Genomic DNA, 57,409 nt, shown 5'->3' with positions numbered 1-57,409 from the left:
ATGTAGCCGGTGTCGGCCCCGGCCTTGTCCTGGACGCGGAGCTTCCAGGTGCCGTTGGCGACCTCGGAGGAGGCGTTCACGGTGTAGGTCTGCTGGATGTTGTCCGCGCTGCTGCCGGTCCGGTTGTGCAGGTTGTAGACCGTGCCGTCGGGGGCGATGAGGTCGACGACCAGGTCACCGATCCAGGTGTGGACGATGTCCACGCCGACGGCGAGGTTGCTGGGCGCGTTGCCGCTGATGCCCGTGACGCTGATCGAGGAGGTCACCGCGGCGCCGGGGGAGTCCGGGATGTTGACGTTGGTGTCGTTGGTGAACACCGTGCCGCCACCGCCGCCGCCGGGGCGGGAGCCGACGTTGACGCCGGCCCAGGCGTTCTCGACGGCCGTGACCTCGGCGCTGCCGGCCCCGTAGAGCTCGGTGGCGGCGGCGACCGTACCGGTGCGGGCACCGGCGTAGTTGGTGTTCGAGGTGAACTTGGTGGTGAGCGCCTTGAACCAGATCATCCGGGCCTTGGCGATGCCGATGCCGGTGACCGGCAGGCCGTCGGAGGTCGGCGAGTCGTAGTTCACGCCGTTGACGGTCTTGGCGCCGCTGCCCTCGGAGAGCAGGTAGAAGAAGTGGTTCGCCGGGCCCGAGGAGTAGTGGACGTCGATGGAGCCGATGCCCGAGTACCACGCGTCCTTGGACGAGCCGTCCTTGCTCGGCTTGTCCATGTAGCGCAGCGGGGTGCCGTTGCCGCGGATGTCGATCTTCTCGCCGACGAGGTAGTCGCCCGGGTCGTTGGCGTTGTTGGCGTAGAACTCGACGGCCGCCGCGAAGATGTCCGAGGTGGCCTCGTTGAGGCCGCCGGACTCACCGCTGTAGACCAGGCCCGCGGTGTTGGAGGTGACGCCGTGCGTCATCTCGTGCGCGGCCACGTCGATGGACGTCAGCGGCTTGCTGTTGTTGGTGCCGTCGCCGTACGTCATGCAGAAGCAGGAGTCGGACCAGAAGGCGTTGACGTACGCGTTGCCGTAGTGGACCCGGGAGTACGCGCCGACGCCGTCGCCGCGGATGCCGTTGCGGCCGTGCACGCTCTTGTAGTAGTCCCAGGTGAGCGCGGCGCCGTAGTGGGCGTCGGCGCCGGCCGTCTCCTTGTTGGAGGGCAGGCCGTTGCCCCAGGTGTCGGTGCTGTTGGTGAACAGCGTGCCGGTGCCCGACGTACCGCCGTTGAGGTTGTACGTCTTGTGGTTGCCGCGCGCGGTGTCGGTCAGCGAGTACGAGGGCGCGGTGCCGAGGGTCACCTGGCCGCTGTACATCGTGTTGCCGATGCCGGTCTCGATGGCCTGCCACTCGTAGAGCTTGGCACCGGACCTGGCGTCCGTGACGACGTGCAGCTCGTTCGGGGTGCCGTCGTGCTGGAGGCCGCCGACGACGGTCTCGTACGCGAGGACGGGCGTGCCGTTCGCGGCCCAGACGACCTTGCGCGGGGCGCGGTCCGCCTTGGTGGACTTGGCGCCCTCGGCGTTGGCGCGGCCGATCGCCTGCTGCTCGGCGGCGGCCGGGGCGACGGTCGCGGCGGCGACGTCGACCTTGGTGATGTCCGCGCGGGTGGCCTTGGTGACCGAGGCGGTCGCGCCGGCCTTGGTCTCCTCGACGACGAGGTCGCCGCCGAGCACCGGCAGGCCCTGGAAGGTGCGCTCGTAGCGCGTGTAGGTCGTGCCGTCGACGCTCTGGACCACGTCGCGGACGACCAGCTTCTCCTGGGCGCCGAGGCCGAGCCGCTGGGCGGTGGCGGCCGTGTCGGCCTGGGCGGCCTTGATCAGCGCGGCGCGCTCGGCCGGGGAGAGGTCGGCCGGCAGCTTGCCGGGGTCGGCCTTGCCGGCGGCCGGGGCCTGGGGCGCGGCGCCGAGCTGGTCGGCGGTGGCGGTGCCGGTCTGGACGCCTACGGCGATCATGGCGGCGGCAGCGATCAGAGCGCCGGTCGCGGTGGCGCGACGGCTGGGCGTGGATCTCACGCAGACTCCTTTTGCGAGGGGGGTACCGGCCGGCTGGGTGGGGACGGCCGGGCAGAGCAAGCAGAGCTGTGGAGCACATGCGGGTGAACGGCTGAACGTGTTTGCGAAGAGCCGGGGAGAGAGTGGCAGGTATGGACAGTGCCTGTCAGGAGCGCGTCAACAAGTTGGCCGGAATTCGTCCGATGGCCGAAGGGGGGTGTTCGTTAAGCGAACGTTTCGCCGATCATGACGGCGATGCCGTCCAGCGTTCTCCTGAGGCCGAATTCGAAGAGCGACTCCAGGCCGAGAACGAACCCGCCCTCCTCTGTCAGGGCCTTCAGGAGAGGGTAGGAACCGGCCGACCGGATCGCGTCGAGCCGTGGCTCGTTCGTTTCCCTCCGCTCGTCGCCCGACAGGCCCGTCTCCTGCCCCGCCCGCTCCTCCAAGTCGTCGGCCGTTCCCACTCCTTGGACATACGCGAAGATCGCCAGATGGCGGTGCGGCCCCCGCCGTCATCGGCGTGGACCGTACACCCCGCGCAGCCGGCGCGCGCCCCTCAGCGCGCCGAGCCCCTCCGCGTCGGCCGGTCCGACGGCCGCCGCGCCGCGCGGGGACGGCTCGGGGCGCCGCCCCCCCGTCAGCCCACCAGGCTGTCCCGCCACGCGCGGTGCAGGCCCGCGTAGTGGCCGTCGCCGTGGACCAGGGCGGCGGGGGTGCCGTCCTCGGCGATGTGGCCCGCGTCCATGACCAGGACGCGGTCGGCGACCTCGACCGTGGAGAGGCGGTGGGCGATGACCACGGCGGTGCGGCCGGCGAGGACGGTGTCCATGGCGCGCTGGACGGCGCGCTCGCCGGGGACGTCGAGGGAACTGGTCGCCTCGTCGAGGATGAGGACCGCCGGGTCGGCGAGGAGCGCGCGGGCGAAGGCCACCAACTGGCGCTGACCGGCCGAGATACGGCCGCCGCGCTTGCGGACGTCCGTGTCGTAGCCGTCCGGGAGGCCCGCGATGAAGTCATGGGCGCCGATCGCCTTCGCCGCCTGCTCGATCTCCTCGCGGCTCGCGTCCGGCCGCCCGATCGCGATGTTCTCGGCGACCGTCCCGGAGAACAGGAACGCCTCCTGCGTCACCATCACCACCCCGCGCCGCAGTTCCGGAGTCGCCAGGTCCCGCAGGTCGACCCCGTCGAGCAGGACCCGCCCGTCCGTCGGGTCGTAGAAGCGGGCGAGCAGCTTCGCGAGCGTCGACTTGCCCGCGCCGGTCGCGCCGACCACCGCGACCGTCTGCCCGGCCGGGATCGTCAGGTCGAAGCGCGGCAGCACCTCGCCGCCCGTCCGGTACGCGAAGCGGACGCCCTCGAAGACGACCTCCCGCCCCGGCGACCCGGTCCGCTCCGGCAGCGGGCGCGGGGTCGCCGTCTCCGGGACGCCCGGCTCCTGCGCGAGCAGGCCCGCGATCTTGGCGAGCGAGGCCGCCGCCGACTCGTACGAGTTGAGGAACATCCCGAGCCGGTCGATCGGGTCGTAGAGCCGCCGGACGTACAGCACCGCGGCGGCCAGCACACCCAGTTCGAGCGAGCCGTCCACGACCCGCAGCGCGCCCCACAGACACATGCCGGCCACCGCCGTGTTGGCGACGAGCCGCGAGCCGACGACATAGCGCGCCATCTCCAGGATCGCGTCGCCGTTGCTGCGCTCGTGCCGGTCGTTGAGGGCGCCGAACTCCACGTCGTTGGCCCGCTCCCGGCGGAACGCCCGTACCGGCCGGATGCCGTTCATCGTCTCCGCGAACTTCACGATCACCCCGGCGATCGCCGTCGACCGCACCGCGAACACCACCGCCGTACGCCGCCGGTACCGCTGGACGAGCAGATACAGCGGCCCGAACGAGGCCACCGCCACCGCGCCGATGCCCAGGTCCAGCCAGAGCAGCATCAGCGAGATCGAGACGAAGGACAGGACGACGCCGATGAGTTCCTGCAGGCCCTCGGAGAGCAGCTCGCGCAGCGACTCGACATCGGTGGTCGACCGGGAGATCAGCCGGCCGGAGGTGTAGCGCTCGTGGAAGTCCACGCTGAGCACCTGCGCGTGCCGGAAGATCCGTCCGCGCAGGTCGAGCAGCACGTCCTGGTTGATCCGGGCCGCCGCGCGCACGAACGCGTACTGCAGCAGGCCGCTGCCCGCCGCACACACGAGATAGCCGAGCGCCACCGCGATCAGCGGGGCGTGGTTCCCGTCCCGGAAGGCCGGCACGCCCCGGTCGATCGCGTACGCCACCAGGAGCGGGCCCGCCTGCAGCGCGGCCTGCTGCACGAGCAGCACCAGGGCCGCGACCACCACCCGCGCCCGGTGCGCGGAGAGCAGCGAGCGCAGCAGCCGGCCGGTCGCACCGGGCGCGGCGGGCAGGTCGTCCTGGTCGAAGGGATCGGGAGCGGGCGCGGCGTCCCTCTTCGGCTCCGTGGCCGCCGCCGACTCGGTGTTCGTCATCGTTCCCCCTGGTTCTCGTCGCCCGCGCCCGACATCAGCCAGGCGTACTCCGCGCTCTCCCGCAGCAGTTCCTGATGCGTGCCCACCGCCGTGATCCGGCCACCGGACAGCAGCGCCACCCGGTCCGCGAGCAGCACCGTCGACGGGCGGTGCGCCACCACCAGGGCGGTGGTGTCGCGCAGCACCTCCCGCAGCGCCGCCTCGACCCGGGCCTCGGTGTGCACGTCGAGTGCGGAGAGCGGGTCGTCCAGGACCAGGAAGCGCGGGCGGCCGACCACCGCGCGGGCCAGCGCGAGGCGCTGGCGCTGCCCGCCGGACAGGCTCAGGCCCTGCTCGCCGACCTGGGTCGCGGTGCCGTCGGGCAGCCGGTCCACGAAGCCCTCGGCCTGGGCGACGGCCAGCGCGCGCCGCAGCTCCGGCTCGCCCGCGTCCGGTCCCGCGCCCATCAGGACGTTCTCGCCGATGCTCGCCGAGAAGAGGGTGGGGTCCTCGAAGGCCATCGACACCAGCGACCTCAGCCGGTCGCGCGGCATGAGCGTGATGTCCTCGCCGTCGAGCAGGATCCGCCCGCCGGTGTGCTCGTGCAGGCGCGGTACGAGTGCGGTGAGCGTGGTCTTGCCGCTGCCGGTGGCGCCGACGAGCGCCAGCGTCTCGCCGGGCCGTACGTGCAGGTCGATCCCGTCGAGCACGGGCGGCGCGTCCGCCGGCGCGTCGGGAAAACGGAAGGCGACGTTCTCGAACCGCACCCCGTCGGCGAGGGACTCGGTCCCGGCTCCAGGCGCATCGGCGCCCTCCACCGCATCCGTCTCCACCGCCGCGTCCATCACCTCGAAGTACCGTTCCGCCGCGGTCGCCGCCTCCTGGCTCATCGCGAGCAGGAAGCCGATCGACTCCACCGGCCAGCGCAGCGCCAGCGCCGTCGACAGGAAGGCCACCAGGGTGCCCGCCGACAGCTCGCCGTTCGCGACCTGCACGGTGCCGAGCACCAGGGCCGCGCCCACCGCGAGCTCCGGCAGGAAGGTGATGAGCGCCCAGATCCCGGCGAGCAGCCGGGCCTTGGCCAGTTCCGTGCCCCGCAGCCGTTCGGCCAGGGCCCGGAAGGCCTCCGCCTGGCTGCGGTGGCGGCCGAAGCCCTTGACGACGCGGATGCCGAGGACGCTCTCCTCGACCACCGTCGTCAGATCGCCCACCTGGTCCTGCGCCCGCCGCGCCACCACCGCGTACTTCCGCTCGAAGAGCGAGCAGAGGATCACCATCGGCGCCACCGGGGTGAGCAGCACCAGGCCCAGCGTCCAGTCCTGGGCGAGCAGCACCGCGTAACCGACCAGGATCGTCACCCCGTTGACCAGCAGGAAGGTCAGCGGGAAGGCCAGGAACAGCCGGACCAGCATCAGGTCCGTGGTGCCGCGCGAGAGCAGCTGGCCGGAGGCCCAGCGGTCGTGGAAGGCGATCGGGAGGCGCTGGAGCCGCCGGTAGAGCGCGTCCCGCATGCGCGCCTCGACACCGGCCAGCGGCCGGGCCACCAGCCAGCGCCGCAGGCCGAAGAGCAGCGCCTCGGCGATGCCGAGCAGCAGCAGGTAGAGGGCGCCGAACCACACGCCGGTCGTGTCCCGGTCCGTGACCGGCCCGTCGACCAGCCACTTCAGGACCAGCGGAATGACGAGCGACAGACAGGAGGCGACGATCGCGACGATCGCGGCGGTGAACAGACGGGCGCGCACGGGCCGTACGTACGGCCAGAGGCGCAGCAACGAGCGGACGGCGGACCGGTCCCTGGCGGGGGCGTGTTTTTCTGGCATCAGGTCCGAGCCTAGGGTTCACCCCTGACATCCCTCATGTGGTTTTCCGGCCGCCGGCCCCGTCGGCGGCATCCCGTACGATCTCCGCTCGGCGATCAAGGGGTGGGGAGACACATGAGGAACGTGCCTGTCAGATGGGCGGCGCTGCCGCTGCTGCTCGCGGCCCTGGCCGGCTGCCGGTCCGGCGGCGCCGCGGCCACGGACGCGAAGGCGCCGAAGCCGACGGGCACGCCCGTGTACGAGGTACGGCTCGACGACCAGTTGTCGGCCGCCTCCCGGGCGACCACGGCGGCCGGCTCGTCCGCCTTCACGTGGACGCTCAGCTACGGCTCGGCCAAGGGCACGGCCGTGGACCGCACGACCGGCACGCAGGACTACGCGAAGGACACCGCCCGCGCCGAGCGCGTCCTGGACATCCCGCGTCGCTTCCCCGAGGACGCCGTCGCCGACCTCGGCGGCCGGTCCGGTGCGAAGCCCGTGCCCGAGGTGTACGAGGTCAAGGGCAACCAGGTCGACTACCGCACCCGGCAGGGGGGCTGGCTGCGCTACTCCTCGCAGGCGTCCATGGACGTGGTCGACCGCTTCGCCGGCATCCTCATGAGGGCCGGTGACGCCGCTCCGTTCGGCGGGACCCTCGCCGAGGTGGTGCGCAACGCCGACGCCGAGAAGCAGCCGGCCAAGGGCGCCGACGGCAGCCGCACGTACGAGCTGAGCGTCCCGTGGCAGACGGCCAACGACGCCCTGCCGGCGAGCCTCGCCGACGCGGCCATGTACAGCGACCGCGACGGGCTCGTCTCGCTGACGGTCGTCCTCGACGGGCAGGGCCGGCTCACCCGCGCGAGCGCCGACTACACGACCCTCCTGAAGTGGATGCACGAGGGCGGTGTCCTCAAGGGCGTCACCTCCCTCAAGGCGGACTACACCCTCACCGGCCACGGCGGCACCACCGTCCCCGCCCCGACGGCGGAGAAGAGCGGCACGCTGGAGGACGCCGAGAAGGCCCTCGCCCCGCTCGCCGAGGTCAAGCCCGGCGCCTGCGCCTCCTCCGACACCGGACTCGGCGTCAGCCTCGCCCTGGTGCGTACCGTTCCCTGCGGGAAGGACGCCGACCTGAGGGTCTTCGGCCAGGTGAAGATCAAGGAGACCATCCAGGAGAACCCGACCGGCGTCGCCGACAAGAAGGCCAGGGAGCGCTGCCGCAGTGCCTTCCGGTCCGCGCCGGACGCCTGGGTGGCCGACGCGCACCCCGCCGGCACGTACTTCACCACCGGCAGCAGCTCCAGCAGCTCCTCCTACACCGGCCCCGACGTCGAGATCGCGGGCGACTTCACCTGCTTCGTCCGGCTCTCCTGAACTCCCGCCACCCGCAACAGCACCACCGACCGCCCCGCCACCTCCAGCACCCCCCCGCCCCGGTGCACCGTGCCCGGCGGATCGGACTGCTCCTCGCGGGCGGTGTCCACGACCAGTTCGTACGACTCCGCCCACGGCGGGCCCGGCAGCCGGAAGTCCACCGGATCGGGGCCCGCGTGCAGGACGGCGAGGAAGCTGTCGTCGGTGATCCGCTCGCCGCGCGGGTCGCGGCCCGGGATGTCGCGGCCGGACAGATAGAGGCCGAGGGTGGCGGCCGGGGCGTACCAGTCGGGCTCCGTCATCTCGGTGCCGGCCGCCGTGAACCAGGCCAGGTCGCGCAGCCCGTCCGCGCCCCGCCGGCCGGAGAAGAAGGCCCGGCGGCGCAGCACCGGGTGGCGGTGGCGCAGCGCGAGCAGCCGACGGGTGAGGGCCAGGAGCGCGGCGCGGCCCGGCTCGTCCGGCAGGCTCCAGTCGAGCCAGCCGATCTCGTTGTCCTGGCAGTAGGCGTTGTTGTTGCCGCCCTGGGTGCGGCCCATCTCGTCGCCCGCGACGAGCATCGGCACACCGGTGGAGAGCAGCACGCTCGTCATCAGGTTGCGCGTCTGACGGCGGCGCAGGGCGTTGACCGCCGGGTCGTCGGTCTCGCCCTCCACCCCGCAGTTCCAGGCCCGGTTGTCGTCCGTGCCGTCCCGGTTGCCCTCGCCGTTGGCCTCGTTGTGCTTGCGCTCGTAGGTGACCAGGTCGCGCAGGGTGAAGCCGTCGTGGGCGGTGACGAAGTTGACCGAGGCGTACGGGCGCCGCCCGCCCCAGGCGTAGAGGTCGCTGGAGCCGGAGAGCCGGTAGCCGAGGTCGCGCACGTCCGGCAGCGCGCCGCGCCAGAAGTCCCGTACCGCGTCCCGGTAGCGGTCGTTCCACTCCGTCCACAGCGGTGGGAAGGCGCCCACCTGGTAGCCGCCGTTGCCGACGTCCCACGGCTCGGCGATCAGCTTCACCCGGCGGAGGACCGGGTCCTGCGCGATGACCGCGAGGAACGGGGACAGCATGTCGACGTCGTGCATCGACCGGGCGAGGGCCGCGGCCAGGTCGAAGCGGAAGCCGTCCACGCCCATCTCGGTCACCCAGTAGCGCAGGCTGTCGGTGATGAGCCGCAGCACCTGCGGCTGCACGACGTGCAGGGTGTTGCCGCAGCCGGTGTAGTCGGCGTATCGCCGCGCGTCCGACTGGAGCCGGTAGTAGCCGCGGTTGTCGATGCCCTTCAGGGACAGGGTGGGGCCGAGCTCGCCGGCCTCGGCGGTGTGGTTGTAGACCACGTCGAGGATGACCTCGATGCCGGCCGCGTGCAGCGCCCGCACCATCCGCTTGAACTCGCCGACCTGCTGACCGGTCGTGCCCGAGGAGGAGTAGGCGGCGTGCGGGGCGAAGTAGCCGATCGAGTTGTAGCCCCAGTAGTTGGTCAGACCGCGGCGCAGCAGATGGTCCTCGTGCGCGAACTGGTGCACCGGCAGCAGCTCGACGGCCGTCACCCCGAGCCGTACGAGATGCTCGACGGCCGCCGGGTGGGCGAGGCCCGCGTAGGTGCCGCGCAGCTGCTCGGGGATGCCCGGGTGGCGGGCGGTGAAGCCCTTGACGTGCAGCTCGTAGAGGACGGAGTCCGGCCAGGGGGTCTTGGGCCTGCGATCGTCCGACCAGTCGTCGTCGTCCTGCACGACCACGCCCTTGGGGACGTACGGGGCGGAGTCCCGCTCGTCGCGGACGGTGTCGGCGACATGCTGCTGCGGCCAGTCGCGGACGTGCCCGTACACCTCGGGAGGGAGCGCGAAGGCGCCGTCGACCGCCCGCGCGTACGGGTCGAGAAGCAGCTTCGCCGGGTTCCAGCGGGCCCCGGTCCACGGGTCCCAGCGGCCGTGCACCCGGTAGCCGTAACGCTGCCCGGGGCCGAAGCCGGGCACGAAACCGTGCCAGATCTCGTGGGTCAGCTCGGTGAGCGGCAGCCGCGTCTCGACGCCGTCCGCGTCGAACAGACACAGCTCCACGGCCTCCGCCCCGCCCGCCCACAGCGCGAAGTTGGTGCCCGCGACCCCGCCGGGCCCCACCCGGCAGCGGGCGCCGAGGGGCGTGGGCGCGCCCGGCCACACCGCCGCCTCCCGCGGCACGCGGGCATGCTGACGTACCGCCTCCTGCTCGGCTGCGCTCGACACCGTCCGGCCTCCCGCGGCTCTCGTACGGGGGACGGCCGCGTCCCGGCGGCGATCCCCCGTACGTGTTCTCCCACCTGTTCTGCCCGCGCGGGCGCGCTCCCAACATGACCCGTACGCACGTTTCCCCTGGAGGGTGGCCGTCGTTGGTCCGGGCGTGACACATGTACTGAAGCGGGCGGGGTACGCCCTCGCGGTGACGGGACTCCTGGTGGGCCTCGCGGGCTGCACCGGAGGGGACGGCGGCGGGGGCGTCGACCTGACACTCCCGGGGAAGGCGCGGGCACCCGGCGACGTCATCCGGGTCAGCCCCGAGGACGGGGCCCGCGCGGTGCCCGCCGCCGGGCCGGTGGAGGTGAAGGTCGACAGCGGGCGTCTGGAGCGGGTGACGGTCGTCCAGGTGGAGGACGCCCAGCGCACCGAGGTGGCGGGGGAGATCTCCGCGGACGGGCTGCGCTGGCGGCCCCGCCCGGACACCCGGCTCGCGCTCGCCGCCAAGTACAGCGTGGACGCGGTCGCGCTGGACGGGCACGGGCGCCGCTCGGCCCGGCACACCACCTTCACCACCGTCGTCCCCGAGCACCGGTTCATCGGCTACTTCAAACCGGAGAACCGTTCCACGGTCGGCGTGGGGATGATCGTCTCGATCTCCTTCAACCGGGAGATCGAGAACCGGGCCGAGGTCGAGCGGGCCATCCGCGTCACCTCCGACCCGCCGGTGGAGGTGGCCGGCCACTGGTTCGGCAAGGAGCGCCTGGACTTCCGCCCCGCCGCCTACTGGCGGCCGGGCACGAAGGTCACCGTCGACCTGGCGCTGCGCGACGTCGAGGGCGCGCCGGGCGTGTACGGCATCCAGCGCAGGACGGTCGGGTTCACCGTGGGCCGCTCACAGGTCTCCCTGGTCGACGCCGAGAAGCACACCATGGAGATCCACCGGGACGGCGCGCTGCTCACCACGCTGCCGATCACGGCCGGGGCGCCGAAGACCACCACGTACAACGGGAAGATGGTGGCCACCGAGCTGTACGACGTGACGCGGATGAACGGGGCCACGGTCGGCTTCGGCGGCGAGTACGACATCAAGGACGTGCCGCACGCGATCCGGCTGACCGACTCGGGCACCTTCCTGCACGGCAACTACTGGGCCGCCGCCACCACCTTCGGCTCGGCCAACGTCAGCCACGGGTGCGTGGGCCTGCGGGACGTGAAGGGCGGCGGGGCGGACACTCCGGCCGGCTGGTTCTTCGACCGGACGCTCATCGGCGACGTCGTCGAGGTGGTGAACTCGAAGGACAAGCAGGTCGCGCCGGACAACGGCCTGGGCGGCTGGAACCTGGACTGGGGCCGCTGGAAGGCCGGCTCGGCCCTGGGCTGAGCCCTCCCGCGCACCCGCCGCTCCCGCGCCCCGTCCGCCGTATCACGCCAACTGGGACTGAACGGTGACATGTACGAGGAACTTTCGTGTCCTGCGGTGTGATTAATTAACGCCGTGTGCGCGGGAGGATGCGCATTGGGGGTGGGGCCCGGGCGTCGCCGGGGCCGTGCGAGGGGAGAACACCATAGTGAACGGTCAGCCGATATCCGGATCGATCGCCGGACGACGGCGCCGCGGCGCCCGCCTGGGGGCCCTGGCGGCGGGGACGCTGCTCCTCGTCCTGACCGCCTGCGGCGGCGGTGACACCGGCGCCGGTGCGAGCGGAGGCAAGGACGGCGCCGCCGAAGGCGGCGGCAAGCAGGAGATCGCGGCCTCGCAGGCCGTCGTGACGATCGCCCCGAAGGACGGCGCCGACGCGGTCGCCACCAGCGGGGCGCTGAAGGTGACGGCCCAGCAGGGCAAGCTGACCACGGTCACCGTCGCCGACACCGAGGGCAACCCGGTGGAGGGCAGGCTCTCCGCCGACGGCAGCAGCTGGGAGCCGGTGGGCCACCTGTCGGCGAGCACCCAGTACAAGGTGCACGCGATCGCCAAGGACACCGAGGGCCGTGAGTCGGCGAAGGACACCACCTTCTCGACCCTGACCCCGAAGAACACCTTCATCGGCCACTACACGCCGGAGAACGGGCAGACCGTCGGCGTCGGCATGCCGGTGTCCATCAACTTCACCCGGGGCATCACCGACCCGGAGGCCGTCGAGCACGCCATCAAGGTGACGGCTGAGCCCGCGGTGGAGATCGAGGGCCACTGGTTCGGCAACGACCGCCTCGACTTCCGGCCGAAGGAGTACTGGGCGGCGGGCACCAAGGTGACCGTGCAGCTCAACCTGGACGGCGTCGAGGGCCGCCCGGGCGTCTACGGCAAGCAGAAGAAGACCTTCACCTTCACCATCGGACGCCGTCAGGTCTCCACGGTGGACGCCTCCGCGAAGACCATGAAGGTCGAGCGCGACGGCAAGATCATCAAGACCCTGCCGATCACCGCGGGCGCGCCGTCCACGACGACGTACAACGGGCAGATGGTCATCAGCGAGAAGTACAAGGTGACCCGCATGAACGGGGCCACGGTCGGCTTCGGCGGCGAGTACGACATCAAGGACGTGCCGCACGCGATGCGTCTGTCCACCTCGGGCACCTTCGTGCACGGCAACTACTGGGCCCCCGCCTCGACCTTCGGCTCGTCCAACGTCAGCCACGGCTGCGTCGGTCTGCGCGACGCCCGGGGCGCCGGGGACTCCTCGACGCCGGCCGCCTGGTTCTACGACAGCTCGATCATCGGTGACGTGGTCGTCGTGAAGAACTCGAAGGACAAGCAGATCCAGCCGGACAACGGTCTGAACGGCTGGAACATGGACTGGTCGGAGTGGAAGGCGTAAGAACCTTTCCTTCGCGGCGAGGGCCCCGGTGCGGTTGTGACCAACCGCACCGGGGCCCACTCCGTTAACGGCGGCTAACCTTCGGACCATGACTGTGAACCTCGAAGTCGCCGAAGGCGTCGGCACGATCCGCCTCGACCGCCCCCCGATGAACGCCCTGGACATCGCCACCCAGGACCGGCTGCGCGAGCTGGCCCAGGAGGCGACCGACCGCGACGACGTGCGGGCCGTGATCCTCTACGGCGGCGAGAAGGTGTTCGCGGCCGGCGCGGACATCAAGGAGATGCAGGTCATGGACCACGCGGCCATGGTCAAGCGGTCCCGCGCCCTGCAGGACTCCTTCACCGCGATCGCCCGGATCCCCAAGCCGGTCGTCGCCGCGATCACCGGCTACGCGCTGGGCGGCGGCTGCGAGCTGACGCTCTGCGCCGACTACCGGATCGCCGCGGACAACGCCAAGCTCGGCCAGCCCGAGATCCTGCTCGGGCTGATCCCGGGCGCCGGCGGCACCCAGCGCCTCGCCCGTCTCATCGGCCCCTCCAAGGCCAAGGACCTCATCTTCACCGGCCGCATGGTGAAGGCCGACGAGGCCCTCCAGCTCGGCCTGGTGGACCGCGTCGTCCCGGCCGCCGAGGTCTACGAGCAGGCCCACGCCTGGGCCGCCAAGCTCGCCCAGGGCCCGGCCATCGCGCTGCGCGCCGCGAAGGAGGCGATCGACCAGGGGCTTGAGACGGACATCGACACCGGTCTGGCCGTCGAGCGCACCTGGTTCGCGGGCCTGTTCGCCACCGAGGACCGCGAGCGCGGCATGCGCAGCTTCGTCGAAGAGGGCCCGGGCAAGGCCAAGTTCGTCTGAGCGTTCGACACGGTGTGAGCGGTCGGATCCGGCCGCTCACGACCGCGTTCCGGCTGACTTTGACATATGCCGGAGTCAGTCTCGCGGAATTGTCGATTCCAAGGGGGCGAATCCCCCGGAACGGCCCCGCGCCGGGGCCCCGTCCCGCCATGATGGTGGGCATGGCGGGCCTGGAGGGTACGGAACAACCGCGGCAGCGCGGCGGCGCGACCGCCGCCCGGTGGGTGCCGGGCGCCGAGGACGAACAGGCCGCAGCGGCACTGCACTTGTACGGAAATCCCGCCGAGGAGGACGCCCGGCTGCCGTCCCGGCCGGAATCCGCCGCGGTCGCCCGCCGGCTCACCCAGTGGGTGATACTGCGTCACTGGGGCCTCACCCCGCAGATCGCCGAGCACGCCGTGCTGCTCGTCTCCGAACTCGTCGGCAACGCCGTCCGCCACACCGGCGCCCGGGTCTTCGCCCTCCGCCTGCTGCGCCGACGCGGCTGGATCCGCGTCGAGGTGCGCGACCCCTCCCGCGGACTGCCCTGTCTGATGCCGGTGCACGAGCTGGACGTCAGCGGCCGCGGGCTCTTCCTCGTCGACAAGCTCTCCGACCGCTGGGGCGTCGACCTCGCACCGCGCGGCAAGACCACCTGGTTCGAGATGCGGGTCAGCGACCGCTGACGCACGAAAGCCCCCGTCCGGCCCTGGTGGGGCGCGCTGGGGGCTCTCATGTGATGGCCGCGGACGGGGGGGTGTATCCGCGGCTGCTTCGACGACCTGGCCCGGGTCAATGGGGGTCGTGTCATCGACTATGGCAGAAGGGTGGCCTCGACGCCAAAAGTCCCTACCGGGTCAGATCCGGACAAACTGGAATGATTCCTTGATGAATCATTGGTGACCTAGAGCACCCACCTTGCAAAACATGAATAACTATGGGGTTCATCGGGTGTTTCCTCGGCCTGTCCGCATACTGGACGACTGATCACGACTCGCAAACGTCCTGAATCGGCCCAATCGTTACCTTTCGGGCTCAGTCCCCTTTAAATGGCTCCGTGATGCCGACCGACCGCCGCGGTGCCCTCCGGGCGGGCGCGGCCACCGCCCTCGCGGGAGCCCTCGCCACCGCCTGCGGCACGGAGCCCCGTCCCGCCGCCCGGTCCGAGCGACCCGCGCCCGCCGCACCCGTCGCCGCGCCCGCCCCCGCGCCCCGCCGCTGGCCCGGCCGGCCCGCCGAGATCGTCCACGGGCCCCGCGACCGGCCCCGCGTCGCCCTCACCTTCCACGGCCAGGGCGACCCCGCGATCGCCCGCGCGGTCCTCGACGGCGCCGAGCGGGCCGGCGCCCGGATCACCGTCCTCGCCGTCGGCGGCTGGCTCGACCAGCACCCCGAGATGGCCCGGCGGATCCTCGACGGCGGCCACGACCTCGGCAACCACACCCAGCGCCACATCGACATCGGCGCCATGACCGAGGACGAGGCCTTCGCCGAGATCGACGCCTGCGCCGGCCGGCTGCGCCGCCTCACCGGCTCCGTCGGCAGCTGGTTCCGCCCCTCCCGTACCCCGCACGCCACCGAGACCGTGCTGCGCGCCGCCCGCCGGGCCGGCTACCCGCACACGCTCTCGTACGACGTCGACTCCCTCGACTTCACCTCGCCCGGACCGGCGGCCGTCGTGGCCAACGTCACCGGACGGATCACGGCCGGATCGGTGGTCAGCCTCCACTTCGGCTACCCGGACACCGTCGCCGCGCTGCCCCTCCTCCTCGCCGAACTCGACCACCGCGGCCTCTCCGCGGTCACGACCACGGAGCTGCTGAGCTGATGCCGATTCCCCGGAGCCGTAAGAAGACCGTCCTCGCCGCCACCGCCCTGCTGCTCGGCCTCGCCGCCTGCGGCAGCCCCCGGCCGGCGGTCCCGCACCCCAGCGCCACCACCACCAAGGCCGCCGTCCCCAAGCCGGCCGCCGCGCCCGCCGGACTGCCCGGCATGCCGCCGCTGCTCCAGCCGGACGACATCTACGCCGCCGACCGCCCGAACGCGCTCTCCCCGGTGGTCAAGGGCTTCCCGTCCCGGGTCTACGTCCCCAACACCAACTCCAACACGGTCTCCGTCATCGACCCCGCCACCTACAAGGTCATCGAGACCATCCCCGTCGGCAACCAGCCGCAGCACGTCGTCCCCTCCTGGGACCTGAAGACCCTCTGGGTCAACAACAACCGCGGCCACACCCTCACCCCCATCGACCCGGCCACCGGCGTCGCCGGCAAGCCCGTCGAGGTCCACGACCCGTACAACCTCTACTTCACCCCGAACGGCGGGTACGCCGTCGTCATGGCCTCGCTCGACCGCGAGCTGGTCTTCCGCGACCCGCACACCATGGAGCGCAGGAAGACCGTCCCGGTCACCTGCTACGGCGTCAACCACGCCGACTTCTCCGCCGACGGGCGCTACTTCGTCGTCTCCTGCGAGTTCTCCGGCGAACTCCTCAAGGTCGACACCGAGAAGATGGAGGTCGTCGGCCAGCAGAAACTGCCCTTCGAGGGCGCCATGCCGCAGGACGTGAAGATCTCCCCGGACGGCAAGACCTTCTACATCGCCGACATGATGGCCCACGGCATGTGGGTGCTCGACGGAGAGAAGTTCACCACCCCGACCCTGCTGCCCACCGGCAAGGGCTGCCACGGCCTCTACGTCTCCCGCGACTCCAAGGAGATGTACGTCTCCAACCGCGGCGAGGGCACGATCTCGGTCTTCGACTTCACCAGGAACGCCCTCACCAAGAAGTGGAAGCTGCCCGACGGCGGATCCCCCGACATGGGCGGGGTCTCCGCCGACGGCAAGGTGCTGTGGCTCTCCGGCCGCTACGACTCCGAGGTCTACGCGATCGACACGACGAGCGGCGAGCAGCTCGCCCGCATCCCCGTCGGCAGCGGCCCCCACGGCCTGGCGGTCTACCCCCAGCCGGGCCGCTACTCCCTCGGCCACACGGGCGTGTTCCGCTGAGCCCCGCTCAGCTTGCCGTAAGCAGGGCCTCCGAGCCCACCGGGCGGTAGCCCGACGCCTGGAAGACCCGGACGCTGCGGGCGTTGCCGGGGGACTGCTGGGACCACACCACCGGGTCCGGGGTGAGGTGGCGGGCGGCCGTGGCCAGGGCGCGGCCCAGGCCGCGGTGGCGGACGTCCTCGTCGACCTCGATCGCCACCTCCACCCGGCCCGCCACGCCCCGGCCCAGGGTCACCAGACCGCCGTCGGTGACCCACACCCGTACCTCGTCGCGGTACTTCAGCGCCCGCGCCACCCGCGGATGGTCCTGGTCGCGGATCTCCCGGAGCGCGAGCTCCGGCGGGCCGGGCAGCGCGTCCGCGACCGTCAGCAGGTCGATCGTGTTCATCGAACGGCCCGTACGGGCCGTGAGCGCCGTCAGGAAGCGCGGTGTCATGCTCGCCACCAGCGGGTCCGTCGAGGCCCGGGCGAGCTCCGCCCGGATCCAGTCCGGGTCCTCGTCCAGGAACACCACCGAGTGCGCCGTGAAGGACAGCACCCCCGCGTCCCGGCCGCTCGGCTGCGGCACCACCGTCGTCGAGCCGTCCGGCGGCGGGAACTCCCCGCGGGCCGCCGCCGCCAGTATCTCCGCCACGTCGCTGTTCATGCCCCCATCATCGGACACCGGGCCGCCCGCTAATCTGGCCCCCGACATCAAGCACCATGAAGGGGCGGAAAACAGTGGCGGACATCGAGTCGGCACGTACGGCATTCAACAAGTTCGACGTGGACGGGGACGGCTTCATCACGGCCGCCGAGTACAAGCACGTCATGGCCGAGATGGGCGACTTCTACACGACCGAGACGGTCGCCGAGGCGCTCATCAAGCAGCGCGACGACAACGGCGACGGCAAGCTCTCCTTCGAGGAGTTCTGGGCCCACCTCGGCAAGGCCTGAGCCAGGTCCTGACCCGTCCCGGGGCGCGGGCGGGCGGTTCCGTACGACCATGCGTACGTACGCGAGTTGCCGCCCGTCCGGCCCCCGGTGACGATCGTCCGGTGAGCCTCCCCGGACCCCTCGGCACCCCGATCCGACTGACGGCAGCCGTCCTCGCCTTAGTCGGCGTCCTCACCGTCGCCCTGCTCGGCGTCTCGCTCGCCCAGACGGGCACCGGCGAGCTGGAGATCCCCGCCGCCGGGACCATCACGCTGCTGCGGCTCCTCGTCCTCACCGCGCTCGCCGTCCAGATCGGCGAGCTCGCCGGCGTCCGGCTCGCCGGCGAAGGCCCGCTGCCCCGCCGCTGGTCCGTCCCGGCCGCCGCGACCGGCGCCGCCGCCTCCGCGGGCATGCTCGTGCTCCTCGGCCGGCTCAGCGGCCTCAGCCTCTCCACGGTCTACGGGCTCCGCGAGGGCCGGCTCCTCCTCGTCACCGCCAACGCGCTCGCGCTCGCCGCGCTGTGCGCCGCCACCCGCCGCCCGGCCCTGGCCCTCGGACCGCTCGCCGTGGCCGTCGGCGCCGAGGCGATGCGCGCCCACCCCGAGGCGTACACCCCGGCGATCGGCGTCAGCCTCACCGTCGTCCATCTGACCGCCGCCTCCCTCTGGTGCGGCAGCCTCCTGTACGTGCTGCGCACCATGCGGCTGCGCGGCACGTACAGCCGGGACGTGCTGATGCGGTACGCGCGGATGGCCGTCTGGCTCTTCGCGGCCCTCTGCGCCACCGGGACCGTCTCCACCCTGCGCCGGCTCCCGCTCGACGGGGTGCTCAGCACCGCGTACGGCAGGGTCCTGCTGGTCAAGCTCGGGCTCTTCGGGCTCATCGCGCTGCTCGCCCTGACCGCCCGCCGCCGGATGCTGCGCGGCGCCGACGCCCGCCCGCCGGCCCGGGTCGAGCTGGGCGTCCTGGGCCTCGTGGTCCTGGTCTCCGCACTGCTCACCGTGGTCCCGGACCCGCACTGGCTGCTGCCCTGACGGGCCGCGGCGGCGGGCTCAGCACTCGATGATGTTCACGGCGAGACCGCCGCGCGCCGTCTCCTTGTACTTGACGGACATGTCCGCGCCGGTCTCCTTCATGGTCTTGATGACCTTGTCGAGGGAGACCAGGTGGCTGCCGTCGCCGCGCATCGACATCTTCGCCGCCGTGACGGCCTTGACCGAGGCCATGCCGTTGCGCTCGATGCAGGGGATCTGGACCAGGCCGCCGACCGGGTCGCAGGTCAGGCCCAGGTTGTGCTCCATGCCGATCTCGGCGGCGTTCTCGACCTGCTCGGGGGAGCCCCCCAGGACCTCGGCGAGCGCGCCCGCCGCCATGGAGCAGGCGGAGCCGACCTCGCCCTGGCAGCCGACCTCGGCGCCGGAGATGGAGGCGTTCTCCTTGAAGAGCATGCCGATGGCGCCGGCGGCGAGCAGGAAGCGGACCACGCCGTCTTCCTTCTCCTCCGGGGAGGACCCACCCGCACCGAAGTTCATGTAGTAGTGCAGGACCGCCGGGATGATGCCGGCCGCGCCGTTCGTCGGGGCGGTGACCACGCGGCCGCCCGCCGCGTTCTCCTCGTTCACCGCCATCGCGTAGAGGGTGATCCACTCCATCGCGTGCGTGGTCGGGTCGCCCTCGGAGCGCAGCTTGCGGGCCAGGGTCGAGGCGCGGCGGCGGACCTTCAGGCCGCCGGGCAGGATGCCCTCGCGGGACATGCCGCGCGAGACGCAGGCCTGCATGACCCGCCAGATCTCCAGGAGGCCGGTGCGGATCTCGTCCTCGGTGCGCCAGGCCTTCTCGTTCTCCAGCATCAGCGAGGAGATCGACAGACCGGTCTCCTTGGTGAGGCGGAGCAGCTCGTCGCCGGTGCGGAAGGGGTACTTCAGGACGGTGTCGTCCGGGATGATCGGGTTCTCGCCCGCGACCGCGTCCTCGTCCACGACGAAGCCGCCGCCGACCGAGTAGTACGTCTTCTCCAGGATCAGCGCGCCCTCGGCGTCATACGCGAAGACCGTCATGCCGTTGGCGTGGTACGGCAGCGCCTTGCGGCGGTGCAGGATCAGGTCGTCGTCGAAGGAGAACGGGATCTCGTGCACGCCGAGCAGGCTGATCCGCCCGCTCGCCTTGATCCGCTCGAACTCGTCGTCGGCGGTCTCCACGTTCACCGTGCGCGGCGAGTTGCCCTCCAGACCGAGCAGCACCGCCTTCGGGGTGCCGTGGCCGTGGCCGGTCGCGCCCAGCGAGCCGTACAGCTCCGCCCGTATCGACGCGGTGTGGGCGAGCAGCCCCTCGTTCTTCAGCCGGCGGGCGAACATGCGGGCCGCGCGCATCGGGCCCACCGTGTGGGAGCTCGACGGGCCGATGCCGATCGAGAACAGGTCGAAGACCGAGATGGCCACGGGGGACTCCTTGTGGGGGCTAGACGCCGTTGTCTGCCGGGGTGGTGCAGAAACGCTCAGCATGGGCCGGGGCACCGCGCTCACCTTCCAGTGTGCGCGGTGCCCCGGAGGTTTCGTACGAACGAAGCCGGAACTAAATCGTACGAAATTACTTCAGGCCGGGGTACAGCGGGTGCTTCTCCGCAAGCGCGGTCACCCGGGCCTTCAGTGCCTCGGCGTCGAAGCCGGGCTTCAGCGTCTCGGCGATGACGTCGGCGACCTCGCGGAAGTCCTCGGCCTGGAAGCCGCGGGTGGCGAGGGCCGGCGTGCCGATGCGCAGGCCGGAGGTGACCATCGGCGGGCGCGGGTCGTTCGGAACGGCGTTCCGGTTGACCGTGATGCCCACCTCGTGCAGCCGGTCCTCGGCCTGCTGGCCGTCCAGCTCGCTGTCGCGCAGGTCGACCAGGAGCAGGTGCACGTCGGTGCCGCCGGACAGCACGGACACGCCGTGCTCCTTGACGTCGTCCTGGACCAGGCGCTCGGCGATGATCCGGGCGCCGTCCAGGGTGCGCTGCTGGCGCTCCTTGAACTCCTCCGAGGCCGCGACCTTGAAGGAGACGGCCTTGGCCGCGATCACGTGCTCCAGCGGGCCGCCCTGGAAGCCGGGGAAGACCGAGGAGTTCAGCTTCTTCGCGAACTCCTTCTTCGCCAGGATGATGCCGCCGCGCGGGCCGCCGAGCGTCTTGTGCGTGGTGGAGGTCACCACGTCCGCGTACTCGACCGGGTTCGGGTGCAGACCGGCGGCGACCAGGCCCGCGAAGTGGGCCATGTCGACCCACAGGTAGGCCTCGACCTCGTCGGCGATCCGGCGGAACTCGGCGAAGTCGAGCTGACGCGGGTACGCCGACCAGCCGGCGATGATCACCTTCGGGCGGTGCTCCTTGGCGAGGCGCTCGACCTCGGCCATGTCGACCAGGCCGTTCTCGTCCACGTGGTACGCGACCACGTTGAACTGCTTGCCCGAGAAGTTCAGGCGCATGCCGTGGGTGAGGTGGCCGCCGTGCGCCAGGTCGAGACCGAGGATCGTGTCGCCGGGCTGGGCGATGGCGAACAGCGCGGCCTGGTTGGCGGAGGCGCCGGAGTGCGGCTGCACGTTGGCGTACTCGGCGCCGAACAGGTCCTTGATCCGGTCGATCGCGATCTGCTCGGCCACGTCGACGTGCTCGCAGCCGCCGTAGTAGCGGCGGCCCGGGTAGCCCTCGGCGTACTTGTTGGTGAGGACGGAGCCCTGGGCCTCCATGACCGCGACCGGAGCGAAGTTCTCCGAGGCGATCATCTCGAGGGTGGACTGCTGACGGCGGAGCTCGGCGTCGACGGCGGCGGCGACGTCCGGGTCCAGCTCGTGGAGAGGGGTGTTCAGAAGCGACATGAATCGATCCCTACGGGGTCTCGGTCAGCCTGCGATGAAGGCGGTGTACTCGTCGGCGGAGAGCAGGTCCTCCGGCTCGTCCGCGATGCGCACCTTGAACAGCCAGCCACCCTCGAACGGCGCCTTGTTGACCAGCTCCGGGTCGTCCACGACGTCCTGGTTGGCCTCGACGACCTCGCCGGTCACGGGGGCGTACAGCTCGCTGACCGACTTGGTCGACTCCAGCTCGCCACAGGACTCGCCCGCGGTGACCGTGTCGCCGACCTCGGGGAGCTGGACGTAGACGATGTCACCGAGGGCGTTGGCCGCGTGCTCGGTGATGCCGACCGTCGCGACGCCGTCCTCGGCGCCCGACAGCCACTCGTGCTCCTTGCTGTAGCGAAGGTTCTGCGGGTTGCTCATGACCTGATTCTCCTGGATGCGGGGAGTGCGGATGTACGGGGGTCTTGCGGGGTGAGACGCGTCCTGAGACGAATGCGTCACGTCGGCGTCCCGCCCGGAGGGGGCGAGGGCTGTCGCCCCATCCTCACTTCTGGCGCTTGTAGAACGGCAGCGCCACGACCGCGTACGGCTCGTGCGTGCCGCGGATGTCGACGCCGACGCCCTCCGTGCCGGGCTCGGCGAAGGCCGCGTCCACGTACGCCATGGCGATGGGCTTGGCCAGCGTCGGGGACGGGGCGCCGGAGGTGATCTCGCCGACGACCTCGCCGTTCGCGACCACCGACATGCCGGCGCGCGGCACCCGGCGGCCCTCGGCGACCAGGCCGACCAGCTTGCGCGGCGGGGCGGACTCGGCGCGCTCGGCGGCCTTCTCCAGCGCCTCGCGGCCGACGAAGCGGCCCTCGTTGGTGGTCTTCTCGAACTTCACGACCCGGCCGAGGCCCGCGTCGAAGGGGGTGAGCGAGGTGTTCAGCTCGTGCCCGTACAGCGGCATGCCCGCCTCCAGGCGCAGCGTGTCACGGCAGGACAGACCGCAGGGGATCAGACCGGCGTCCTTGCCCGCCTCGGTCAGCGCCTGCCACACGCCCTCGGCGTCGGCCGGCTTCAGGAACAGCTCGAAGCCGTCCTCGCCGGTGTAGCCGGTCCGGGCGATCAGCGCGTCCACGCCGGCGACCGTGCCGGGCAGGCCCGCGTAGTACTTCAGACCGTCCAGGTCGGCGTCGGTGAGCTGCTTCAGGATGCCGGGGGACTCCGGGCCCTGGACGGCGATCAGGGCGTACGCGTCGCGGTCGTCGCGGACCTCGGCGTCGAAGCCTTCGGAGCGGGCCACCAGGGCGTCCAGGACGACCTGGGCGTTGGAGGCGTTGGCGACGACCATGTACTCGGAAGACCCGGCCTCGGTCTCGCCCAGGCGGTAGACGATCAGGTCGTCGAGGATGCCGCCGTCCTCCTGGCAGATCATCGTGTAGCGGGCGCGCCCGATGCCCACGGTCGAGATGTTGCCGACCAGGGCGTAGTCCAGGAGCTCCACGGCCTGCGGGCCGGTGACGGTGATCTCGCCCATGTGGGAGAGGTCGAAGAGGCCGGCCTTGGTGCGCACGGCGTTGTGCTCGTCGCGCTCGCTGCCGTATCGCAGCGGCATGTCCCAGCCGGCGAAGTCGGTCATGGTCGCGCCCAGCGAACGATGCAGGGCATCGAGGGCGGTCAGACGGGGGGCAGTGCTCATGGGGTGGCTCCCGGGTCCCAGGCGTGCGGGGCACGACATACATGACGGTGAGGACGATCCTCCCCATCTGTCATGGAACCTGAGAGGTTCACCGAGAGCATCTCGTCACCGAGAGATCGGCTTGCACCTTGGGTGGGGACGCGGCAGGGCGACCCGCTTTTCAGATCTGCCTCATCCACGCGGTACGGGGCCTGAGAGATTCAAGGGAGGTACTTGCTCCTTCGGCGCCCGGGGCGCCCGGCGCGACTGCGCCGGCGGACCCGGGACTCTCCCGCGCGGATTCGAGCGGCCGGTATGCGGTTGTGCGCGCTCGGGCGAGCGCGTGGCGCGCTCATCATTGCACGGCCGATCCGCGCGGCAAATCGCTTGTGCCGCATTACCGTCTCTTTACACTTTGTGGGCAGGGGTCCCGCAGTCCCGTCAGGGGGAGACCCGACAGGGGGAGAAGCGATGACGATCCAGCGCACCGGAGTCCCGGCCGCGGCGACGAACACCGGGATACCGGCCCAGCGGGCGGTCGCCCGGGCCCGGACCCGCGAGCGGGCGCGCAGCAGGCGCCGCGCGCGGCTTCTGCGCGACCTGCGCGAGCGCGGCGGCCGCAGCCCCCGCGCGCTCACCTTCGCCACCGGCGACGTGGTGGTCGTCTCCGGGCTGCCCGGCGCCGGGAAGTCCACCCTGATGGCCCGCGCCGCCGAGGGCCGCGCCATCGACTCCCAGGACACCCGGGAGCGCTGGGAGGCCCGGCTGCCCCGCCTCCTGCCGTACGCGCTCTACCGCCCGCTCGCCCGCCTCGCCCACTACGCGGGCCTGCGCCGCGCCCTGCGCACCGGCGCCGGGGTGATCGTCCACGACTGCGGCACCCAGTCCTGGGTGCGCGGCTGGCTCGCCCGCGACGCCCGGCGCCGAGGGGCCGCGATGCACCTGATCCTGCTCGACGTCGACCCGGACACCGCCCGGGCCGGCCAGCGCGACCGGGGCCGCGGCGTCTCCGCGTACGCCTTCGCCCGCCACCGCCGCGCCGTCGCCCGGCTGGTCCGCACCGCCGAGGCCGGCACCCTGCCGGCGGGCTGCTCCTCGGTCACCCTGCTCGACCGGGACGCCGCCGGCGCCCTGCGGAAGATCGCCTTCCGGGACCTCCCGTGACGCACTCCGCACCCTTTTCGGTCACGGACGCCGCTCTGCGCCATTAGGGTGCCTAGGGTCCGTCCGGTGGGTCAGGACCGGACGGACCCAACCGCACCATGTGCGGAAGCCGGGGTGCGCCGGGAGCCGGGAGACCGGGAAGGGGACGAAGAGGACCGTGGACGTGACGTGGCCGGGCAACGAGCTCGAGGAAGTGCTGGCCGCCTCCCTCGGCAACCCCTCCGCCGGCGGGCGCCTGGTCGAGGTGCTCGGGCGCAGCCCCGTCTGGGTGCCGCTGCCCAACGGCGGCGGACCCGAGAGCCGTGACCTGGACCTGCCCACCATGGAGATCGACGGCGCCGCCTACGTGCCCGTCTTCAGCTCCGAGCAGCAGTTCCTCGCCGTCGCCGGCGAGCACATGTCGTACACGATCGCTCCCGCCCGTGACTTCGCCCGCGGTCTGCCGCCGCAGCTCGGCATCGCCGTCAACCCCGGCGGCACCGTCGGCGTTCCGCTGCCCCCGCCCGCCGTCGCCGAGCTCTGCCGCACCGGCCGCACCGCTCTCGACGGGCCGGCCAGCGGCGGCCGGGTGCGGCTCTTCGAGCCCGACTGGCAGGACGACCCGGTCGACTTCCTCGCCGCCGCCTCCGCCGAGTTCGAGGCCACCGGCGTCGTCGCCGTCGCCCGCCGTGTCCTCGCCAGCGTCGAGGGCACCGAGCCCGCGCTCTTCGTCGGCGTCGAGCTCACCGGACCCGAGGCCGACCGGAACGCCCCGCTCGACGCCCTCGGCCGCGCCCTCGGCCGGGTCGAGGTCGCCTGGCCGGTCAACCTCATCCTGCTCGACGTGGCCCAGGACCCGGTCGGCGACTGGATGCTGGACAAGGTGCGCCCCTTCTACCAGCGCGCCGCCGTGTGACGGACCCCTGTTTAAGCTGAACTCAGTCAGCTGAACCCATTCAAGTGAGCCTTACGACAAGAGGGGCGGGACCCACGGTGAGCGCGTCAGGCACCGCCGCGACCGGACAGGTCGAGCACATGCTGCGCCAGGTGGCACCCGGGCGCCACGACGCCTACGAGCAGCTGCTGCGCGCCCTCGCCGGCTCCGAGGTCCGGATGCTGCTCTGGCAGGGCGCGGCGGGCTCGCCCGACGCCCAGTACGGCAACATGGAGGTCGACGGCTACGGCTACGCGCCGTGCGTCACCTCCGCCCAGGAGCTCGCCGCCTCCGGCTGGACCCGCGGCCACGAACTCGTCTCCGGGCTTGAGATCGCCCGCGCCCTCTACCCCGACCGCTGGGGCATCTGGCTCAATCCGCACGCCCCCGGCGGCGGCGTCGGCATCCCCTGGGCCGATCTGCGGCGCATCGCCACCGGCCTGGACCGGATGCCCGCGGGCCCGCTGCGGCTCTCCGAGCCCGCCCTGGAGATCCCGCAGTTCTACGCCCTGCTCACGCAGAACGCGCACCGCACCTCCGCCGTCCGCTCGCTGCGCCGCGCCTGGGTGCAGCCCGCGCTCGGCTCGCCGTACCTGGCGATCGGCCTCGACCTGTACGACTCCTCGCCGGCCTCCGTCGAGGCCGTGCGGGCGATGATGCACCAGACCGTCGCCGCCGTCCCCGACGGACTGCCGGTCTCCACGGTGGCCATGTCCGACACGTACGACCCGGTCGCGATGTGGCTGCACGCCCACGCCCGTCCGTTCTACGACCGTGACGCGCACGCCGCGGGCGGCGGCGCCGCGTCTCACCAGTCGGGATACGGCTACCCGCCGGCGCGGCACGCCTGAGTGCTTCCAGCCACTTTGTCAACCCGGCGGCGAAATCCCTTTCCGAGCTGAGGTTTTGGCTCCGCTTGCGGGTGACGCGGCGGCTCTGTCCCGCATCCGCCCGATTTGCCAACTGTCCGGGTCTCAGCTTGATATCACCGCTATGCGGACTGTTCTCTGCCGCGTCACTCGCCAGTAGCGTTCGGCCGGTCAGACCGACCAACATGGCGACCCAGGGGTGGACCCATGCGAATATTCACGTCCCGGTCAGCCCGGGCTTTGACGGCGGCCCTCGCGGTCGGCCTCATCGCCACCGGCTGCGCGAGCGAGCGGGGCAAGGACGGGGACAAGGACGGCGCCAAGGACACGTTCGTGTTCGGTGCCCCCGGTGACCCGGCCTCCCTCGACCCGGCTCTCGCCTCCGACGGCGAGACCTTCCGCGTCACCCGGCAGGCCTTCGAGGCCCTGCTGGAGCACGAGTCCGGCGGCAGCAAGCTGGTCGGCGGTCTCGCCGAGAAGTGGTCCAGCAACCCTGCGGGCACGGTCTGGACGTTCGGCATCCGCCAGGGCGTGAAGTTCCACGACGGCGAGAAGCTCGACGCCGCCGCCGTCTGCGCGAACTACGACTACTGGTTCAACTGGAAGGGCACGTACCAGTCCAGCGCGGTCTCCTACTACTGGCAGACCATCATGGGCGGGTTCGCGAAGAACGAGGACAAGGAAACCCCGAAGGCCAACTACAAGTCCTGCACCGTCAAGGACGCGAACACGGCCGTCATCGAGGTCTTCGAGCCCTCCGCCAACCTTCCGGGCGGCTTCTCCCTGCAGGCCCTCGCGATCCACTCGCCGAAGGCGCTCAAGGAGTACGCGAAGCAGGAGGCGACCGCCAAGGGCGACGCCATCACGTACCCGAAGTACAGCCAGGAGGCCGGCATGGTCGCCGGCACCGGCCCGTACAAGATCACGAAGTGGAACAAGGGCAACAAGGAAGTCAGCCTGACCCGCTTCGACGACTACTGGGGCGAGAAGGCCAAGGTCAAGAACCTGGTCTTCCGCACCATCGACACCGAGAGCGGCCGCCGTCAGGCGCTGCAGGCCGGTGACATCGACGGCTACGACCTGGTCGCGCCCGCCGACATCAAGACGCTCGAGGCGGCCGGCTTCGAGGTCCCGACCCGTGACGTCTTCAACCTGCTGTACGTCGGCATGTCGCAGGAGAAGAACCCGGCGCTGAAGAAGCCCGAGGTCCGCCAGGCCATCGCCCACGCCATGGACCGCGAGAACATCGTCAAGACCCAGCTGCCCGCGGGCGGCAAGGTCGCGACCCAGTTCATGCCCGACACGGTCGCCGGCTGGTCCGAGAACGTGAAGAAGTTCCCGTTCGACACGGCCAAGGCCAAGCAGCTCCTCGCCTCCGCCGGCGAGAGCAACCTGAACATCGAGTTCTGCTACCCGACCGAGGTCACCCGCCCGTACATGCCTGCCCCGCAGGACATCTTCGAGCTGATCAAGGCCGACCTGGAGAAGGCCGGCATCAAGGTCACCCCGAAGCCCATGAAGTGGAACCCGGACTACCTGGACGCCACCGAGGCCGGCTCCTGCGCCCTGCACATGCTCGGCTGGACCGGTGACTTCAACGACGGCTACAACTTCATCGGCACCTGGTTCGCCGAGTACGACAAGCAGTGGGGCTTCAAGGACGACAAGGTCTTCGCCGCGGTGAAGGCGGGCTCGCTCCAGGGCGACCCGACCAAGCGCACCGACCTGTACAAGAAGGCCAACGAGGCGATCATGGACTACCTCCCCGGTGTCCCGCTGTCCTCCTCGCCGCCGGCCATCGCGTTCGGCAAGAACGTCAACCCGCCGAAGGTCTCCCCGCTGACGCAGGAGAACTTCGCCGAGGTCTCCTTCAAGTAACACCACCGCCAGCGGTCCGCCCGGCCACGGAAACAGCGTGGCCGGGCGTCCGCGCATCCGACTCCCGAACAACGCAAGAAAGGGGCACGCGGGGTGTTGCGACTCGTCGTACGACGACTTCTCCAGCTGATACCCACCCTGCTCGGCCTGTCGGTTCTGCTCTTCATCTGGCTGAACCGACTGCCCGGCGGACCCGCCTCAGCGATCCTGGGCGAGCGGGCGACCGAAGCCGACGTGGCGCGCATCAACCGCGCGCTGGGACTCGACCAGCCGATCTACGTCCAGTACGGACGCTTCCTCAAGCGGCTCTTCAACCTCGACCTCGGCACCTCGGTGCAGACCGGACAGCCGGTCTGGGACGAGTTCGTGCTGCGCTTCCCCGCCACGGTCGAACTCAGCCTCGCGGCCATGTTCCTGGCCGTCGTCGTGGGTGTCCCGCTCGGCTACCTGGCCGCCCGCAAGCGCGGCGGCTGGCTCGACGTGGCCTCCGTCTCCGGCTCGCTCGTGGGCATCTGCATCCCGGTCTTCTTCCTGGCCGACATCCTCAAGGGCGCCCTCGGCGACATCTTCGGCACCTTCGGCCGCCAGTCCACCGGTATGGACGCGACCAGCGTCACCGGCTTCGCCGTCCTCGACGGCCTGCTCACCGGTGAGTTCGACGCCGCCTGGGACGCGCTCATGCACCTGGTGCTGCCCGGCATCGCCCTGGCCTCCATCCCGCTCGCCGTCATCGTCCGGATGACCCGCGCCAGCGTCCTGGAGGTGCTCGGCGAGGACTACATCCGCACCGCCGAGTCCAAGGGCCTGGAGCGCCGCGTCGTCCGCGGCCGGCACATCCTGCGCAACGCCCTGCTGCCGGTGGTCACCACCGTCGGCCTGCTCACCGGAAGCCTGCTCTCCGGCGCGGTGCTCACCGAGTCCGTCTTCTCCTTCGGCGGCATCGGCTCCTTCATCCGCACCGCCATCGACGCCCGCGACTACCCCGTGCTCGTCGGCTTCATCATGTTCATCGCCATGATCTACGTGCTGATCAACATGCTCGTGGACCTCGCCTACAGCGTCATCGATCCGAGGGTGCGGGTGCACTGATGAGCCTGATAAACACCGCTTCCAAGGTCGACCGGCTGGCCCGGCTGACGGCGACGACCGAGACCTCCAGCGGCGCCAGCCTGTGGCGCGAGGCGATGCGCCGGCTGCGCGGCAGCAAGGCGGCGATCATCGGCGCCGTGATCATCGCCGCCTTCGTCCTGCTCGCGATCATCGGCCCCTGGATCGCCCCGCACGCCCCGACCGACCAGGCGTGGCGCGGCGAGGTCTTCCCCAACCGGGGACAGTTCGTCGGCGCGCGCGGCGAGAACTGGTTCGGCCTTGACCACCTCGGCCGCGACGTGTTCTCCCGCATGCTCGTCGGCGCCCGCCAGACGCTGCTCGTCGGCGTGGTCTCCATGCTCATCGGCCTGATCATCGGCGCCCTGGTCGGCGCCGTGTCGGGCGCGGCCGCCACCCTCGGCGGCCGGACGGGACAGCGGATCGACGACGCCGTCATGCGCGTCACCGACATCCTGCTTGCGCTGCCCTCGCTGCTCCTCGCCGTCTCCGTCGCCGCCGTGCTCGGCCAGTCGCTCACCACCGTGATGATCGCCGTCGGTGTGGTGCAGATCCCGGTCTTCGCCCGCCTCCTGCGCGGCTCGATGCTCGCCCAGGGCGGCAGCGACTACGTGCTCGCGGCCCGCGCCCTCGGCCTGCGCAAGCGGCGGATCGTCTTCACCCAGATCATGCCGAACTCGCTGAGCCCGGTGATCGTCCAGGCGACGCTGAGCCTCGCCACCGCCATCATCGAGGCCGCCGCCCTCTCCTACCTCGGACTCGGCAACCCCGACCCGTCGGTCCCCGAGTGGGGCGTCATGCTCTCGCAGGCGGAGCGCTTCTTCGACAACGCACCCATGATGTCGATGTATCCGGCGGTCGCCATCATCATCACCGCGCTGGGCTTCACCCTCCTCGGCGAGGCCATGCGCGAAGCGCTCGACCCGAAGCTGCGAGGTTAGTCATGCCACTGCTCACCGTGGACGAACTCACCGTCACCTTCGGCGGCCGCGGCCGCAAGGACGTCCGGGCGGTCAACGGCGTCTCCTTCAGCGTGGACCAGGGCCAGGTCGTCGGCCTGGTCGGCGAGTCGGGCTGCGGCAAGTCCGTGACCTCCCTCGCCCTCATGGGCCTGCTGCCGTCCAAGGGCGTCACGCTCGGCGGGCGCGCCGACTTCGACGGCACGGACCTGCTGACGCTCAGCCCCGGGAAGATGCGCGACCTGCGCGGCCGCGACCTCGCGATGATCTTCCAGGACCCACTGTCCTCGCTGAACCCGGTCATCCCCATCGGCATCCAGGTCACCGAGATCCTCCAGCGCCACCGCGGGATGAAGGGCGAGGCCGCCCGTAAGGAGGCCGCCCACCTGCTCGACCGGGTCGGCATCCCCGACCCGACGCGGCGCCTCAAGGAGTTCCCGCACCAGCTCTCCGGCGGCATGCGGCAGCGCGCGCTCATCGCCATGGCGGTGGCCTGCGCCCCCCGTCTGCTCATCGCCGACGAGCCGACCACCGCGCTCGACGTCACCATCCAGGCCCAGATCCTCGAACTCCTCAAGGAACTGGTCGACCAGGAGGGCACCGCGCTGCTGATGATCACCCACGACCTGGGTGTCGTCGCCGGCCTGTGCGACCAGGTGAACGTGCTCTACGCGGGCAAGGTCGTCGAATCGGCCGGCCGCCGCGAGCTGTTCGCGCACCCCACGCACCCGTACACCCACGGGCTGCTCGGCTCCATCCCCCGGCTCGACGCCCCGCGCGGCGAGTCCCTGAACCCCATTCGCGGGTCCATCAACGACCAGATCGCCTGGGCCGACGGCTGCGCCTTCGCCCCGCGCTGCGACCGGTACGAGATGGAGTGCCTCACCGGCACGCCCGAACTGACCGAACCCCGCGAGGCCGGACACCGTGCCCGCTGCGTCAACCCGGTCCTGGCCACGACGGAGGTCCCGGCATGAGCCTGCTCGAACTGGACGGAGTGAAGGTCCACTTCCCCGTCAAGAAGGGCATCCTCTTCGACCGCACGGTCGGCCACGTCTACGCCGTCGACGGCATCTCGCTGTCGGTGGAGGCGGGCCAGACCTACGGCCTGGTCGGCGAGTCGGGCTGCGGCAAGACGACCCTCGGGCGGGCCGTACTGCGCCTGGTCGACATCACCGACGGCTCGGTCGTGCTCGACGGCACCGACGTGGCCAAGCTCCCCGAGAAGGAGCTGCGCTCCTTCCGCCGCCGGCTCCAGATGGTCTTCCAGGACCCGCTGGGCAGCCTCAACCCGCGGCAGAACATCGAGTCGATCCTCAGCGAGGGCATGGCCGCGCACGGGATCGGCGCGGACCAGGACGAGCGCCGGGAGAAGATCAAGGAGATCCTGGCGAAGGTGGGCCTGCCCGCCAACGCCCTCTCCCGCTACCCGCACGAGTTCTCCGGCGGCCAGCGCCAGCGCATCGGCATCGCGCGGGCGCTCGTCCTGGAGCCGGACCTGATCATCTGCGACGAGCCCGTCTCGGCCCTGGACGTCTCCATCCAGGCCCAGGTGATCAACCTCCTGGAGGAGCTCCAGGAGTCGATGGGCCTGACCTATCTGGTCATCGCCCACGACCTGGCGGTGGTCCGGCACATCTCGGACGTCATCGGCGTGATGTACCTCGGCTCGCTGGTCGAGGAGGCGCCGAGCGACGTGCTGTACGCGGAGCCGCTGCACCCGTACACCCGCGCCCTGATGTCGGCGGTCCCGGTCCCGGACCCGGAGGTCGAGGAGCGCCGCGAGCGCATCCTGCTCCACGGCGACCTCCCGTCCCCGGCCAACCCGCCGGCCGGCTGCCGCTTCCACACCCGCTGCCCGTGGGCCCAGGCGAGCCGCTGCGCGACCGAGCGCCCGGAGCTGACGGACGTCGGCGACGGCCACAAGGTGGCGTGCCACTTCGCGCGGGAGATCGCGGAGGGGACGATCACGCGGGCGGGGGAGCCGGAGCCTGAGAAGGCCGAGAAGGCCGAGAAGCCTGAGAAGGCCGAGAAGGCTGTGGTGCCCGCGCAGGCGAAGGCGGAGCCGGAGCCGGAGGACGTGAAGCCCGAGGCTTCGGAGCCCGAGGCGTAATCGTCCGCTTCTCGTTCGTGGGGCCCTGTCGCCGCCCGGCGGCGGGGCCCCACGCGCGTGGGGGCGGGAGGGCCCGGAGGAACCGGGACAATGGTTCGGTGCTCCACGATCTGTTCAATCCGTCGGTCCAGCATGCCCTGGACCTCGTCGGCATCTTCGTCTTCGCCATCTCGGGCGCGCTGCTCGCCGTCCGCAAGAACTTCGACGTCTTCGGCATCGCGGTCCTCGCCGAGGTCACCGCGCTCGGCGGCGGCCTGTTCCGCGACCTGGTCATCGGCGCGGTGCCGCCGGCCGCCTTCACCGATCTCGGCTACTTCCTGATGCCGCTGGTCGCGGCCGTGCTCGTGTTCTTCCTCCACCCGGAGGTGGAGCGGACCCAGAACGCGGTCAACGTCTTCGACGCGGCGGGCCTCGGCCTGTTCTGTGTGACGGGGACGACGAAGGCGTACGACTACGGTCTCGGCCTGACCTCCTCGGCGGTGCTCGGCCTGGCCACGGCCGTCGGCGGCGGCGTGCTGCGCGACGTGCTCGCCAACGAGGTCCCGTCGCTGCTGCGCTGGGACCGGGACCTCTATGCCGTCCCCGCGATCGTGGGCGCGACGATCGTCGTGCTGTCCATCCGCTTCGACGTGCTCAACGCGTACACCAGCGGCATCGCCGTGCTGACCGCCTTCGTGCTGCGGCTGCTCGCGATGCGCTACCACTGGCGGGCGCCGCGCGCCTGGAACCGCCGGTCGAACGCCCGCGAGGAACCCGGAAGTGAAAAAGCTACCGCTTAGTAGTCTATTCCTGTAGCGTTTCGGCCATGAGTACGAGCAGCATGGAGACCGTGAACGCGAGCGAGTTCGACCGGGACACGGCAGTCGTCCTGCGCGAGCCCGGGGTGTACGACGCCGAGCTCTCCGCGGGCTGGACGATCATCCACGCCGTCAACGGCGGCTACCTCCTCGCCCTCCTCGGCCGCGCGCTCGGCGAGCACCTGCCGCACCCGGACCCGTTCACCATCTCGGCGCACTACCTCACGCCGTCCGTGCCGGGCCCGGCCGTGATCCGCGTCGAGACGGTCCGCACCGGCCGCACGCTCTCCACCGGCCAGGCCTCCCTGCTCCAGTACGCGGAGGACGGCACCGAGGTCGAGCGGATCCGCGTGCTCGCCTCGTACGGCGACCTCGACGCGCTCCCGGACGACGTCCGCACCACGGCGGCCCCGCCCGCGATCGCCCCGATCGACCAGTGCTTCGGCGCCTCCGACGGCCCCGCCCCGGCGATCCCCGGCTCCTCGGCCATCACCGAGCGCCTCGACATCCGCCTCGACCCGGCCACCGTCGGCTGGGCGATCGGCGCGCCGTCCGGCAAGGGCGAGATGCGCGGCTGGTTCGGCCTCGCCGACGGCCGCGACCCCGACCCGCTCTCCCTCCTGCTCACGGTCGACGCCCTCCCGCCGACCTCCTTCGAGCTGGGCCTCAAGGGCTGGACCCCCACGGTCGAACTCACCACCCACGTCCGCTCCCGCCCGGCCCCCGGCCCCCTCCGCGTCTCCATCACCACCCGCAACCTCGCGGGCGGCTTCCTGGAGGAGGACGCCGAGGTCTGGGACAGCACCGACCGCCTGGTCGCCCAGTCCCGCCAGCTGGCGCGGGCGCCGAGGGCCTGACGGCCCCGCTAGCCTGCCCCGGTGAAGTCCGACCGGCTGCTCTCCCTCCTCCTGCTGCTCCAGACCCGCGGGCTCGTGCCAGCCGGTGAGCTGGCCGAGAGGCTGGAGGTGTCGGTGCGGACGGTGTACCGGGATGTCGAGGCGCTGTCCGCGGCCGGGGTGCCGGTGTACGCGGAGCGGGGGCGGTACGGCGGGATCGCGCTGCTCGCCGGGTACCGGACGGACGTCACCGGGCTGACCGCCGACGAGTCGCGGGCGCTGTTCGTGCTCGCCGCGCAGGGGGCGCACGGCGCGCTCGGGCTCGACGAGGCGCTGGCCTCCGCGCTGCGGAAGGTGATGGCGGCGCTGCCGGCCCCGCACCGGCCGGCCGCCGAGGCGACCAGCCGGCGGATCCTGGTGGACCCGGACCGCTGGATGAGCGGGCCGCGGGCGGACGTGGACCTGGACGTGCTGTACCGGGCCGTGTTCGCCGACCGGCGGCTCGCGCTGCGCTACCGCAGCAGCGGGGCGCCCGCCCCCAAGGCGTACACCGTCGATCCGTACGGCCTCGTCGTGAAGGCCGGCGTCTGGTACCTGGTCGCGGACCGCGACACCGAGCCGAGGCTGTTCCGGGCCGACCGGGTGGAGGCCGCCGAGCTGCTCGACGAGCCGGTACGGCGCCGCCCCGGCGTGGAGCTCGCCGAGGTGTGGGAGCTGCTGCGGGAACGGGTCGAGCGGCGCCCGGCCGGAGTGACCGTCACCGCCCGGGTCCACCGCGACCGCTACGACCGCTTCCTGCGCCTGCACGGCGACCGCCTCACCGTCCCGCCACCCGCCCGCCCCACGACCGAGTGGACGGAGATCGAGCTTGCCGTCGCCGAGCTCGGCGAGCTCCGCCCGCTGCTGGCCATGGGCGGAAGCCTGGAGGTCCTCGCCCCGCCCGCCGCCCGCACCTACCTCGCCGAGGCGGCCGCGGAGACCGTCGCCCTGTACGGCGACACCGCCCATGCCGACCGCGATGGCTCCGGTGGCTCGGCTCGCGGCTCGGCCGGGTGATCGGGTCGGTGGGCCGGCTCGCGGCGTGGCCGGTGGCTCCGCCCGCGACCCGGCCGGTGGCTCCGCCCGCGACCCGGCCGGTGGCTCCGCCCGCGACGCGGCCGCCGACTTCGGCCGCGATGGCGCAAACCGGCCGCCTTCCCCGGTGGCCGACCCCGCCTCGTAGAATCGACCCACCATGATGGCTTACCTCGACCACGCGGCGACCACGCCCATGCTTCCCGAGGCGATCGAGGCGATGACCGCCCACCTCGCCGTCACGGGCAACGCCTCCTCGCTGCACGCCGCCGGCCGCCGCGCCCGGCGGACCGTCGAGGAGTCCCGGGAGACCCTCGCGGGCGCGCTCGGCGCCCGGCCCAGCGAGGTCGTCCTCACCTCCGGCGGCACCGAGGCCGACAACCTCGCCGTGAAGGGCCTCTTCTGGTCCCGGCGGGACGCCGACCCGCGCCGCACCCGGGTCCTCGCCAGCCCCGTCGAGCACCACGCGGTGCTCGACGCCGTCGACTGGCTCGCCGCCCACGAGGGCGCCACCGTCGAGTACCTGCCGGTCGACTCCTACGGCCGGGTGCACGCGGACGCCCTGCGCGAGGCCATCGCGCGGAACCCCGACGACGTCGCCCTCGCCACCGTCATGTGGGCCAACAACGAGATCGGCACGATCATGCCGGTCCGCGAACTCGCCGACGTCGCCGCCGAGTTCGGCGTCCCCCTGCACGCGGACGCGGTCCAGGCCGTCGGTCAGGTCCCGGTCGACTTCGCCGCCTCCGGCCTCGCCGCCATGACCGTCTCCGGCCACAAGATCGGCGGCCCGTACGGCATCGGCGCGCTGCTCCTCGGCCGCGAGTACACCCCGGTCCCCGTCCTGCACGGCGGCGGCCAGGAACGCCACGTCCGCTCCGGCACCCTCGACGTGCCCGCCGTCGCCGCCTTCGCCGTGGCCGCGCGCCTCGCCGCCGACGGGCAGGAGGAGTTCGCCCGCACCGTCGGCGCCCTGCGCGACGAGCTCGTGACGGCCGTCCGCACCGCCGTCCCGGACGCGATCCTCGGCGGCGACCCGGACGGCCGGCTCCCCGCCAACGCCCACTTCACCTTCCCGGGCTGCGAGGGCGACTCCCTGCTCCTCCTCCTCGACGCCGCCGGCATCGCCTGCTCCACCGGCTCCGCCTGCACCGCCGGCATCGCCCAGCCCAGCCACGTCCTCCTGGCCACCGGCGCCTCGCCGGACCTGGCCCGCGGCACCCTCCGCTTCAGCCTCGGCCACACCTCCACGAAGGACGACGTGGCGGCGGTCGCCGAGGCCATCGCCCCGGCGGTGGAACGCGCGAGGACGGCCGGCCTCAGCTGAGCCTCGAACGGGCCTTCCGTACGAGCGCCATGTACCGGTCCCAGTCCCAGTGCGGACCGGGATCGGTGTGGTCCGTGCCCGGCACCTCCACGTGCCCGATGATGTGCTCCCGGTCCACGGGGATCCCGTACCGGGCGCATATGTCGGCGGTGAGCCGGGCGGAGGACTCGTACATCGCCGTCGTGAAGTCCTGCGGGCGGTCGACGAAGCCCTCGTGCTCGATGCCGATGCTGCGCTCGTTCATGTCGCGGTTGCCGGCGTGGAAGGCGACGTCGAGCTCGCGGATCATCTGGGCGATGTGGCCGTCCTTGCGCACCACGTAGTGCGCGGCGGCGCCGTGGGCCGGGTCCTTGAACACCTTGAGGGCGGACTTGTAGCTGCCCTGGACGACATGGATGACGACCCGGTCGACGACGTAGTCGTCGGGGCGGTCGGCGCGGCGCCAGTTGTAGCCGGAGGCGGCCGTCCACTCGGCGCCCTTGTGGTCGAGCTCGCCCTCGACCCGCTTCTTCTCCATGCCGGGCAGCCGCCACCACAGGCGGCCCAGCTCGTCGCGCGCGAAGACGGCCGCGCCGGCGACGGCGACCGTACCGCCGAGCAGGACGGCCCGCCGCGTGGGCCCGCCCTTCTTGGCGGCGCCCTTCTTCGCGGCTCCCTTCCTGCCGGCCCGCTTCTCTCCGCTCCCCTTGTTCCCCATGTGATCGAGAACGCTCGGTGCCGCGATGCCGGTTCCCGCCGCCCCGTACCCTGGTAGGGCTATGACTAAGACTCTTCGCGTCCTCGCCGCCATGTCCGGCGGAGTGGACTCCGCCGTCGCCGCCGCCCGCGCCGCGGAGGCCGGTCACGACGTCACCGGCGTGCACCTGGCCCTCTCCGCGAACCCGCAGTCGTTCCGTACCGGCGCGCGGGGCTGCTGCACCATCGAGGACTCGCGTGACGCCCGCCGCGCCGCCGACGTCATCGGCATCCCCTTCTACGTGTGGGACCTCGCCGAGCGCTTCCGCGAAGACGTCGTGGACGACTTCGTCGCCGAGTACGAGGCGGGCCGCACGCCCAACCCGTGCCTGCGCTGCAACGAGAAGATCAAGTTCGCCGCGCTGCTCGACAAGGCCCTCGCGCTCGGCTTCGACGCCGTCTGCACCGGCCACTACGCGACCGTCGTCCTGAACGCGGACGGCACCCGCGAGCTGCACCGGGCCTCCGACATGGCCAAGGACCAGTCGTACGTGCTCGGCGTGCTCGACGAGAAGCAGCTGGCGCACGCCATGTTCCCGCTCGGCGACACCCTCACCACCAAGGACGAGATCCGGGCGGAGGCGGAGCGGCGCGGCCTCGCGGTCGCGAAGAAGCCCGACAGCCACGACATCTGCTTCATCGCCGACGGCGACACCCAGGGCTTCCTCGCCTCCCGACTCGGCACGGCCGAGGGCGACATCGTCGACGAGTCCGGTACGAAGGTGGGCACCCACGAGGGCGCGTACGGCTTCACCATCGGCCAGCGCAAGGGCCTGCGCATCGGGCACCCCGCCCCCGACGGCAAGCCGCGCTACGTCCTCGACATCTCGCCGGTGAACAACACGGTCACCGTCGGCCCCGTCGAGGCCCTCGACGTCACCGCCCTCACCGCCATCAAGCCCCGCTGGTGCGGCGCCGCCCCCGAGGGCCCCGGCCGCTACACCGCCCAGCTGCGCGCCCACGGCGAGGAGACCCCGGTGAGCGCGGCGATGACGGACGGCGAGCTGTCCGTCACCTTCGACGCGCCGGTCCGGGGCGTGGCCCCGGGCCAGGCGATCGTGCTGTACGACGGCACGCGGGTGGTCGGCTCGGCGACGATCGCGACGACGGTACGGAGGACGGCGCCGGCGACGGTCTGAGGCCCGGCGCCTCAGGCCCTCGCGCCTCAGGCCCCGACCGGCTCCTCCGCACGGCAGTCGTCCAGGAACCCCTCCAGGACCGGCGCGAGGACATGCGGCGCCACCTGGTGGGTCTGGCCGGTCAGCGTGCGGTGCCGGCCACGCGGCACCGCCGCCGCCACCGAACGGGCCACCCGGCGCGTCCACGACGGGCTCGACCCGCCGTCGACCACCAGCACGCGCGCGTGCACCCGGCCGAGGCGTGCCGCCGGCACCACGCCGTCGCCCACCACCGCGTCGTCGTACGCCAGGGTGTGCGCCAGCGCCTCCAGGACCGGGCGCGGCAGCGCCGCCACGGCCCCCGCCGCCTCGCCGAGGAACACGTCGAGCGCTTCGCCCCGCCGCCCCCGGTCGAGCAGCGCCCGCACCCGGCCCCGCCGCGCCGCGGCCTCCGGCCCGTACGGCGGCTCGTACACCGACACCGGCCCGACGGGCACCCCCGCCGCGGCCGCAGCGAGGGCGAGCGCGCCGCCGCAGGCCGTACCGTGCACCGCCGCCGAACCCGCCGCGCCGCCCACCGCGTCGACGAGCGCCGCCAGGTCGGCGATCTCCCGCTCCACCGCGTACGGCCCGGTGTCCCCGCTGGCGCCCCGCCCGCGCCGGTCGTACGCCACCACCGAATAGCGCCGGGCCAGCAGCCCGGCCAGCGGCTCCTCGTCCCCGGCCGTCCCCAGCGCCCCGCTCACCAGGATCACCGGCGGCCCGTCCCCGTACCGCTCGTAGGCGATGCGCGTCCCGTCCTGCGACCTGACCAGACCCCGGGCCCCGCACCGCGTCGTCTTCACCTCGTCCATGGCAGGGCAGACCGCGGCCGTCGCCGGAACTCATCGCTCCCGGAGGGAACTTCCGGAGAGATTCTCGCTGTCGGTGCGAGCGCCTACGGTGGAGCGCATGAACATCTGCGTCTTCCTCTCCGCCGCCGACCTCGACGAGCGCTACACCGGTCCCGCCCGCGACTTCGCCAAGCGCCTCGGCAAGGCGGGCCACACCCTGGTCTGGGGCGGCTCCGACACGGGTCTGATGGGGGTCGTCGCCGATGCCGCCAGGGAGGCGGGCGGCCGACTGGTCGGCGTCTCGGTCGAGTTCCTGGCCCACAAGGCGTATGAGGGCGCCGACGAGATGGTGATGTCCCGGGACCTCTCCGAGCGGAAGGCCCTGCTGCTCGCCAAGTCCGACGCGATCGTGGTCATGGTCGGCGGCGCCGGCACCCTCGACGAGGCCACCGAGATCCTGGAGCTGAAGAAGCACGGCAAGCACACCAAGCCCGTCGTCCTCCTCAACACGGCCGGCTTCTACGACGGCCTGAAGGCCCAGTTCCGCCGCATGGAGGAGGAGGGCTTCCTCCCGGTACCGCTGAGCGATCTCGTCTTCTTCGCGGAGGACGGGGCGGCGGCCCTCGCGTACCTGGAGGAGACCGTGGCGCGCCGCGTTCCCTGAGAACATGAGACCCATGGCTACTCATGTGATCACCGGAGCCGGCTCCGGCATCGGCGCCGCCGTCGCACGGCGGCTGCACGCGCGCGGGGACGAGCTCGTGCTGCACGCGCGGGACGCGGGGCGGGCGAAGGAGCTGGCGGCGGAGTTTCCCGGGGCGCGGACGCTCGTCGGGGACCTGGCGGATCCGGACCGGCTGTCGTGGGCGTTCTCGCACCAGACGCTGCCCGAGCGGGTCGACAGCCTGCTGCACATCGCCGGGGTCGTCGACCTCGGGCCGATCGGAGAGCTCACCCCGAAGAGCTGGCACCACCAGCTGAACGTCAACCTGGTCGCCCCCGCCGAGCTCACCCGCCACTTCCTGCCGCAGCTGCGGGTCTCCAGGGGGCACGTGCTGTTCGTGAACTCGGGCGCCGGGCTCACCGCGCACGCCGAGTGGGGCGCGTACGCCGCCTCCAAGCACGGGCTCAAGGCGCTCGCCGACTCCCTGCGCCACGAGGAGCACGGCAACGGCGTGCGGGTGACCTCGGTGTACCCGGGGCGGACCGCCAGCCCCATGCAGGCGAAGGTGCACCAGCAGGAGGGCAAGGAGTACGACCCCGAGAAGTGGATCGACCCCGAGTCGGTGGCCACCACCATCGTCATGGCGCTGGACCTGCCGCGCGACGCCGAGGTCAACGACCTGACCGTGCGTCCGGGGCGCTGACGCCGCGCTGCCCACGGGGGCGGGGGCGGGCAGCGGCGGCCGAGACGCGACTCCTCGGCCCCGATCACCCCGTCACCGCCGCCACGCGCGAGACCCTGGAACGCCTGGCACGTACGCTTCCCGGGTGAGCGAGAACAGCGACAAGGACACCTTCCCCTGGGCCCCCGCCACCGGCGTCGGCTCCCTGCCCGGCGGCGACGCCCGGGAGGCCGCCAAGACCGTGACCGGGTCCTTCGAGGACTTTCCGTTCCTCGCCGAGCTGCCCGCGCGGGGGCCCGGCGCGGACATGATCGGGCGGACCGCGGGGATGCTCGTCGAGCTGTACGCGCATGTGGAGCCGAGCGGTTGGCGGATCAGCGACCGGCCCGGGCGGGACACGCGGCGGGCGCGGTCGTGGCTGGGGGAGGACCTGGACGCCCTGGAGGAGTTCACCCAGGGGTACGAGGGCGCGCTGAAGGTGCAGGCGGTGGGGCCCTGGACGCTCGCCGCCGCGCTGGAGCTGCGCGGGGGAGAGGCCGCGCTGTCCGATCCGGGGGCCTGCCGGGACCTGACCGGGTCGCTGGCCGAGGGGCTGCGCGGGCACCTCGCGGAGGTCGCCAGGCGCGTCCCGGGCGCCCGGATCGTGCTGCAGCTGGACGAGCCCTCGCTGACCGCCGTACTGCTCGGGCGGATCCGCACCGCCAGCGGTTACCGCACCCACCGGGCCGTCGACCGGCAGGTCGTGGAGAGCGCGCTGCGCGAGGTGATCGCGGTCCACGACGGGCCGGTCGTGGTGCACTCGTGCGCGCCGGGGGTGCCGTTCGGGCTGCTGCGGCGGGCCGGGGCGGCCGGGGTGTCGTTCGACTTCTCGCTGCTCACCGAGCGTGACGAGGAGCCGATCGGGGAGGCCGTGGAGGCCGGGACCAAGCTCTTCGCCGGTGTGGTGCCGTCCACGGACCCGGTCTCGGGGGCATTGTCGGACCCGGGCGGTAGCGTCATGGGTGTCAGGACGCTGTGGCGCAGGCTGGGGCTGAATCCGGGGACTCTCGCCGAGTCCGTGGTGGTCACCCCGACCTGCGGTCTCGCGGGTGCCTCGCCGGCGTACGCCCGCACGGCGCTCGCGCACTGCGTCCGGGCGGCGAGATCGCTCGCGGACAACCCAGAGTGACCGGGTTTCAGGGATCGGGAGGACGAGGAACGGTGGCAGTCGAACAGGGGGCCCCCGCCGAGGCGCGGGAGAAGCACGCCGAGCTGGCGGAGCAGGTCGAGGAGCACCGCTTCCGGTACTACGTGAAGGACCAGCCGGTCGTCAGCGACGCGGAGTTCGACCGGCTCCTGCGCGCCCTGGAGGCCCTGGAGGAGGAGTATCCGGAGCTGCGGACGCCGGACTCGCCGACCCAGAAGGTGGCCGGGTCGTACGAGACGGAGTTCACCGCGGTCCAGCACCGGGAGCGGATGCTGTCGCTGGACAACGCGTTCGACGACGAGGAACTGGCCGCCTGGGCCGAGCGGATCGCCAAGGACGTCGGCACGGGCGACTACCACTTCCTGTGCGAGCTCAAGGTCGACGGACTCGCCGTGAACCTCACCTACGAGCACGGGCGGCTGACCCGGGCCGCGACCCGCGGCGACGGGCGCACCGGCGAGGACATCACGCCGAACGTGCGGACGATCGCCGACATCCCGGACCGGCTGCACGGCGAGCGCGTCCCGGACCTGGTGGAGATCCGCGGCGAGGTCTACTTCCCGATGGAGGCCTTCGAGGGGCTCAACGCGCGCCTGGTGGAGGCCGGTGACAAGCCCTTCGCCAATCCGCGGAACGCGGCGGCGGGTTCGCTGCGCCAGAAGGACCCGAAGGTGACGGCGACCCGGCCGCTGCACATGGTGGTGCACGGCATCGGCGCCCGCGAGGGCCTGGACATCGCCCGGCTCTCCGAGACCTACGCGCTGCTGCACGAGTGGGGCCTGCCGACCGCCCGGCACAACAAGGTGGTGGACTCCCTCGCCGGGGTCCGTGACTTCATCGCGCACTTCGGGGAGAACCGGCACTCCGTCGAGCACGAGATCGACGGCGTCGTCGTCAAGCTCGACGAGATCCCGCTCCAGGGCCGGCTCGGCTCCACGGCGCGCGCCCCGCGCTGGGCGATCGCCTGGAAGTACGCGCCGGAGGAGGTCAACACCAAGCTGGTCGACATCAAGGTCGGCGTCGGGCGTACGGGCCGGGTCACGCCGTACGCGCAGGTGGAGCCGGTGACGGTGGCCGGCTCCGAGGTCGAGTTCGCCACCCTGCACAACCAGGACGTGGTGAAGGCCAAGGGCGTGCTGATCGGCGACACGGTCGTGCTGCGCAAGGCCGGTGACGTGATCCCGGAGATCCTCGGCCCGGTCGCGGACCTGCGGGACGGCTCCGAGCGGGAGTTCGTGATGCCGGCCGAGTGCCCGGAGTGCGGCACGCCGCTGAAGCCGATGAAGGAGGGGGACATCGACCTGCGCTGCCCCAACGCGCGGTCGTGCCCCGCCCAGCTGCGCGAGCGGCTGGCCTTCCTGGCCGGGCGCTCGTCCCTGGACATCGAGAACTTCGGCATGGTCGCGGCGGCGGCGCTGACCCGCCCGCTGGAGCCCGCCGAGCCGCCGCTGGCCGACGAGGGCGACCTCTTCGACCTGACGATCGAGCAGCTGCTGCCGGTCAGGGCGTATGTCCTCGACGCGGACAGCGGGCTGCCCAAGCGGGACCCGAAGACCGGTGAGCCGAAGGTCGTCTCCGTCTTCGCCAACAAGGAGGGCGAGCCGAAGAAGAACGCCCTGGCGATGCTGGAGAACATCGCGGCGGCCAGGACCCGGCCGCTGGCCCGCTTCCTCAACGGTCTGTCGATCCGGCACGTCGGCCCGGTCGCCGCCGAGGCGCTGGCCCGCGAGTTCCGCTCCCTGGACCGGATCGAGCAGGCCACGGAGGAAGAGCTGGCGGCGGTCGACGGGGTCGGCGGGATCATCGCCGCCGCCGTGAAGCAGTGGTTCGCCGAGGACTGGCACCGGGAGATCGTGCGCAAGTGGCGGGCGGCCGGGGTGAGCTTCGAGGACGAGGGCGCCGGGGAGGAGCAGGGGCCGCGCCCGCTGGAAGGACTGACGGTGGTGGTCACCGGCACCCTGCAGGACTTCACCAGGGATGGCGCAAAAGAGGCGCTGCAAGCCCTTGGAGCGAAGGTGACGGGTTCCGTTTCGAAGAAGACCGCCTTCGTCGTCGTCGGTGACAATCCCGGCTCCAAGTACGACAAGGCCATGCAGCTGAAGGTTCCGGTTCTCGACGAGCCCGGCTTCCGGATCCTGCTCGAACAGGGCCCCGAAGCCGCTCAGGAGGCCGCGCTGCCCGTCGCCGAGTAGCCGCGGGAGGTCTGCGGAGGGGGACCGACGGGCCCCGGAAGCTCACCCGTTCGGCGCATACCAGATCGTTACGGGTGGCCTGGTCGCATTCGGGCAAGAGATGGAGAGCGCTGCCCGTAGCGGCCCTCCGCGGCCTACTGTGGTGACCGTGCGTCCGTCACGCACGGCCGCGAGTGCCCTGCCGGCGCGCAGGAGCAGGACACGTGTGTCCGGCGCGCGGCGGGAGACGGCCCAGTGGCATCACGACGGCCCCGCGTTGCGACGGCACCGCCGGCTGTGAGAGGGACGGGAATGAAACCGACCGAGAGTGCCGCCCCGGTCGCACGGCCCCAGGGCCGTGCGGCGTTCGTGGGCATCACCTCCGGGCTGCCCGGAGCGCTGGTGGGCGTCGCCGCCGTCCTGCTCATCGCCGGTCTGTACCGGACGCTGAGCACCGGCGAGGGGCTCTTTCCCGGCGGTGCCGCCGGCTGGTCCCTCGCCGTCCTCACCGGCCTCATCGTCGGACACCTGGTCGCGCTCGGCCGCGACCGCTGGTGGGGCGGCACCGGCTCCGGCGCCGCCCTCACCCTCGCCGTACTCCTCCTGTACGGCTGGGTGCCCGCCTGTCTGGTCTCGCTCACCGTGGTCGTGCTCGTCGCCGCCGCCCGCCGGCACCGCTGGCGCCAGGGCCTGCTGCACGGCGCCGTCGACGTCATCGGCGCCGCCGCCGCCGCCCTCGTCCTCGCCACCTTCGGCGATGTCCCCACCGTCGAGCGGCCCTGGCAGCCCCTCGACTGGGGGATCGGCGACGTACCGGAAGTGATGCTCGCCGCCGTCGCCTACCTCGTGGCGACCCGGCTGCTGCTGTGGTACGCCCTCGCCCCGCAGACCGGCGGACTGCCCACCGCCGCCCGCACCGCGCTGCTCCGCCAGGGCCTGGTCGCCGTCGCCCTGCTCGGCATCGCCCCCCTCATCTGCGTCGTCGCCGCCTCCCGGCCCCCGCTCCTGCCGCTCTTCGCCGTCCCGCTGATCGCCCTCGACTCCACCCTGTGGATCGCCCGCGCCCGCGCCGAGGAACAGCTGCGCGACCCGCTCACCGGACTGCCCAACCGCCAGTGGCTCCTGGAGCGCACCTGGACCGCCCTGGAGGAGGCCGAGGGCGAGGGCGTCCGCTCCGCCCTCGTCCTGATCGACCTCGACCGCTTCCGCTCGGTCAACGACACCCTCGGACACCTCGCCGGCGACCGGCTGCTCCTCCAGATCGCCGAACGGCTCCGGCTCGCGCTGCCCCGCGGCGCCGAGGCCGCCCGGCTCGGCGGCGACGAGTTCGCCGTCCTGCTGCCCACCGCCGACTCCACCACCAGCGCCCAGCGGGTCGCCCGCCACCTCGTCGCCGAGCTGTCCTCCCCGCTCGACCTCGACGGACTGACCCTGGTCCTGGAGGCCAGCGCCGGCGTCGCCGTCTTCCCCGAGCACGCCCTGGACGCCGAGGGCCTGCTGCGCCGCGCCGACGTCGCCATGTACCAGGCCAAGCGGGACCGCACCGGCGTCGAGGTCTACGAGTCCAAGCGCGACTCCAACACCCCCGACCGGCTCGGCCTGCTCGGCGACCTGCGGCGCGCCCTCGACGCCGGCGAGGTCGAGCTGCACTACCAGCCGAAGGTCCGCTTCGACGGCCAGGTGGCCGGCCTGGAGGCGCTGGTCCGCTGGGTCCACCCGGAGAGAGGGAAGGTTCCTCCGGACGAGTTCATCGCCATCGCCGAGTCCTCCGGCCTGATGCCGCACCTCACCGAATACGTCCTGGAGACCGCCCTCGCCCAGGTCGCCCGCTGGCGCGCCCAGGGCCTCGACGTGCCGGTCGCCGTCAACGTCTCGCCGCGCGACGTCCACACCCCCGGCTTCGCCGGCGCCGTCGCGGCCCGGCTCGCCCGGCACGGCGTCCCGGCCGGCGCGCTCCAGCTGGAGATAACCGAGCACGTCCTCCTGGAGGACCCGCAGCGCGCCGCCGACACCATGGCCGGGCTCACCGGCCACGGCGTCAAGATGTCCCTGGACGACTTCGGCACCGGCTACTCCTCCCTGGTCCACCTGCGCCGCCTGCCGGTGAGCGAACTGAAGATCGACCGCTCCTTCGTCGCGCGGCTCGCCGTCGACGCCGAGGACGCCGAGATCGTCCGCTGCACCCTGGACCTCGCCCACTCGCTCGGCCTGCTCGTGGTCGCCGAGGGCGTCGAGGACGACGAGACCTGGGAGCGCCTGCGCGACCTCGGCTGCGACGCCGTCCAGGGCTGGCTGGTGGCCGCGGCCATGCCGCCCGCCGAGACCACCGCCTGGCTCCGCGCCCGCGGCGAACAGCCCTGGCGCCGCCCCTCGGAGATCGCGGCGATGGCCGAGGCCGACCACCCCTCGGACCACGTGGTGCAGTGACCGTTTCACGGGGAGCGGCCCCGGCCCCATAGGATTGGGCCAACACCATCAGACTCACCCCGTGAGGATCCGCATGCCTGGCATCACGCGCGAGGAGGTCGCCCACCTCGCACGGCTGGCACGTCTGGAGCTGAAGGCCGAAGAACTCGACCACTTCGCCGGACAGCTCGACGACATCATCGGCGCGGTCGCCCGCGTCTCCGAGGTCGCCGACCAAGACGTACCCCCGACCTCCCACCCGCTGCCGCTGACCAATGTCATGCGGGCGGACGAGGTCCGTCCGTCGCTCACCCCCGAGCAGGCGCTCTCCGGCGCCCCGGCCCAGGAGCAGCAGCGTTTCAAGGTGCCGCAGATCCTGGGGGAGGACTAAGAACGTCATGACGGACAACAGCACCATCATCAAGCTCACCGCCGCCGAGATCGCGGCGAGGATCGCCTCCGGCGAGCTCACCGCCGTCGAGGTCACCGAGGCCCACCTCGCGCGCATCGACGCCGTCGACGAGAAGGTCCACGCCTTCCTGCACGTCGACCGCGAGGGCGCCCTCGCCCAGGCCCGCGCCGTGGACGAGAAGCGCGCCCGCGGCGAGAAGCTCGGCCCGCTGGCCGGCGTCCCGCTCGCGCTCAAGGACATCTTCACGACCCAGGGCGTGCCCACGACGGTCGGCTCGAAGATGCTGGAGGGCTGGATCCCGCCGTACGACGCGACGCTGGTCAAGAAGCTCAAGGCCGCCGACGTGGTCATCCTGGGCAAGACCAACATGGACGAGTTCGCGATGGGCTCCTCCACGGAGAACAGCGCCTACGGCCCGACCGGCAACCCCTGGGACCTGACCCGGATCCCCGGCGGCTCCGGCGGCGGCTCCTCGGCCGCCCTCGCCTCGTACGAGGCCCCGCTCGCCATCGGCACGGACACCGGCGGCTCGATCCGCCAGCCCGCGGCCGTCACCGGCACCGTCGGCGTCAAGCCGACCTACGGCGCGGTCTCCCGCTTCGGCATGGTGGCCTTCTCGTCCTCGCTCGACCAGGGCGGCCCCTGTGCCCGTACGGTCCTCGACGCGGCCCTGCTGCACGAGGCCATCGCCGGGCACGACCCGCTCGACTCGACCTCCATCGACGCCCCGGTCCCGCCGGTCGTCGAGGCCGCCCGCAACGGCTCGGTGGCCGGCATGCGCGTCGGTGTCGTCAAGCAGTTCCGCGGCGAGGGCTACCAGGCCGGCGTCGTGCAGCGCTTCGACGAGTCCGTCGAGCTGCTGAAGTCGCTGGGCGCCGAGATCGTCGAGGTGGACTGCCCCACCTTCGACCTCGCGCTCTCCGCGTACTACCTGATCGCGCCGTCCGAGTGCTCGTCCAACCTGGCCCGCTTCGACGGTCTGCGCTACGGCCTGCGGACCGGCGACGACGGCACCCGGTCCGCCGAGGACGTCACCGCGCTCACCCGCGAGGCCGGCTTCGGCGCCGAGGTCAAGCGCCGCATCATCCTCGGTACCTACGCGCTGAGCTCCGGCTACTACGACGCCTGGTTCGGTTCGGCGCAGAAGGTCCGCACCCTCATCACCCGCGAGTTCGAGAAGGCCTTCGAGCAGGTCGACGTCATCGTGTCGCCGACCACGCCGACCACCGCCTTCCCGATCGGCGAGCGCGCCGACGACCCGATGGCGATGTACCTCGCGGACCTCTGCACCATCCCGACCAACCTGGCGGGCAACGCCGCCATGTCGCTGCCCTGCGGCCTCGCGCCGGAGGACGGCCTGCCGGTCGGTCTGCAGATCATCGCCCCGGCCCTGAAGGACGACCGTCTCTACAAGGTCGGTGCCGCCGTCGAGGCCGCCTTCGTGGAAAAGTGGGGCCACCCGCTGCTCGAGGAGGCTCCGTCGCTGTGAGTACGACCACGAGTTCCACCAGTGCACTGCAGAAGGCCAAGGGCTTCAAGAAGTCCAAGACCGGTACGTACCTGTCCATGGGCACCACCGCGTTCGGCGCCATCGCCGTGACGAAGCAGATCAAGAAGGCCCGCGCCGAGCACGACACGCTCAAGCTCGTCGACGCCGTGGTGTCCGCCGCCGCCATCGTCACCGGCCTCGCGATCCTGTACCGCGAGCTGAAGCGCCTCGGCGACGACGACGTCCTGCTGGGCTGAGAGGGAAAGTTCCACCGTGACTGTCACTGAACTGCTGTCGTACGAGGCGGCGCTCGCCGAGTTCGACCCCGTCATGGGCCTTGAGGTCCATGTCGAGCTCGGCACGAAGACCAAGATGTTCTGCGCCTGCTCGACCGAGCTCGGCCAGGACGCCAACGCGCAGACCTGCCCGACCTGCCTCGGCCTGCCCGGCGCGCTGCCGGTCGTCAACGCCGTCGGCGTCGAGTCCGCGATCAAGATCGGCCTCGCGCTGAACTGCGAGATCGCCGAGTGGTGCCGCTTCGCCCGGAAGAACTACTTCTATCCGGACATGCCGAAGAACTTCCAGACCTCCCAGTACGACGAGCCGATCGCCTTCAACGGCTATCTGGACGTCCAGCTGGAGGACGGCGAGGTCTTCCGCGTGGAGATCGAGCGCGCCCACATGGAGGAGGACACCGGCAAGTCCACCCACATCGGTGGCGCGACCGGCCGCATCCACGGCGCCTCGCACTCGCTGCTCGACTACAACCGGGCCGGCATCCCGCTCATCGAGATCGTCACCAAGCCGATCGAGGGCGCCGGCGAGCGGGCCCCCGAGGTCGCCAAGGCGTACGTCGCCGAGCTGCGCGAGCTGATCCGTGCCCTGGGCGTCTCCGAGGCGCGCATGGACAAGGGCCAGATGCGCTGCGACGTGAACCTGTCGCTGATGCGGAAGGGCGCGTCGGAGTTCGGCACCCGCTCGGAGACGAAGAACGTCAACTCGCTCCGTTCGGTGGAGCGGGCGGCGCGCTTCGAGATCCAGCGCCACGCGGCGATCCTGGAGGCCGGCGGCACGGTCGTCCAGGAGACCCGGCACTTCCACGAGGACGACGGCTCCACGACCGCCGGCCGCATCAAGGACAACGCCGAGGACTACCGCTACTTCCCCGAGCCGGACCTGGTGCCGGTGGCCCCCTCCCGCGAGTGGGTCGAGGAGCTGCGCAAGGGCCTGCCCGAGCTGCCGCGGGTGCGCCGTAACCGGCTCCGCGAGGAGTGGGGCGTGTCGGAGCACGACATGCAGGCCATCCTCAACGCGGGCGCCGTCGACGCGATCGTCGCCACGACCGAGGCGGGCGCCGACGCGGCGTCGGCCCGCAAGTGGTGGATGGGCGAGCTGGCCCGTAACGCCAACGAGCAGGGTGTCGCGCTCGACGAGCTGCCGATCACCCCGGCGGACGTGGCGCGCGTGTCGGCCCTGGTCGCCGCCGGCGACCTGAACGACAAGCTGGCCCGTCAGGTCATCGAGGGCGTCCTCGCCGGCGAGGGCACCCCGGACGAGGTCGTCGAGAAGCGCGGTCTGAAGGTCGTCTCCGACGACAGCGCGCTCGGCGCGGCCGTCGACGAGGCCATCGCGGGCAACGCGGCCATCGCCGACAAGATCCGCGGCGGCAAGGTCGCCGCGGTCGGCGCCCTGGTCGGCGCGGTCATGAAGGCCACCCGTGGCCAGGCCGACGCGGCGAAGGTCAAGGACCTGATCCTGGAGAAGCTGGGCGTCAGCGAGGGCTGATCACCACTTCGTACGCGCAAAGGGGCGGCCCCGCACCGGAGTTCCGGTGCGGGGCCGCCCCCGTGCGTCACATGGCTCAGTGCTGTCCGGAGCCGTTCCGGCCGCGCTTCCACCACAGCAGGGCCCCGCCCGCCGCGGCGAGGAGCGCCGCGAGGCCGGCGATCAGGCCGACCGGGGTGTCGGAGCCGGTGTGGGCGAGGTCGCCGCCCGGTCCGTTGCCGCCGCCCGTGCCGCCCGAGCCCTGGTCCGCGGGCTTGGAGGGGCCGGCGGTGCCGCTCGGCGGGGTGGACGGCTCGCCCGGCTTCGTCGGGGACGGGCTGGGCGTCGGGTGGCTCGGGCTCGGCTTGGGCGGGGACTTCCGCACGGCGGTGTCACCGCCGAGCAGGGTGGTCGCGGAGTCCTTGTAGCCGAGGACCTCGGCCCGGGAGCCCTTGGTGACGTCCGACAGGTTGGGCTTCTCCGCGGTGAACTGGGTGCGGCTGATGTTCTTCTTGGGCGACTTGGAGAAGTCGACGCCGCCGACGGTCAGCGTGTAGACGTACTCGCCCTCCTTGTACTCGTACTTGTAGTCGCCCTCCATGAACGACTTGCGGTAGTTCTTCCACACCTCGTACGAGTCCCACTTCGCGCCGCGGATCGGCCAGCGGCTCGCGTCGTCGCTGCCGATGATCGAGTGGAACTCACCGGGCTTCTTCGCGTCCTGCTGCTTGACCCACTCGGCGGCCACGCGGGAGGCGTAGACGCGCCGCAGATCGGCGTAGGCCGGGCCTTCGGCGATCTTCTTCTCGACGACCGGGACGAGGAGCCGCTCGACGAGGGCCTGGTTGTGCCGGATCTCGGCCTCGGTCAGCCGGCACTGCTCGCCGGGAGGCTGGGTCCTCGTCTCCTGCGGCACCGAGTTGACCTTGAGCGGGGCGTCGAGGATGAAGATCCCGCCGTCCTGCTCGCGCACCTTGGCCGGCTGCGGGGTGATCCAGTTGCGGATGCCGTGCAGACAGATCCGGTTGTCCTTGTGGGTGAGGTTCTTCCAGAACTCGGCGCCCGCCGGGGTCTTGGGGTCCATCGCCCGCGAGAAGTCGTGCTTCATCTCCAGGTCGGCGTCGAGCAGCACCCGGCCCGCGTCGGTCTTGCCGAAGGAGCGGTCCATGATCCGGTCGGGCTCGTCCGGGTTGAGGTTCACCCAGAACTTGTCGGGCGTCAGCGCCAGCCAGGTGAAGAAGGAGTCCGAGGCCATCTGGGCCTTCTCCCGGCCGCCGAAGCCGGGGTTCTCGTCCTCGTCGGTGTTCTTCGCGGAGAAGGAGTAGTTGAGGCTGCCGGTCTCGTTCTGGCCGACGTAGCGCAGCTCCAGGCTGCTGAAGTCGACACCGCCGGGCCCGCGCAGGGCGCTCTTGGAGTTCTCCTGGAACGGGCGGGCGGCCTCCTGGCGCCTGCGCACGTCCTCCGGAGTCGGCATGGACCGGTTGATCAGGTCGTTGCCGGCGCCGGTGGACGGCTTGGCCGGGTTCGCGGTCATCAGACCCGGGAACCGCGACTTGTACTGGTTGCCCGGCGCGTACGGGGCCGGGGTGGCGCCGTGCCGGTAGTAGTCGATGCCGGCCGCCTTGTACTGGGCCTTGATCTTGGGGTCGGGGTCCTGGCCGTGGATGTAGACCACGCGCCAGCCGCGCCGGACCAGTTCCGCGTCGACCTTCAGCTGCTTGGGCTTGGGGTCGATGCCGGACTTGAACTCGTAGACGGTCTTGGTGCGCGGGTCGACCGCGTCGAAGCGCCGCCCGTTCGGGCCGACGACCTTGTCGCCGAACTTCTGCCGCAGTTCCTTGTCGAGCTGCGGGTCGATGTCGCGCAGATACGTCTCGCAGAGCCAGTTGACGCCGCCGAGGTCGAAGTGGCGGACCACCTCGCGCTCGAAGCCGCCGCCGCGCCGGTTGCGGCCGTTGTTCTCGATGTAGACGTCCTGGAGCCAGTCGGCGAACGGGCCCTTGTACGTGTTGCTGCCCGCCTGGCGGTTGTTCCAGGAGGCGTAGGCGTGTTCCGGAGTGCCGATCTTGTACTTGCCGGTGTCGGTGCCGTACTTGGCGACGTCGGCGGGTGCGTCGATACCGGTGACGTTGAGCGTCGGCTGCTCGAACTCGTAGAACAGGCGCTCCGCGTCGGGCGTCTGCCACTGGTCGGGTCCGGCCGGCTTGTAGCCGGGCAGGGTGTTGCGGGCCGGCTCCTTCGGGCTGGTGCCGAACTTGTCCTGGCAGCGCTTGACCGGCGCCGCGTCGGCCTCGGGCTGGGCGCCGGAGAGTCCGACCGGCAGGCCGACGGCGAGCAGCGAGGTGCCCAGCGCGACGGCCGCCAGGCGGGCCCGGAGCCGCCTCGGTGGGCTTGCTATGTGAGAACTCACGGTTGCTGATCCCTTGTGGGGGCAGGGGGAGTCGTCGTGTCACGGGGCGGTGTACGGCCCCCGTTGCTGACGCCACCCCGGAATGCCCCACCATAGGACGCCCCGGCTCTTTGACACGAACATTGCAGAGCCGCAACTGTGAAGTTTCTGTGGGAAGTTGGCGTGGCGGAGATCAGCCGAACCACACGTCGGTCAGGTTCGCGGCGGCCCGGTCGGTGCGCCGCACGCGGAACAGCGAAGGCCGCAGCCGGGAACGGTCGTCGTCGGTGATCTGGCGGCCGAGGGCCAGCAGGACGTACGCGTCCCAGTCGGCGTGGCGCGGCTCCTCGTCGAGGTCGACGTCGGCGTCGCCGTGGTCGGCGGGGTCGACGCCGAGGGCGCGCAGCACCTCCGCCGGGTCGCCCTCCAGCGTCCAGTCGTCCCCGTCGTCCCAGCCGCCGACCCGCAGTGCCGGGCCGCCCGGCAGGTCGACCAGGTGCTCCTCGTACTCCTGCCCGGCGTCCAGGAGGACGGAGCCGGCGATCCGGGCCTCCGGGTGCAGCTCCCGCTGCCGGCCGGCCTCCTCGGCCATCGCGGCGACCACCGCGTCACCGGCGAGGGCCGGGTCGACGACCAGGACGGTCCCGCCCCAGCAGCCGACGGCGACGATGTCGAGACCGGCGCGGGTCTCGGGGTGCGGCAGCTCGTCGAGGGCGCACGAGGGCAGTTCCTCCAGGACCTCGGCGACGGTGCCGAGCGACTCGGCGACGCGGCGGGCGCGCCCGGGGTCGTTCGGCGGCGCCGTCTCGGGCGTGTTCCGGGTGAACGGCGGGAAGAGCAGGGTCAGTTCGTAGTGGCCCCACTTGTCCACCGGGGTGCTGTCGTCCGTCATGGACGCCACGGTAACGGGAGCGTGCGTCCGTTGACCGGGCGCCTCGCGCCGTACGCCGTCAGCCGGCAAGGAGCGCCAGCACCCGGCGGACCGCCTCCGCCACCGGGGCGCCGATCTCGCCGACGAGCGCGGCGACCCCGCTGACGGCGCCGAGCGCCCGGCGGAAGGCGCCGGGCGGCGCGCCGTCGCCCTGGCGGATGGTCGCCAGGGACTCGTCGAGGACCACGCGGTCCTCGGCGGACACCTGACCCCGGAGGGCCTCGATCGCGCGGACCATGGCCTCGATGACGGCCTGCGGGTCCTGTGCGCCCTGCTGGTTGTGGTCGCTGCGGCCGACGGCCCCTTCCCCGGACGCGTTGTAGAAGTCGCGCATGTTGGTGATGTGGAACTCGTCGCCGCCGCTCACTGTTCCTGCCTCCCCGCGCTGCCCGCGCCGGACCTGTTGTTGTAGAAGTCCCGCATGTTCGCGATGTTGTAGGTGACCATCTGCCGGACGAAGCCCGGGAACTCCGGGTCGTCGATGGCCCGCATGATGTCGCGCACGAGCGCGTGCACCTCCTGCCGGTCCACGCTCGCGAGGAGCGTGCGCGGGTTTCCGGAGGTCTCGATGACCAGGCCGTAGTACGTCCTGGTGACCAGGACGCCGATCAGCTGGAGGAGGAAGCCCGCCACAAGCACGCCCGCGGTGACGGCCGTCCCCTGGGTGATCAGCTCCCGGTCGCTTCCGGACACCTCGCCCGACTGCGCGACGGTGAGCGCGACGGCTGCCAGGAGCCCGGTGATCAGCACGTACTTCACGAAGCGCCCCACGGCCCGCGCGCGTGGGGGTTTGATCCTGATCGTCGTGGCCCGCGCGATGTTCTGCAAGGGATAGGCCTCGCCCCCTATCCAGAGCACGCGCTTGCTGACCTCGACCCTGATCACCTTGCGTCTGGCCATGGGAATCCCCCTCATGCCCCGCCCCGCGCCGCCGTGGAGCCCGCCGTGGCCGTGCGTCGCGCTCAGAATGCTCGCGAACCCCATGCGTCAGCAAGAGGATTTGACGAACCGGAGACCGGCTGGGGCCGCAGGTGGGCACACCTGTCCGATCCGCCCGCCGGCCGGGCTCCCGTCCCGTACGGCCGGACGTTCACCACCGCGCCCTCTCCCGCAGCCCCCGGCGGTGCAGTCGATGCCGGTGCAGGAGCCCGGCACCCGTCCGGCCCGCCCGCTGCCGTACCAGCCGGACGCCTCGGCCACGGTGGGCGACGGCGCGCTCACGGTCGCGCTGCGCAACCGCGGGCGGGCGAGCGCGCACTTCGCGCTCTATCCGTACGCGGGCGAGTTCGCCGTCCCGCAGCACAAGGACGTCAGGGGCGAGGCGCAGTGGAAGGTCCCCCTTACCGGTGATCGTTACCGCTTCACGATCACCGGGCCCAACGGCTTCCGCCGCGAGTTCGAGGGCCCCGCGGCCGGCGGCGCCGGACTGGCCTCGCGCGTCGACCACCACGACCGTGACCTGCACCTCACCGTCCGCAACGACACACAGGGCCCCGTCACCTTCACCGTCCGCCCGCTCGGGTACGTGGACGCCGACGACCTCGCGGACTGGAGCCGCACCGTCACCGTGAAGCCCGGCCGCTCCCGTACCGTCGTGCACTCCGCCGCCGACGCGCACGGCTGGTACGACATCGAGGTCACCGGCCCCGACGGCTTCCGGCGCCGGCTGATGGGCCACATCGAGAACGGGCGCCCGAGCGTCTCCGGCTGAGCCGGCCGCACGGTGCACAGGAGGGGGTGAGGGGCCGGAAGCCACGGCTCCTTATCCCCCTCCGACATCCCTGTGAGGATCGCCACGAAACGGACAAACGATCACGATTGGCTGTAACAGTGGGCGGAGCACTGACCCACCCCCAGGGGAGAACCTTCGTTGGCAGCCATCGCCCGGTGGTGCGTGAAGCACCGCCTCGTCGCCGTTCTTCTCTGGCTCGTCGCCCTCGGCGGAGCCGTCACCGGAGCGGCGCTCGCCGGTAGCGCGTACTCCAACGACTACGAGGTGCCCGGCACCGAGTCGGGCCGGGCCACCGCCCTCCTCGACCGCGGCTTCCACGGCGCCGGCGGCGACAGCGACACCATCGTCTGGCACACCGACCGCGGCAGCGTCCGCGCCCCCGACGTGGAACAGCGGATGACCGCGATGCTCCACAAGGTCGAGGACCTGCCCGGCATCGCCTCCGTCACCTCCCCGTACGGCTCCATCCCGGGCCAGATCAGCGAGGACGGGCGCACCGCCTACGCCGCCGTCACCTTCGACGCGCAGGCCGACGACATCCCGAAGGGCGAGGCGCAGGCCCTCGTCGACACCGCGAAGGCCGCCGCCACGGACGGGGTCCAGGTCGAGCTCGGCGGTGCCGCCGTCGGCGCCACCGTCACCGCCGGCGGGCACACGGCCGAGGCCGTCGGCGTGGCCGTCGCCGCCGTCGTCCTCTTCCTCGCCTTCGGCTCCCTCGCCGCCGCCGTGCTCCCCATCGCGACCGCCCTGGTCAGCGTCGGCACCGCCTACTCCGGGATCGTGCTCCTCGGGCATCTCATGACGGTCGCCGACTTCGCGCCCATGCTGGGCATGCTCATCGGCCTCGGCGTCGGCATCGACTACGCGCTGTTCATCGTGACCCGGCACCGCAAGGGCCTCAAACGCGGCCTGCCCGTGGCCGAGGCCGCCCGGATCGCCGTCGCCACCACCGGCCGCGCCGTGGTCTTCGCCGGCGCCACCGTCTGCATCGCCCTGCTCGGCATGCTCATCCTCAGACTCGGCTTCCTCAACGGCGTGGCCATCGCCGCCTCGCTCACCGTCGTCCTCACCGTCGCCGCCTCCGTCACCCTGCTGCCCGCGCTGCTCTCGCTCATCGGCATGCGCGCGCTGAGCCGCAAGGAACGCCGGCAGCTCGCCGAGCACGGCCCGCAGCCCGAGCTGCCCACCGGCTTCGCCGCCCGCTGGTCCGCCTTCGTCGAGCGCCACCCCAAGCTGCTCGGCGCGGCCGCCGCCGTCGTGATGCTCGTGCTCGCCCTGCCGACCTTCGCCCTCCACCTCGGCAGTTCCGACCAGGGCAACAACCCGGCCACCGCCACCACCCGCAAGGCCTACGACCTGATCGCCGAAGGCTTCGGACCCGGTGCGAACGGGCCGCTCACCCTCGTCGCCGAGCTCGACGGCGCCGACGACCGGGTCGCCCTCGACGCCCTGCCGGCCCGCCTCGCGCACACCGAGGGCGTCGAGTCGGTCTCCCCGATCACGTACAACGGCCCCGGCGACACCGCCGTCCTCACCGTCGTCCCCGACTCCTCGCCGCAGTCGAAGGCCACCAGCGAGCTGGTCGACCGGCTCCGCCACGACGTGCTGCCGACCGCCGAGGACGGCAGCTCGCTCCAGGTCCACGTCGGCGGCGTCACCGCCTCCTTCGACGACTTCGCCGAGATCATCGTCGGCAAGCTGCCGCTCTTCGTCGGCGTGGTGATCGCGCTCGGCTGCGTCCTGCTGCTGCTCGCCTTCCGCTCGATCGGCATCCCGCTCAAGGCCGCCCTGATGAACGTCATGGCCGTCGCCGGAGCCTTCGGCGTGGTCGTCACGATCTTCCAGTGGGGCTGGGGGAGCGAGCTGCTCGGTCTCGGCAGCGCCGGGCCCATCGAGCCCTTCCTGCCCGTGATCATGGTCTCGGTGCTCTTCGGCCTCTCCATGGACTACCAGGTCTTCCTGGTCAGCCGGATGTACGAGGAGTGGCTGGAGACCGGCGACAACCGGCGCGCGGTCCGCGTCGGCCTCGCCGAGACCAGCCGGGTGATCAACTCGGCGGCGGTCATCATGATCTCCGTCTTCCTCGCCTTCGTCCTCTCCGGCGACCGGGTCATCGCGATGTTCGGCATCGCGCTCGCCGCCGCCGTCGCCCTCGACGCCTTCGTCCTGCGCACCCTTCTCGTCCCCGCCCTCATGCACATGCTCGGCGGCGCCAACTGGTGGCTGCCCCGCTGGCTGGACCGCCGACTGCCGCGGATCAGCATCGAGCCGCCGGAGTGCCGCGTGGCCGCCGACGCCCGTGCGAAGATCGCCGCAGAGGCCCGGGAAGCCCTGGAGGCCTCGGAGCCCGCGCGGATACCCGCACAGCGGGTGCTCACGGCGACGCAGGCGGAGGAGACCGAGGATGTTCGCGATACCACTGGGTGACGACGGCGCCGAGCTCACCCCGCTCGCCCCCTGGCAGGCGGACGAGTTCCTCGCCCACATCGACCGCGGCCGGGACTTCATCGGCGCCCACGTCGGCCTCCCGGACATCGTCACCGACCTCGACTCCGCCCGCGCCCACCTCACCCGCTACGCCGACCGGGCCGCCCGCGACGCCGGCTACCTCTACGGCATCCGGGTCGACGGCCTCCTCGTCGGCGGCGTGCTCTTCGTCCACTTCGACGCGACGGCCGGGACGGCCGAGGCCGGCTGCTGGGTCGAGCCGGCGTACGCGGGCCGGGGCCTGGTCACCCGCGCCTGCCGGGCCATCATCGACTGGGCGGTCGAGCGGCGCGGCATCCACCGCGTCGAATGGCAGGTCTCGCCCCTGAACACGCCCAGCATCGCCGTCGCCCGCCGCCTCGGCATGACCAAGGAGGGCGTGCTGCGCGAGAACTACCCCTACCGCGGCAAGCGCAACGACACCGAGATCTGGTCCGTGCTCGCGCCGGAATGGCGCGCCGCGAAGGAGGCCTGAGGCCTCTGAGGCCGGACCCGAGGGCCGGAC

General features: G+C 72.0%; 49 protein-coding genes, 1 pseudogene and 1 riboswitch (1 of these 51 only partly in view). Of the genes and pseudogenes, 34 read left to right on the top strand and 16 right to left on the bottom strand.

The genetic code is table 11. From position 1 onward, the window contains the following. From AB0M18_RS03775 to AB0M18_RS03760, 4 genes are all read right to left on the bottom strand, one after another. A protein-coding gene (locus AB0M18_RS03775; protein ID WP_365755177.1) for a M4 family metallopeptidase crosses the window boundary here: on the bottom strand, positions 1-1,997 show its 5' portion. It extends 28 nt beyond the left edge of the window; 1,997 of the gene's 2,025 nt are visible here — the first part of the coding sequence; its start codon is at positions 1,995-1,997; its stop codon lies beyond the left edge, outside the window. A 203-nt stretch (positions 1,998-2,200) separates the two neighbouring features. Further along, on the bottom strand, positions 2,201-2,440 hold the full coding sequence (locus AB0M18_RS03770; protein ID WP_365755176.1) for a TetR/AcrR family transcriptional regulator C-terminal domain-containing protein: 240 nt from the start codon (positions 2,438-2,440) through the stop codon (positions 2,201-2,203). Positions 2,441-2,613: 173 nt separating this feature from the next. Then, positions 2,614-4,461 carry an ABC transporter ATP-binding protein gene (locus AB0M18_RS03765; protein ID WP_365755175.1) on the bottom strand — a complete coding sequence of 616 codons (1,848 nt, stop codon included), beginning with the start codon at positions 4,459-4,461 and terminating at the stop codon, positions 2,614-2,616. After that, positions 4,458-6,260 (bottom strand): ABC transporter ATP-binding protein, encoded by a 1,803-nt coding sequence (locus AB0M18_RS03760; RefSeq protein WP_365755174.1) that lies wholly within the window; start codon positions 6,258-6,260, stop codon positions 4,458-4,460. The genes AB0M18_RS03765 and AB0M18_RS03760 overlap by 4 nt, the downstream gene beginning before the upstream one ends. Before the next feature lie 114 nt (positions 6,261-6,374). Here AB0M18_RS03760 and AB0M18_RS03755 point away from each other — a divergent pair, with 114 nt between their 5' ends. After that, entirely contained in the window at positions 6,375-7,613 is a 1,239-nt protein-coding gene (locus AB0M18_RS03755; RefSeq protein WP_365755173.1) for a hypothetical protein, read from the top strand. Here AB0M18_RS03755 and glgX read toward each other — a convergent pair. Continuing rightward, entirely contained in the window at positions 7,553-9,811 is a 2,259-nt protein-coding gene (gene glgX, locus AB0M18_RS03750; protein WP_365755172.1) for a glycogen debranching protein GlgX, read from the bottom strand. The genes AB0M18_RS03755 and glgX overlap by 61 nt on opposite strands. Before the next feature lie 154 nt (positions 9,812-9,965). Between glgX and AB0M18_RS03745 the strand changes: the two genes are divergently transcribed. From AB0M18_RS03745 to AB0M18_RS03720, 6 genes are all read left to right on the top strand, one after another. Then, on the top strand, positions 9,966-11,183 hold the full coding sequence (locus tag AB0M18_RS03745; RefSeq protein WP_365755171.1) for an Ig-like domain-containing protein: 1,218 nt from the start codon (positions 9,966-9,968) through the stop codon (positions 11,181-11,183). A 187-nt stretch (positions 11,184-11,370) separates the two neighbouring features. Next, entirely contained in the window at positions 11,371-12,618 is a 1,248-nt protein-coding gene (locus tag AB0M18_RS03740) for an Ig-like domain-containing protein (protein ID WP_365755170.1), read from the top strand. 88 nt (positions 12,619-12,706) lie between these two features. Then, the gene (locus AB0M18_RS03735) at positions 12,707-13,474 is read left to right on the top strand and encodes an enoyl-CoA hydratase-related protein (RefSeq protein ID WP_265864749.1); all 768 of its coding nucleotides are present in this window, start codon (positions 12,707-12,709) and stop codon (positions 13,472-13,474) included. A gap of 149 nt (positions 13,475-13,623) precedes the next feature. Continuing rightward, positions 13,624-14,139, top strand: coding sequence for an ATP-binding protein (locus AB0M18_RS03730; protein WP_365755169.1), 516 nt, complete (start codon positions 13,624-13,626; stop codon positions 14,137-14,139). A 374-nt stretch (positions 14,140-14,513) separates the two neighbouring features. Beyond that, positions 14,514-15,281 carry a polysaccharide deacetylase family protein gene (locus AB0M18_RS03725; RefSeq protein WP_365755481.1) on the top strand — a complete coding sequence of 256 codons (768 nt, stop codon included), beginning with the start codon at positions 14,514-14,516 and terminating at the stop codon, positions 15,279-15,281. Then, positions 15,281-16,462, top strand: a complete 1,182-nt coding sequence (locus AB0M18_RS03720) for a YncE family protein (protein WP_365755168.1) — start codon at positions 15,281-15,283, stop codon at positions 16,460-16,462. The genes AB0M18_RS03725 and AB0M18_RS03720 overlap by 1 nt, the downstream gene beginning before the upstream one ends. A 7-nt stretch (positions 16,463-16,469) precedes the next feature. Here the strand turns inward: AB0M18_RS03720 and AB0M18_RS03715 are convergent, their stop codons facing one another. After that, complete coding sequence (locus AB0M18_RS03715) at positions 16,470-17,108, bottom strand: GNAT family N-acetyltransferase (RefSeq protein WP_365755167.1); 639 nt, start codon at positions 17,106-17,108, stop codon at positions 16,470-16,472. Positions 17,109-17,182: 74 nt separating this feature from the next. On the opposite strand from AB0M18_RS03715, the gene AB0M18_RS03710 reads away from it, so the two are divergent. After that, the gene (locus AB0M18_RS03710; protein ID WP_265864744.1) at positions 17,183-17,398 is read left to right on the top strand and encodes an EF-hand domain-containing protein; all 216 of its coding nucleotides are present in this window, start codon (positions 17,183-17,185) and stop codon (positions 17,396-17,398) included. A gap of 101 nt (positions 17,399-17,499) precedes the next feature. Further along, a complete protein-coding gene (locus AB0M18_RS03705) occupies positions 17,500-18,411 on the top strand; it encodes a CopD family protein (protein ID WP_365755166.1) in 912 nt (303 codons plus the stop codon). 18 nt (positions 18,412-18,429) lie between these two features. Here the strand turns inward: AB0M18_RS03705 and AB0M18_RS03700 are convergent, their stop codons facing one another. From AB0M18_RS03700 to gcvT, 4 genes are all read right to left on the bottom strand, one after another. Further along, positions 18,430-19,815 (bottom strand): L-serine ammonia-lyase, encoded by a 1,386-nt coding sequence (locus AB0M18_RS03700; RefSeq protein WP_365755165.1) that lies wholly within the window; start codon positions 19,813-19,815, stop codon positions 18,430-18,432. 148 nt (positions 19,816-19,963) lie between these two features. Further along, positions 19,964-21,223, bottom strand: a complete 1,260-nt coding sequence (glyA, locus tag AB0M18_RS03695; RefSeq protein WP_365755164.1) for a serine hydroxymethyltransferase — start codon at positions 21,221-21,223, stop codon at positions 19,964-19,966. Positions 21,224-21,247: 24 nt separating this feature from the next. After that, a complete protein-coding gene (gcvH, locus tag AB0M18_RS03690) occupies positions 21,248-21,625 on the bottom strand; it encodes a glycine cleavage system protein GcvH (protein ID WP_365755163.1) in 378 nt (125 codons plus the stop codon). Between the two features lie 124 nt (positions 21,626-21,749). Then, the gene (gene gcvT, locus AB0M18_RS03685) at positions 21,750-22,889 is read right to left on the bottom strand and encodes a glycine cleavage system aminomethyltransferase GcvT (RefSeq protein ID WP_365755162.1); all 1,140 of its coding nucleotides are present in this window, start codon (positions 22,887-22,889) and stop codon (positions 21,750-21,752) included. Positions 22,890-23,059: 170 nt separating this feature from the next. Next, positions 23,060-23,173: riboswitch (glycine riboswitch) on the bottom strand. 166 nt (positions 23,174-23,339) lie between these two features. Between gcvT and AB0M18_RS03680 the strand changes: the two genes are divergently transcribed. The 12 genes from AB0M18_RS03680 (at position 23,340) to AB0M18_RS03625 (ending at position 35,905) form a co-directional block, all read left to right on the top strand. Then, on the top strand, positions 23,340-24,032 hold the full coding sequence (locus tag AB0M18_RS03680; RefSeq protein ID WP_365755161.1) for an AAA family ATPase: 693 nt from the start codon (positions 23,340-23,342) through the stop codon (positions 24,030-24,032). A gap of 157 nt (positions 24,033-24,189) precedes the next feature. Continuing rightward, entirely contained in the window at positions 24,190-24,927 is a 738-nt protein-coding gene (locus AB0M18_RS03675) for an enhanced serine sensitivity protein SseB (RefSeq protein ID WP_365755160.1), read from the top strand. A gap of 77 nt (positions 24,928-25,004) precedes the next feature. Continuing rightward, positions 25,005-25,796, top strand: coding sequence for an enhanced serine sensitivity protein SseB C-terminal domain-containing protein (locus tag AB0M18_RS03670; protein ID WP_365755159.1), 792 nt, complete (start codon positions 25,005-25,007; stop codon positions 25,794-25,796). Between the two features lie 225 nt (positions 25,797-26,021). After that, a complete protein-coding gene (locus AB0M18_RS03665) occupies positions 26,022-27,692 on the top strand; it encodes an ABC transporter substrate-binding protein (protein ID WP_365755158.1) in 1,671 nt (556 codons plus the stop codon). Between the two features lie 93 nt (positions 27,693-27,785). Continuing rightward, entirely contained in the window at positions 27,786-28,781 is a 996-nt protein-coding gene (locus AB0M18_RS03660) for an ABC transporter permease (RefSeq protein WP_365755157.1), read from the top strand. Then, positions 28,781-29,740 carry an ABC transporter permease gene (locus AB0M18_RS03655; RefSeq protein ID WP_365755156.1) on the top strand — a complete coding sequence of 320 codons (960 nt, stop codon included), beginning with the start codon at positions 28,781-28,783 and terminating at the stop codon, positions 29,738-29,740. Before AB0M18_RS03660 ends, AB0M18_RS03655 begins: the two co-directional genes overlap by 1 nt. A gap of 2 nt (positions 29,741-29,742) precedes the next feature. After that, on the top strand, positions 29,743-30,735 hold the full coding sequence (locus tag AB0M18_RS03650) for an ABC transporter ATP-binding protein (protein ID WP_365755155.1): 993 nt from the start codon (positions 29,743-29,745) through the stop codon (positions 30,733-30,735). Beyond that, positions 30,732-31,871 carry an oligopeptide/dipeptide ABC transporter ATP-binding protein gene (locus AB0M18_RS03645; RefSeq protein WP_365755154.1) on the top strand — a complete coding sequence of 380 codons (1,140 nt, stop codon included), beginning with the start codon at positions 30,732-30,734 and terminating at the stop codon, positions 31,869-31,871. The genes AB0M18_RS03650 and AB0M18_RS03645 overlap by 4 nt, the downstream gene beginning before the upstream one ends. A 98-nt stretch (positions 31,872-31,969) precedes the next feature. After that, entirely contained in the window at positions 31,970-32,650 is a 681-nt protein-coding gene (locus AB0M18_RS03640; protein ID WP_365755153.1) for a trimeric intracellular cation channel family protein, read from the top strand. 26 nt (positions 32,651-32,676) lie between these two features. After that, the gene (locus AB0M18_RS03635; protein WP_365755152.1) at positions 32,677-33,525 is read left to right on the top strand and encodes a thioesterase family protein; all 849 of its coding nucleotides are present in this window, start codon (positions 32,677-32,679) and stop codon (positions 33,523-33,525) included. A gap of 21 nt (positions 33,526-33,546) precedes the next feature. After that, the gene (locus AB0M18_RS03630) at positions 33,547-34,560 is read left to right on the top strand and encodes a WYL domain-containing protein (protein ID WP_365755151.1); all 1,014 of its coding nucleotides are present in this window, start codon (positions 33,547-33,549) and stop codon (positions 34,558-34,560) included. A gap of 181 nt (positions 34,561-34,741) precedes the next feature. Further along, the gene (locus AB0M18_RS03625) at positions 34,742-35,905 is read left to right on the top strand and encodes a cysteine desulfurase family protein (RefSeq protein ID WP_365755480.1); all 1,164 of its coding nucleotides are present in this window, start codon (positions 34,742-34,744) and stop codon (positions 35,903-35,905) included. Here AB0M18_RS03625 and AB0M18_RS03620 read toward each other — a convergent pair. Beyond that, positions 35,898-36,602: an N-acetylmuramoyl-L-alanine amidase gene (locus AB0M18_RS03620; RefSeq protein WP_365755150.1), complete on the bottom strand. Its 705-nt coding sequence runs from the start codon at positions 36,600-36,602 to the stop codon at positions 35,898-35,900. The genes AB0M18_RS03625 and AB0M18_RS03620 overlap by 8 nt on opposite strands. 61 nt (positions 36,603-36,663) lie before the next feature. Between AB0M18_RS03620 and mnmA the strand changes: the two genes are divergently transcribed. Then, on the top strand, positions 36,664-37,779 hold the full coding sequence (gene mnmA / locus AB0M18_RS03615) for a tRNA 2-thiouridine(34) synthase MnmA (protein ID WP_365755149.1): 1,116 nt from the start codon (positions 36,664-36,666) through the stop codon (positions 37,777-37,779). Between the two features lie 26 nt (positions 37,780-37,805). On the opposite strand, the gene AB0M18_RS03610 is transcribed toward mnmA, so the two are convergent. Beyond that, a complete protein-coding gene (locus AB0M18_RS03610) occupies positions 37,806-38,612 on the bottom strand; it encodes an alpha/beta fold hydrolase (protein ID WP_365755148.1) in 807 nt (268 codons plus the stop codon). 97 nt (positions 38,613-38,709) lie between these two features. Between AB0M18_RS03610 and AB0M18_RS03605 the strand changes: the two genes are divergently transcribed. The 9 genes from AB0M18_RS03605 (at position 38,710) to gatB (ending at position 49,386) form a co-directional block, all read left to right on the top strand. Beyond that, the gene (locus AB0M18_RS03605) at positions 38,710-39,255 is read left to right on the top strand and encodes a TIGR00730 family Rossman fold protein (RefSeq protein WP_365755147.1); all 546 of its coding nucleotides are present in this window, start codon (positions 38,710-38,712) and stop codon (positions 39,253-39,255) included. A gap of 4 nt (positions 39,256-39,259) precedes the next feature. Next, positions 39,260-39,958 carry an SDR family oxidoreductase gene (locus AB0M18_RS03600; protein WP_365755146.1) on the top strand — a complete coding sequence of 233 codons (699 nt, stop codon included), beginning with the start codon at positions 39,260-39,262 and terminating at the stop codon, positions 39,956-39,958. Positions 39,959-40,082: 124 nt separating this feature from the next. Continuing rightward, the gene (locus AB0M18_RS03595) at positions 40,083-41,105 is read left to right on the top strand and encodes a methionine synthase (RefSeq protein WP_365755145.1); all 1,023 of its coding nucleotides are present in this window, start codon (positions 40,083-40,085) and stop codon (positions 41,103-41,105) included. Between the two features lie 32 nt (positions 41,106-41,137). Beyond that, positions 41,138-43,315: an NAD-dependent DNA ligase LigA gene (gene ligA, locus AB0M18_RS03590; protein ID WP_365755144.1), complete on the top strand. Its 2,178-nt coding sequence runs from the start codon at positions 41,138-41,140 to the stop codon at positions 43,313-43,315. A 291-nt stretch (positions 43,316-43,606) separates the two neighbouring features. Next, positions 43,607-45,721: a bifunctional diguanylate cyclase/phosphodiesterase gene (locus AB0M18_RS03585; protein ID WP_365755143.1), complete on the top strand. Its 2,115-nt coding sequence runs from the start codon at positions 43,607-43,609 to the stop codon at positions 45,719-45,721. Between the two features lie 73 nt (positions 45,722-45,794). After that, on the top strand, positions 45,795-46,091 hold the full coding sequence (gene gatC, locus AB0M18_RS03580; protein ID WP_010984178.1) for an Asp-tRNA(Asn)/Glu-tRNA(Gln) amidotransferase subunit GatC: 297 nt from the start codon (positions 45,795-45,797) through the stop codon (positions 46,089-46,091). 7 nt (positions 46,092-46,098) lie between these two features. Further along, positions 46,099-47,601, top strand: a complete 1,503-nt coding sequence (gene gatA / locus AB0M18_RS03575; protein WP_365755142.1) for an Asp-tRNA(Asn)/Glu-tRNA(Gln) amidotransferase subunit GatA — start codon at positions 46,099-46,101, stop codon at positions 47,599-47,601. Continuing rightward, positions 47,598-47,858: a hypothetical protein gene (locus AB0M18_RS03570; RefSeq protein WP_265864717.1), complete on the top strand. Its 261-nt coding sequence runs from the start codon at positions 47,598-47,600 to the stop codon at positions 47,856-47,858. The genes gatA and AB0M18_RS03570 overlap by 4 nt, the downstream gene beginning before the upstream one ends. A 16-nt stretch (positions 47,859-47,874) precedes the next feature. Then, entirely contained in the window at positions 47,875-49,386 is a 1,512-nt protein-coding gene (gene gatB / locus AB0M18_RS03565) for an Asp-tRNA(Asn)/Glu-tRNA(Gln) amidotransferase subunit GatB (RefSeq protein WP_365755141.1), read from the top strand. Positions 49,387-49,462: 76 nt separating this feature from the next. On the opposite strand, the gene AB0M18_RS03560 is transcribed toward gatB, so the two are convergent. The 4 genes from AB0M18_RS03560 to AB0M18_RS03545 form a co-directional block, all read right to left on the bottom strand. Further along, the gene (locus AB0M18_RS03560; protein WP_365755140.1) at positions 49,463-51,775 is read right to left on the bottom strand and encodes an LPXTG cell wall anchor domain-containing protein; all 2,313 of its coding nucleotides are present in this window, start codon (positions 51,773-51,775) and stop codon (positions 49,463-49,465) included. Between the two features lie 172 nt (positions 51,776-51,947). After that, positions 51,948-52,646 (bottom strand): DUF6333 family protein, encoded by a 699-nt coding sequence (locus AB0M18_RS03555; RefSeq protein ID WP_365755139.1) that lies wholly within the window; start codon positions 52,644-52,646, stop codon positions 51,948-51,950. Between the two features lie 58 nt (positions 52,647-52,704). After that, positions 52,705-53,052: a hypothetical protein gene (locus tag AB0M18_RS03550; protein ID WP_365755138.1), complete on the bottom strand. Its 348-nt coding sequence runs from the start codon at positions 53,050-53,052 to the stop codon at positions 52,705-52,707. Then, positions 53,049-53,585, bottom strand: a complete 537-nt coding sequence (locus tag AB0M18_RS03545) for a DUF6232 family protein (protein ID WP_365755137.1) — start codon at positions 53,583-53,585, stop codon at positions 53,049-53,051. Before AB0M18_RS03545 ends, AB0M18_RS03550 begins: the two co-directional genes overlap by 4 nt. A gap of 208 nt (positions 53,586-53,793) precedes the next feature. Here AB0M18_RS03545 and AB0M18_RS03540 point away from each other — a divergent pair. From AB0M18_RS03540 to AB0M18_RS03530, 3 genes and pseudogenes are all read left to right on the top strand, one after another. Further along, a pseudogene (locus tag AB0M18_RS03540) lies at positions 53,794-54,396 on the top strand (phospholipase domain-containing protein); the annotation flags it as partial. A gap of 159 nt (positions 54,397-54,555) precedes the next feature. Next, the gene (locus tag AB0M18_RS03535; RefSeq protein ID WP_365755136.1) at positions 54,556-56,844 is read left to right on the top strand and encodes an MMPL family transporter; all 2,289 of its coding nucleotides are present in this window, start codon (positions 54,556-54,558) and stop codon (positions 56,842-56,844) included. After that, on the top strand, positions 56,822-57,379 hold the full coding sequence (locus AB0M18_RS03530; protein WP_365755135.1) for a GNAT family protein: 558 nt from the start codon (positions 56,822-56,824) through the stop codon (positions 57,377-57,379). Before AB0M18_RS03535 ends, AB0M18_RS03530 begins: the two co-directional genes overlap by 23 nt. Positions 57,380-57,409 lie beyond the last annotated feature (30 nt).

The organism is Streptomyces sp. NPDC051909 (assembly GCF_040681095.1).
Lineage (GTDB): Bacteria > Actinomycetota > Actinomycetes > Streptomycetales > Streptomycetaceae > Streptomyces.
The sequence above is the reverse complement of the archived record's forward strand: the minus strand, read 5'-3'. Positions and strand labels throughout refer to the sequence as shown.

Excerpts from the sequence above, each read along its gene's own strand:
- AB0M18_RS03765 (WP_365755175.1), bottom strand. The coding sequence starts at position 4,461 with ATGACGAACACCGAGTCGGCGGCGGCCACGGAGCCGAAGAGGGACGCC.
- AB0M18_RS03760 (WP_365755174.1), bottom strand. The coding sequence starts at position 6,260 with ATGCCAGAAAAACACGCCCCCGCCAGGGACCGGTCCGCCGTCCGCTCG.
- AB0M18_RS03755 (WP_365755173.1), top strand. The coding sequence starts at position 6,375 with ATGAGGAACGTGCCTGTCAGATGGGCGGCGCTGCCGCTGCTGCTCGCG.
- AB0M18_RS03735 (WP_265864749.1), top strand. The coding sequence starts at position 12,707 with ATGACTGTGAACCTCGAAGTCGCCGAAGGCGTCGGCACGATCCGCCTC.
- AB0M18_RS03730 (WP_365755169.1), top strand. The coding sequence starts at position 13,624 with ATGATGGTGGGCATGGCGGGCCTGGAGGGTACGGAACAACCGCGGCAG.
- AB0M18_RS03725 (WP_365755481.1), top strand. The coding sequence starts at position 14,514 with ATGCCGACCGACCGCCGCGGTGCCCTCCGGGCGGGCGCGGCCACCGCC.
- AB0M18_RS03720 (WP_365755168.1), top strand. The coding sequence starts at position 15,281 with ATGCCGATTCCCCGGAGCCGTAAGAAGACCGTCCTCGCCGCCACCGCC.
- AB0M18_RS03715 (WP_365755167.1), bottom strand. The coding sequence starts at position 17,108 with ATGAACAGCGACGTGGCGGAGATACTGGCGGCGGCGGCCCGCGGGGAG.
- glyA (WP_365755164.1), bottom strand. The coding sequence starts at position 21,223 with ATGTCGCTTCTGAACACCCCTCTCCACGAGCTGGACCCGGACGTCGCC.
- gcvH (WP_365755163.1), bottom strand. The coding sequence starts at position 21,625 with ATGAGCAACCCGCAGAACCTTCGCTACAGCAAGGAGCACGAGTGGCTG.
- gcvT (WP_365755162.1), bottom strand. The coding sequence starts at position 22,889 with ATGAGCACTGCCCCCCGTCTGACCGCCCTCGATGCCCTGCATCGTTCG.
- AB0M18_RS03680 (WP_365755161.1), top strand. The coding sequence starts at position 23,340 with ATGACGATCCAGCGCACCGGAGTCCCGGCCGCGGCGACGAACACCGGG.
- AB0M18_RS03665 (WP_365755158.1), top strand. The coding sequence starts at position 26,022 with ATGCGAATATTCACGTCCCGGTCAGCCCGGGCTTTGACGGCGGCCCTC.
- AB0M18_RS03655 (WP_365755156.1), top strand. The coding sequence starts at position 28,781 with ATGAGCCTGATAAACACCGCTTCCAAGGTCGACCGGCTGGCCCGGCTG.
- AB0M18_RS03650 (WP_365755155.1), top strand. The coding sequence starts at position 29,743 with ATGCCACTGCTCACCGTGGACGAACTCACCGTCACCTTCGGCGGCCGC.
- AB0M18_RS03645 (WP_365755154.1), top strand. The coding sequence starts at position 30,732 with ATGAGCCTGCTCGAACTGGACGGAGTGAAGGTCCACTTCCCCGTCAAG.
- AB0M18_RS03635 (WP_365755152.1), top strand. The coding sequence starts at position 32,677 with ATGAGTACGAGCAGCATGGAGACCGTGAACGCGAGCGAGTTCGACCGG.
- AB0M18_RS03625 (WP_365755480.1), top strand. The coding sequence starts at position 34,742 with ATGGCTTACCTCGACCACGCGGCGACCACGCCCATGCTTCCCGAGGCG.
- AB0M18_RS03620 (WP_365755150.1), bottom strand. The coding sequence starts at position 36,602 with ATGGGGAACAAGGGGAGCGGAGAGAAGCGGGCCGGCAGGAAGGGAGCC.
- mnmA (WP_365755149.1), top strand. The coding sequence starts at position 36,664 with ATGACTAAGACTCTTCGCGTCCTCGCCGCCATGTCCGGCGGAGTGGAC.
- AB0M18_RS03610 (WP_365755148.1), bottom strand. The coding sequence starts at position 38,612 with ATGGACGAGGTGAAGACGACGCGGTGCGGGGCCCGGGGTCTGGTCAGG.
- AB0M18_RS03605 (WP_365755147.1), top strand. The coding sequence starts at position 38,710 with ATGAACATCTGCGTCTTCCTCTCCGCCGCCGACCTCGACGAGCGCTAC.
- AB0M18_RS03600 (WP_365755146.1), top strand. The coding sequence starts at position 39,260 with ATGAGACCCATGGCTACTCATGTGATCACCGGAGCCGGCTCCGGCATC.
- AB0M18_RS03585 (WP_365755143.1), top strand. The coding sequence starts at position 43,607 with ATGAAACCGACCGAGAGTGCCGCCCCGGTCGCACGGCCCCAGGGCCGT.
- gatC (WP_010984178.1), top strand. The coding sequence starts at position 45,795 with ATGCCTGGCATCACGCGCGAGGAGGTCGCCCACCTCGCACGGCTGGCA.
- gatA (WP_365755142.1), top strand. The coding sequence starts at position 46,099 with ATGACGGACAACAGCACCATCATCAAGCTCACCGCCGCCGAGATCGCG.
- AB0M18_RS03555 (WP_365755139.1), bottom strand. The coding sequence starts at position 52,646 with ATGACGGACGACAGCACCCCGGTGGACAAGTGGGGCCACTACGAACTG.
- AB0M18_RS03545 (WP_365755137.1), bottom strand. The coding sequence starts at position 53,585 with ATGGCCAGACGCAAGGTGATCAGGGTCGAGGTCAGCAAGCGCGTGCTC.
- AB0M18_RS03530 (WP_365755135.1), top strand. The coding sequence starts at position 56,822 with ATGTTCGCGATACCACTGGGTGACGACGGCGCCGAGCTCACCCCGCTC.